51 protein-coding genes (1 of these 51 running past the window's edge) are annotated in these 56,623 nt (G+C 63.1%); 33 read left to right on the top strand and 18 right to left on the bottom strand.

Features of this window, described 5'->3' with window-relative positions:
* Positions 1-104 precede the first annotated feature (104 nt).
* Positions 105-1,058: a LysR family transcriptional regulator gene (locus U5A58_RS18115; RefSeq protein WP_321962477.1), complete on the bottom strand. Its 954-nt coding sequence runs from the start codon at positions 1,056-1,058 to the stop codon at positions 105-107.
* Between the two features lie 163 nt (positions 1,059-1,221).
* Between U5A58_RS18115 and U5A58_RS18110 the strand changes: the two genes are divergently transcribed.
* The 5 genes from U5A58_RS18110 to U5A58_RS18090 all read left to right on the top strand — a co-directional run bounded on the left by U5A58_RS18110 (position 1,222) and on the right by U5A58_RS18090 (position 6,684).
* Positions 1,222-1,587 (top strand): nuclear transport factor 2 family protein, encoded by a 366-nt coding sequence (locus U5A58_RS18110; RefSeq protein WP_321962476.1) that lies wholly within the window; start codon positions 1,222-1,224, stop codon positions 1,585-1,587.
* A gap of 60 nt (positions 1,588-1,647) precedes the next feature.
* Positions 1,648-2,592, top strand: coding sequence for a LysR family transcriptional regulator (locus U5A58_RS18105; RefSeq protein ID WP_321962475.1), 945 nt, complete (start codon positions 1,648-1,650; stop codon positions 2,590-2,592).
* Between the two features lie 74 nt (positions 2,593-2,666).
* A complete protein-coding gene (gene tcuA, locus U5A58_RS18100; RefSeq protein WP_321933739.1) occupies positions 2,667-4,076 on the top strand; it encodes an FAD-dependent tricarballylate dehydrogenase TcuA in 1,410 nt (469 codons plus the stop codon).
* Positions 4,063-5,283, top strand: a complete 1,221-nt coding sequence (gene tcuB / locus U5A58_RS18095; protein ID WP_321962474.1) for a tricarballylate utilization 4Fe-4S protein TcuB — start codon at positions 4,063-4,065, stop codon at positions 5,281-5,283. Before tcuA ends, tcuB begins: the two co-directional genes overlap by 14 nt.
* A 66-nt stretch (positions 5,284-5,349) precedes the next feature.
* Positions 5,350-6,684, top strand: a complete 1,335-nt coding sequence (locus tag U5A58_RS18090; RefSeq protein WP_321962473.1) for an MFS transporter — start codon at positions 5,350-5,352, stop codon at positions 6,682-6,684.
* A gap of 6 nt (positions 6,685-6,690) precedes the next feature.
* On the opposite strand, the gene catA is transcribed toward U5A58_RS18090, so the two are convergent.
* Positions 6,691-7,626: a catechol 1,2-dioxygenase gene (gene catA / locus U5A58_RS18085; RefSeq protein WP_321962472.1), complete on the bottom strand. Its 936-nt coding sequence runs from the start codon at positions 7,624-7,626 to the stop codon at positions 6,691-6,693.
* Between the two features lie 325 nt (positions 7,627-7,951).
* Between catA and antA the strand changes: the two genes are divergently transcribed.
* The 4 genes from antA to U5A58_RS18065 all read left to right on the top strand — a co-directional run bounded on the left by antA (position 7,952) and on the right by U5A58_RS18065 (position 11,993).
* The gene (gene antA, locus U5A58_RS18080; protein WP_321962471.1) at positions 7,952-9,340 is read left to right on the top strand and encodes an anthranilate 1,2-dioxygenase large subunit; all 1,389 of its coding nucleotides are present in this window, start codon (positions 7,952-7,954) and stop codon (positions 9,338-9,340) included.
* A gap of 3 nt (positions 9,341-9,343) precedes the next feature.
* Complete coding sequence (gene antB / locus U5A58_RS18075; protein ID WP_321962470.1) at positions 9,344-9,841, top strand: anthranilate 1,2-dioxygenase small subunit; 498 nt, start codon at positions 9,344-9,346, stop codon at positions 9,839-9,841.
* A gap of 16 nt (positions 9,842-9,857) precedes the next feature.
* A complete protein-coding gene (antC, locus tag U5A58_RS18070) occupies positions 9,858-10,898 on the top strand; it encodes an anthranilate 1,2-dioxygenase electron transfer component AntC (protein ID WP_321962469.1) in 1,041 nt (346 codons plus the stop codon).
* A gap of 96 nt (positions 10,899-10,994) precedes the next feature.
* A complete protein-coding gene (locus U5A58_RS18065; RefSeq protein ID WP_321962468.1) occupies positions 10,995-11,993 on the top strand; it encodes an AraC family transcriptional regulator in 999 nt (332 codons plus the stop codon).
* 32 nt (positions 11,994-12,025) lie between these two features.
* Here U5A58_RS18065 and U5A58_RS18060 read toward each other — a convergent pair whose 3' ends face one another.
* Positions 12,026-12,958, bottom strand: coding sequence for a LysR family transcriptional regulator (locus U5A58_RS18060; protein ID WP_321962467.1), 933 nt, complete (start codon positions 12,956-12,958; stop codon positions 12,026-12,028).
* 136 nt (positions 12,959-13,094) lie between these two features.
* Here U5A58_RS18060 and U5A58_RS18055 point away from each other — a divergent pair, with 136 nt between their 5' ends.
* Positions 13,095-14,510 carry a carboxylesterase/lipase family protein gene (locus U5A58_RS18055; RefSeq protein ID WP_321962466.1) on the top strand — a complete coding sequence of 472 codons (1,416 nt, stop codon included), beginning with the start codon at positions 13,095-13,097 and terminating at the stop codon, positions 14,508-14,510.
* Positions 14,511-14,656: 146 nt separating this feature from the next.
* The gene (locus tag U5A58_RS18050; protein WP_321962465.1) at positions 14,657-15,748 is read left to right on the top strand and encodes a porin; all 1,092 of its coding nucleotides are present in this window, start codon (positions 14,657-14,659) and stop codon (positions 15,746-15,748) included.
* Positions 15,749-15,757: 9 nt separating this feature from the next.
* On the opposite strand, the gene U5A58_RS18045 is transcribed toward U5A58_RS18050, so the two are convergent.
* Positions 15,758-16,636, bottom strand: coding sequence for a LysR family transcriptional regulator (locus U5A58_RS18045; RefSeq protein ID WP_321909585.1), 879 nt, complete (start codon positions 16,634-16,636; stop codon positions 15,758-15,760).
* 237 nt (positions 16,637-16,873) lie between these two features.
* On the opposite strand from U5A58_RS18045, the gene U5A58_RS18040 reads away from it, so the two are divergent.
* The 5 genes from U5A58_RS18040 to U5A58_RS18020 all read left to right on the top strand — a co-directional run bounded on the left by U5A58_RS18040 (position 16,874) and on the right by U5A58_RS18020 (position 21,708).
* Positions 16,874-17,773, top strand: a complete 900-nt coding sequence (locus U5A58_RS18040) for a LysR family transcriptional regulator (RefSeq protein WP_321909583.1) — start codon at positions 16,874-16,876, stop codon at positions 17,771-17,773.
* 100 nt (positions 17,774-17,873) lie between these two features.
* On the top strand, positions 17,874-18,548 hold the full coding sequence (locus tag U5A58_RS18035) for a histidine phosphatase family protein (protein ID WP_321962464.1): 675 nt from the start codon (positions 17,874-17,876) through the stop codon (positions 18,546-18,548).
* Between the two features lie 22 nt (positions 18,549-18,570).
* Complete coding sequence (locus tag U5A58_RS18030) at positions 18,571-19,590, top strand: phosphotransferase (RefSeq protein WP_321962463.1); 1,020 nt, start codon at positions 18,571-18,573, stop codon at positions 19,588-19,590.
* Between the two features lie 46 nt (positions 19,591-19,636).
* Positions 19,637-20,401: an SDR family oxidoreductase gene (locus tag U5A58_RS18025; protein WP_321962462.1), complete on the top strand. Its 765-nt coding sequence runs from the start codon at positions 19,637-19,639 to the stop codon at positions 20,399-20,401.
* 68 nt (positions 20,402-20,469) lie between these two features.
* Positions 20,470-21,708: an acyl-CoA dehydrogenase family protein gene (locus U5A58_RS18020; RefSeq protein ID WP_321962461.1), complete on the top strand. Its 1,239-nt coding sequence runs from the start codon at positions 20,470-20,472 to the stop codon at positions 21,706-21,708.
* Here U5A58_RS18020 and U5A58_RS18015 read toward each other — a convergent pair.
* Positions 21,705-22,406 (bottom strand): TetR/AcrR family transcriptional regulator, encoded by a 702-nt coding sequence (locus U5A58_RS18015; protein WP_321962460.1) that lies wholly within the window; start codon positions 22,404-22,406, stop codon positions 21,705-21,707. The genes U5A58_RS18020 and U5A58_RS18015 overlap by 4 nt on opposite strands.
* Positions 22,407-22,469: 63 nt before the next feature.
* Here U5A58_RS18015 and U5A58_RS18010 point away from each other — a divergent pair, with 63 nt between their 5' ends.
* From U5A58_RS18010 to U5A58_RS18000, 3 genes are all read left to right on the top strand, one after another.
* Entirely contained in the window at positions 22,470-24,599 is a 2,130-nt protein-coding gene (locus U5A58_RS18010) for an alpha/beta hydrolase fold domain-containing protein (RefSeq protein ID WP_321962459.1), read from the top strand.
* Between the two features lie 66 nt (positions 24,600-24,665).
* The gene (locus U5A58_RS18005; protein WP_321962458.1) at positions 24,666-26,333 is read left to right on the top strand and encodes a long-chain-fatty-acid--CoA ligase; all 1,668 of its coding nucleotides are present in this window, start codon (positions 24,666-24,668) and stop codon (positions 26,331-26,333) included.
* A 331-nt stretch (positions 26,334-26,664) separates the two neighbouring features.
* Positions 26,665-27,762, top strand: a complete 1,098-nt coding sequence (locus U5A58_RS18000; RefSeq protein ID WP_321962554.1) for a porin — start codon at positions 26,665-26,667, stop codon at positions 27,760-27,762.
* A gap of 48 nt (positions 27,763-27,810) precedes the next feature.
* On the opposite strand, the gene U5A58_RS17995 is transcribed toward U5A58_RS18000, so the two are convergent.
* The 3 genes from U5A58_RS17995 to U5A58_RS17985 form a co-directional block, all read right to left on the bottom strand.
* Positions 27,811-28,506 (bottom strand): Crp/Fnr family transcriptional regulator, encoded by a 696-nt coding sequence (locus U5A58_RS17995; RefSeq protein ID WP_321962457.1) that lies wholly within the window; start codon positions 28,504-28,506, stop codon positions 27,811-27,813.
* 137 nt (positions 28,507-28,643) lie between these two features.
* On the bottom strand, positions 28,644-29,450 hold the full coding sequence (locus U5A58_RS17990) for an acetoacetate decarboxylase family protein (protein WP_321962456.1): 807 nt from the start codon (positions 29,448-29,450) through the stop codon (positions 28,644-28,646).
* A 66-nt stretch (positions 29,451-29,516) separates the two neighbouring features.
* Complete coding sequence (locus tag U5A58_RS17985) at positions 29,517-29,939, bottom strand: tautomerase family protein (protein ID WP_321962455.1); 423 nt, start codon at positions 29,937-29,939, stop codon at positions 29,517-29,519.
* 273 nt (positions 29,940-30,212) lie between these two features.
* Between U5A58_RS17985 and U5A58_RS17980 the strand changes: the two genes are divergently transcribed.
* The 6 genes from U5A58_RS17980 (at position 30,213) to U5A58_RS17955 (ending at position 36,758) form a co-directional block, all read left to right on the top strand.
* Complete coding sequence (locus tag U5A58_RS17980; protein ID WP_321962454.1) at positions 30,213-31,859, top strand: fatty acid--CoA ligase; 1,647 nt, start codon at positions 30,213-30,215, stop codon at positions 31,857-31,859.
* A 30-nt stretch (positions 31,860-31,889) separates the two neighbouring features.
* Positions 31,890-32,354 carry a MaoC family dehydratase gene (locus U5A58_RS17975; RefSeq protein WP_321962553.1) on the top strand — a complete coding sequence of 155 codons (465 nt, stop codon included), beginning with the start codon at positions 31,890-31,892 and terminating at the stop codon, positions 32,352-32,354.
* A 34-nt stretch (positions 32,355-32,388) separates the two neighbouring features.
* Positions 32,389-34,095 carry an alpha/beta fold hydrolase gene (locus U5A58_RS17970; RefSeq protein WP_321962453.1) on the top strand — a complete coding sequence of 569 codons (1,707 nt, stop codon included), beginning with the start codon at positions 32,389-32,391 and terminating at the stop codon, positions 34,093-34,095.
* Positions 34,096-34,150: 55 nt separating this feature from the next.
* A complete protein-coding gene (locus U5A58_RS17965; protein ID WP_321962452.1) occupies positions 34,151-34,573 on the top strand; it encodes a TIGR01841 family phasin in 423 nt (140 codons plus the stop codon).
* A gap of 74 nt (positions 34,574-34,647) precedes the next feature.
* Complete coding sequence (gene phaZ, locus U5A58_RS17960) at positions 34,648-35,475, top strand: poly(3-hydroxyalkanoate) depolymerase (protein ID WP_321962451.1); 828 nt, start codon at positions 34,648-34,650, stop codon at positions 35,473-35,475.
* A gap of 5 nt (positions 35,476-35,480) precedes the next feature.
* The gene (locus tag U5A58_RS17955) at positions 35,481-36,758 is read left to right on the top strand and encodes a DUF445 domain-containing protein (protein WP_321962552.1); all 1,278 of its coding nucleotides are present in this window, start codon (positions 35,481-35,483) and stop codon (positions 36,756-36,758) included.
* An 11-nt stretch (positions 36,759-36,769) separates the two neighbouring features.
* On the opposite strand, the gene U5A58_RS17950 is transcribed toward U5A58_RS17955, so the two are convergent.
* The 3 genes from U5A58_RS17950 to U5A58_RS17940 form a co-directional block, all read right to left on the bottom strand.
* A complete protein-coding gene (locus tag U5A58_RS17950; protein WP_321962450.1) occupies positions 36,770-39,532 on the bottom strand; it encodes a LuxR C-terminal-related transcriptional regulator in 2,763 nt (920 codons plus the stop codon).
* A gap of 197 nt (positions 39,533-39,729) precedes the next feature.
* Complete coding sequence (locus U5A58_RS17945; protein ID WP_321962449.1) at positions 39,730-41,169, bottom strand: coniferyl aldehyde dehydrogenase; 1,440 nt, start codon at positions 41,167-41,169, stop codon at positions 39,730-39,732.
* A 60-nt stretch (positions 41,170-41,229) separates the two neighbouring features.
* Entirely contained in the window at positions 41,230-42,774 is a 1,545-nt protein-coding gene (locus U5A58_RS17940) for an acetolactate synthase large subunit (protein WP_321962448.1), read from the bottom strand.
* Between the two features lie 146 nt (positions 42,775-42,920).
* On the opposite strand from U5A58_RS17940, the gene U5A58_RS17935 reads away from it, so the two are divergent.
* The 3 genes from U5A58_RS17935 to U5A58_RS17925 all read left to right on the top strand — a co-directional run bounded on the left by U5A58_RS17935 (position 42,921) and on the right by U5A58_RS17925 (position 46,381).
* The gene (locus tag U5A58_RS17935; RefSeq protein WP_321962447.1) at positions 42,921-43,913 is read left to right on the top strand and encodes a LysR family transcriptional regulator; all 993 of its coding nucleotides are present in this window, start codon (positions 42,921-42,923) and stop codon (positions 43,911-43,913) included.
* A gap of 175 nt (positions 43,914-44,088) precedes the next feature.
* Entirely contained in the window at positions 44,089-45,477 is a 1,389-nt protein-coding gene (locus tag U5A58_RS17930; protein WP_321946224.1) for an MFS transporter, read from the top strand.
* Complete coding sequence (locus tag U5A58_RS17925) at positions 45,467-46,381, top strand: LysR family transcriptional regulator (protein ID WP_321962446.1); 915 nt, start codon at positions 45,467-45,469, stop codon at positions 46,379-46,381. The genes U5A58_RS17930 and U5A58_RS17925 overlap by 11 nt, the downstream gene beginning before the upstream one ends.
* A gap of 26 nt (positions 46,382-46,407) precedes the next feature.
* Here U5A58_RS17925 and U5A58_RS17920 read toward each other — a convergent pair whose 3' ends face one another.
* A complete protein-coding gene (locus U5A58_RS17920; RefSeq protein ID WP_321962445.1) occupies positions 46,408-46,671 on the bottom strand; it encodes a hypothetical protein in 264 nt (87 codons plus the stop codon).
* A gap of 167 nt (positions 46,672-46,838) precedes the next feature.
* On the opposite strand from U5A58_RS17920, the gene U5A58_RS17915 reads away from it, so the two are divergent.
* Positions 46,839-47,063 carry a hypothetical protein gene (locus U5A58_RS17915; RefSeq protein WP_321909544.1) on the top strand — a complete coding sequence of 75 codons (225 nt, stop codon included), beginning with the start codon at positions 46,839-46,841 and terminating at the stop codon, positions 47,061-47,063.
* Between the two features lie 86 nt (positions 47,064-47,149).
* Here the strand turns inward: U5A58_RS17915 and U5A58_RS17910 are convergent, their stop codons facing one another.
* The 6 genes from U5A58_RS17910 to U5A58_RS17885 all read right to left on the bottom strand — a co-directional run bounded on the left by U5A58_RS17910 (position 47,150) and on the right by U5A58_RS17885 (position 52,567).
* The gene (locus U5A58_RS17910; RefSeq protein ID WP_321962444.1) at positions 47,150-47,512 is read right to left on the bottom strand and encodes a copper resistance protein CopC; all 363 of its coding nucleotides are present in this window, start codon (positions 47,510-47,512) and stop codon (positions 47,150-47,152) included.
* 28 nt (positions 47,513-47,540) lie between these two features.
* Complete coding sequence (locus U5A58_RS17905; RefSeq protein ID WP_321962443.1) at positions 47,541-48,482, bottom strand: hypothetical protein; 942 nt, start codon at positions 48,480-48,482, stop codon at positions 47,541-47,543.
* A gap of 106 nt (positions 48,483-48,588) precedes the next feature.
* Positions 48,589-48,978, bottom strand: a complete 390-nt coding sequence (locus U5A58_RS17900; protein ID WP_321962442.1) for a DUF2946 domain-containing protein — start codon at positions 48,976-48,978, stop codon at positions 48,589-48,591.
* A 140-nt stretch (positions 48,979-49,118) separates the two neighbouring features.
* A complete protein-coding gene (locus U5A58_RS17895; protein ID WP_415774243.1) occupies positions 49,119-50,603 on the bottom strand; it encodes an aldehyde dehydrogenase family protein in 1,485 nt (494 codons plus the stop codon).
* A gap of 18 nt (positions 50,604-50,621) precedes the next feature.
* Positions 50,622-51,572, bottom strand: coding sequence for an agmatinase (gene speB, locus U5A58_RS17890; RefSeq protein WP_321909540.1), 951 nt, complete (start codon positions 51,570-51,572; stop codon positions 50,622-50,624).
* A gap of 164 nt (positions 51,573-51,736) precedes the next feature.
* On the bottom strand, positions 51,737-52,567 hold the full coding sequence (locus U5A58_RS17885; RefSeq protein WP_321909538.1) for a helix-turn-helix transcriptional regulator: 831 nt from the start codon (positions 52,565-52,567) through the stop codon (positions 51,737-51,739).
* A gap of 171 nt (positions 52,568-52,738) precedes the next feature.
* On the opposite strand from U5A58_RS17885, the gene U5A58_RS17880 reads away from it, so the two are divergent.
* The 4 genes from U5A58_RS17880 to U5A58_RS17865 form a co-directional block, all read left to right on the top strand.
* Entirely contained in the window at positions 52,739-53,083 is a 345-nt protein-coding gene (locus U5A58_RS17880) for a cupin domain-containing protein (protein ID WP_321933683.1), read from the top strand.
* Positions 53,084-53,163: 80 nt separating this feature from the next.
* Positions 53,164-54,597: an FAD-dependent oxidoreductase gene (locus U5A58_RS17875; protein WP_321962441.1), complete on the top strand. Its 1,434-nt coding sequence runs from the start codon at positions 53,164-53,166 to the stop codon at positions 54,595-54,597.
* A 12-nt stretch (positions 54,598-54,609) separates the two neighbouring features.
* On the top strand, positions 54,610-55,539 hold the full coding sequence (locus U5A58_RS17870; protein ID WP_321962440.1) for a LysR family transcriptional regulator: 930 nt from the start codon (positions 54,610-54,612) through the stop codon (positions 55,537-55,539).
* 161 nt (positions 55,540-55,700) lie between these two features.
* On the top strand, positions 55,701-56,623 hold the 5' portion of the coding sequence (locus U5A58_RS17865) for a purine-cytosine permease family protein (protein ID WP_321962439.1). It continues 646 nt past the right edge of the window; the window shows 923 of its 1,569 coding nt (coding positions 1-923); the start codon lies at positions 55,701-55,703; the stop codon falls past the right edge of the window.

The following is a 56,623-nucleotide window of genomic DNA, read 5'->3' as shown; positions in this document are numbered from 1 at the left end:
AGAGTGAGTACGCACTCAATTATAGACTCGGTTCGAGGCGAGTGCAATCACGCGAAAATCGCGCCAGAGCGCATTGCCGCTCGCCGATAAAGCAAATCACGCAATCACCGGCTGCGCTCGCCCGGCGGCTTCCAACCCATCAGCGTCTCGGCACTCCATTGCGCCGCTGTGAGCCTCGCGATGAAGAAGTCGGCCAATGCGCCTACCTTGGCTGGCCGTGTGCGGGCAGTGGGCGTGACGAAATACAGGCCGCCTTCGGGCAAGCGCCAGTCGGTCAAGATCGGTTCGAGTTGTTTGTCCGCGAAATACTGCGTCGCCACGAACTCGGGAAGCTCGGCGACGGCGAGTCCGGCGAGGAGCGTGGGCAGCAACGCTTCCACGGTCGTGGCTCGCAGCGCGCCGCTTGGCGTGAGCATGCATTCCTCGCCATTTTCGTGCGTAAAACGCCAAACGTCCCGCCGGCTCCTGTTGGCATAGGTCAGGCATTGGTGCGCGCCGAGGTCATGCGGATGCTGCGGCCGGCCATTGCGCGACAAATACATGGGCGATGCCACGATAAACCGGCGCACGGGCGCGATGAGACGCGCCGCGAGCGAGGAATCTTCGAGGATGGCGATACGCAGGGCGGCGTCAAACCCCTCGCCAATCAGATCGGCTTGGGCATCCGTGAGATGAAGCTCCACAGATATGTCGGGATAGGCCCGGAAGAACTCGGGCAGAAGTGGCGCCACCCAGCGCGCGCCGAAGGAAAGCGGTGCCGCGAGCTTGACCAGGCCGCGCGGCCGGCTCGACGTCTCACGCGCGAAATCCTCAGCCTCTTCGGCGTCGGCGTAGATTTTCGACGCGCGCTCGGCGAGCGTATGCCCATAGTCCGTGAGCGCGAGCCGCCTGGACGTGCGGTTGAACAGCCTGCCGCCTAGCCGCTCCTCGAGCCGGGTCACGGCGCGGGAGACTGTGGCGACGGATACGCCCATGGCCGCCGCGGCAGCCGCGAACGAACCTTCCTCGGCAACCTTCGCAAACATCGCGAATCCTTCGAAGTCCGGTAGCTTTGACATCGCCAATTTTGCAACGATGGTTTTCGGTCATTTCTATTTCGAAAAATAGCATGCGGCCTTAAATTTGTCTCGTCACAACGCCGGTACGGAGATTGTCGTCGGCGGTGGGAAGGCCCGGATTTAATCAGTAGTGCGATTGACTGAACCGATAAGGAGAAATGCCATGAACGAACGGATCAACGAATTGCTCTATCGCAACCTGCAAGAGGTTTTCGGCGAAGGCGATGCAAAGCGTCGCCGCGCGGCGATCGAGGAACTCTATACAGAGGACTGTGTGCTCTACGCGCCGCCCGGCGTATTCGCCGGCCACGATGCGCTCGACACCTTCGCCGGGGCCCTGCGCGCGACGCACCCGCATTTCGCCTACGTGCCGCTCGGTGAGCCACAGGCGCTGCACAACGCGGGCCGTCTGTCGTGGGGATCGGGCCCGCGGGGCGAGGCGCCCGACTATACGGGCGTGGATGTGATCATCGTTCGCGACGAGAAAATCGCCGCGCTCTATGTCTTCCTCGATTCGATGCCGTCGTAGCGGGAAGCCGATTCCATTCTGCGACAATAGCCCGCAATTTCCGCTCTTGCCGATCATGAAATGGAACTCAGACAACTGCGCTATTTTCTCAGTGTCGTCGAACACGGGAGCATGGGCAAAGCCGCGCTGGAACTCGGTGTCGTGACATCGGCGCTGAGTCAGCAGATTAGCCGCCTGGAGGGCGAGCTTTCCACACGTTTGCTGCAGCGCACGTCCAGCGGCGTCGTTCCAACCGATGCCGGCCTCGCGTTCTGGCGTCAGGCGCAACTCGCGCTGCGGCATATCGACGATGCCGCGCTCGCCGCACGCGAAGCGCGTTTATCCGGGCACGTGAGCGTCGGCATGGCGCCGAGCACGGCGAGCGTGCTTGGCGTTGCCTTCATGCAGGCCATGCGCGAGCGCTATCCCCATGTGCGTCTGCGCATGGTCGAAAGCCTTTCCGGTTATCTCGCCACCATGTTGAGCGCGCGGCAAATCGATCTTGCCGTGCTGTTTCGCGAGGTCCCGGCGCAACGCTGGAGCGTGGCGTCGCTGCTCGAGGAGCGGCTATTCGTTATCGGCGCGAGCGATCTCGATGGCATGCCCAGCGGCGCTTCGGTACGTCTTGCGCAGATCGGCAGGCTGCCGCTGATTCTTCCGAGCGGCACGCACGGGCTGCGTTCGCTGCTGAGCGCCGCGTTCAAACGCGCCAAATACGAACCCAATGTCATTGCCGAAGTGGACGGCCTGGCGCTGCTGATGGATTACGTCCGCGCCGGATTCGGCGCGACCATTCAGCCCGGCGCAGCGCTCGCGCGCCCGGAGAACGCGACGTTGGCGAGCGTGCGCGTGGCCGATAGCTTTGCAACACGCCCCAACATGATCGCGAGTGTTTCCGACGACGAACTGTCGCCTGCGGGGCTGGCGGCGCGTGTCGTGCTCGCCGATGTGGCCCGCCAACTGGTGCACGAAGGGCGCTGGCCCGGCGCGCGCCTGCGCCCTGATGGCGGTCTTCACGAAAACTGAAGACCCATTAACGGCTCGCTGATGGCGAGGCGAGCGCGCGGTCATTAGAGTGTGCCCGAAAGGAGGCACACAGGATGGTCGATGTACTTGTGATCGGAGGAGGCAATGCCGCGCTATGCGCGGCGTTGATGGCGCGTGAGGCCGGCGCGTCGGTCCTGCTGCTCGAATCGGCGCCGCGCGAGTGGCGCGGCGGCAATTCACAGCACACGCGCAATCTGCGCTGCATGCACGACGCGCCGCAGGACGTGCTCGTCGACGCGTATCCCGAAGAGGAATTCTGGCAAGACCTGCTGAAGGTCACGGGCGGGATCACCAACGAGCATCTCGCGCGTTTGACGATCCGGGCCTCATCCACGTGCCGTCCGTGGATGCAAAAACACGGCGTGCGCTTCCAGCCGCCGCTTTCCGGCGCGCTGCATGTGGCGCGCACCAACGCGTTCTTCATGGGCGGCGGCAAGGCGCTCGTCAACGCGTACTACCGCAGTGCGCAAGCGCTTGGCGTGGAGGTTCGCTACGACACGCCGGTGGACTCGCTGGAACTGGAAGACGGCCGCTTCGTTGCAGCGAAGAGCGGCAGCCAGCGCTTCGAGGCGCGCGCCTGCGTGCTGGCGGCGGGCGGCTTCGAATCGAACCGCGAATGGCTGCGCGAAGCGTGGGGGCAAAACGAGCGCGGCGAATGGCCCGCCGACAACTTCCGCATTCGCGGCACGCGCTTCAACATGGGCGTGCTCATCCGGCACATGATCGACGCGGGCGCGGACATGATCGGCGACCCGTCGCAGTCGCATTGCGTCGCCATCGACGCGCGCGCGCCGCTCTACGACGGCGGCATCTGCACGCGCATCGACTGCGTGTCGCTCGGCGTGGTCGTGAATCGCGACGCCGAGCGTTTCTACGACGAAGGCGAGGACTTCTGGCCAAAGCGCTACGCGATCTGGGGGCGGCTCGTCGCGCAGCAGCCGGGTCAGATTGGCTATTCGATCATCGATTCGAAAGCCATCGGCCGTTTCATGCCGCCTGTGTTTCCCGGCGAAAGAGCCGACACGCTGCCCGAACTCGCGCGCAAGCTGAACCTGCCTGAAGCGCGGTTCATGGAAACGCTCACACGTTACAACGAGGCGTGCCGTGTCGGCACCTTCGATCACACCGCGCTCGACGATTGCCATACCGACGGCATTGCGCCGCCCAAGACGCACTGGGCGCGCCCCATCGATACACCGCCGTACTACGGCTATGCACTGCGGCCCGGCATCACATTCACGTACCTCGGCCTGAAAACCAACGACCGCGCCCAGGTCCATTTCGGCGGCGAGGCGAGCGAGAACCTGTTCGTCGCGGGCGAGATGATGGCGGGCAACGTGCTCGGCAAGGGCTATACGGCGGGTGTCGGCATGTCCATCGGCACCGCATTTGGACGTATTGCAGGCACGCAGGCTGCGCGCGCCGCACTTCAGACGACGGAGACTCACCATGCAGCGCACTGACGCCCTCGCGGCCGAACACACGCGCACGGCGTCAGCCGATGCAAAGATGCCAGCTCGCGGGACGCAAGGCGGTGGCGCGCGGGTGATCCCCATCGTGCCGATGAGCGACAGCGAAAGCGAAGTGGCGCGGCAGATGCAGATCTGCAACGCCTGCCGCTATTGCGAAGGTTTTTGTGCCGTGTTTCCGGCCATGACGCGTCGCCTCGAATTCGGCAAGGCGGACGTGAACTACCTCGCGAACCTGTGTCACAACTGCGGCGCGTGCTATCACGCCTGCCAGTACGCGCCGCCGCACGAATTCGCCGTGAACGTGCCGAAGGCGATGGCGCAGGTCCGCCTGGAAACCTACACGGAATACGCGTTTCCGGCTGCATTTGGCGCGTTGTACAAGCGCAATGGCCTCACGCTTTCAGTCGCGCTCGCAGCGGGGCTCGCGCTCTTCTTGCTGCTCGGCACGGCGATGCATGGCGGACTCTCGGGCGACACCGCCGCAGTGAGCTTTTACGCGATCTTCCCGCACAACCTGCTTGCTGCGATGTTCGGCGCGGTGTTCCTGTTCGCCGTGCTGGCGCTCGGCGTGGGCGTGACGCGCTTCTGGCGTGACGTATCGGCAGGAACGGCGAACGCGAGCGCGCCTGCACTCGCCGAAGCCGCGAAAAACGCGCTGACGCTCAAGTACCTCGACGGCGGCCACGGCGACGGCTGCAACGAATCGAACGACGCCTTCACGCTTGCGAGAAGGCGCTTCCACCATCTGACGTTTTACGGCTTCATGTTGTGCTTTGCCGCGACGGCGGTCGCGACGGCTTATCACTACGTGCTCGGGCTGGAAGCGCCGTATCCTTTCTTCAGCGTGCCGGTGCTGCTGGGCACGCTGGGCGGCATCGGTCTGATCATTGGGCCGGCGGGGCTGCTGTGGCTGAACCTCAAACGGCATGCGCAGCAGGGCGATACGCGCCAGCGCCCGATGGACCGCGGTTTCATCGCGCTCCTGCTGCTCACGAGCGCGTCGGGCCTCGCGCTCATGGTTTTGCGGGCGACTTCCGCCATGCCGTCGCTGCTCGCGATTCACCTGGGCATCGTGATGGCGCTGTTCGCGACGCTGCCTTACGGGAAGTTTGCACACGGCATCTTCCGCTCGGCGGCGTTGCTCAAATCGTCGATAGAAAAGCGACAGCGCAATACGCTAAGTCTCGGTTCAGACTAGAAGCGGGCAAAAACGGGGGAGCGTCATGCTCCCCCGCACGACATCAACAACCACAGGAGACGTCCCATGAACCCCACAGAGCCGAGCGCCATTTCGGGCGTGCACGGCGCCTCGCAAGCCTCGCGTGCCTCGCGGGCAGCGGCCGTGCTGCGCGTCACGAGCGGCAACTTCCTCGAACAGTTCGACTTCTTTCTGTTCGGCTTTTACGCCACCTCGATCTCGAAGATCTTCTTCCCTTCGTCGAGCGAATATGCGTCGTTGATGCTGACCTTCGCCGTATTCGGCGCGGGCTTCCTCATGCGTCCGCTCGGCGCGATTTTGCTCGGCGCCTATATCGACAAGGTAGGGCGGCGCATGGGCCTGATCGTCACGCTGTCCATCATGGCAAGCGGCACGATCCTGATTGCCTGCGTACCCGGTTACGCGAGCATCGGGCTGCTTGCGCCCGCGCTCGTGCTGCTCGGCCGGCTGTTGCAGGGCTTTTCGGCGGGCGCGGAACTCGGCGGGGTTTCGGTGTATCTCGCGGAAATGGCGACGCCCGGAAACAAGGGCTTCTACACGAGCTGGCAATCGGCGAGCCAGCAGGTCGCGATCGTCATGGCCGCCGCGCTCGGCTACGCGTTGAATCAGTGGCTTTCCGCGCAGCAGATCGGTGCGTGGGGCTGGCGCATTCCGTTTTTCATCGGCTGCGCGATCGTGCCGTTTCTCTTCATTCTGCGCCGCTCGCTGCAGGAGACCGCTGCGTTCGAAGCTCGCCCGCATCACCCGAGCGCGCGCGAAATCTTCGCGATGCTGCTGGTCAACTGGCGCACCGTGATTGCCGGCATGTTGCTCACGGCGATGACGACCACCACGTTCTATCTCATCACCGTCTATACGCCGACCTTCGGCAAAGCCGTACTCAAGCTCTCCACGGCCGATACGCTCATCGTGACGCTCTTCGTGGGCATTTCGAACTTCGCGTGGCTTCCGATTGGCGGGGCGCTTTCGGATCGCATAGGCCGCAAGCCGATTCTGCTCACCATCTCCACGCTGGCAATACTCACGGCGTATCCGGCGCTTTCGTGGCTTGCCGTTGCGCCGAGTTTTGGCCGCATGCTGATCGTGCTGCTGTGGTTCTCGTTCTTCTTCGGCATGTACAACGGCGCGATGGTCGCCGCGCTCACCGAAGTCATGCCGGCCCAGGTGCGCGTCGCAGGCTTCTCGCTGGCGTTCAGTCTGGCGACGGCACTGTTCGGCGGCTTCACGCCGGCGGTGTCGACGTACCTGATTGAGATCACGCGCGACAAAGCTGCGCCCGGCTACTGGCTCAGCTTTGCCGCGCTGTGCGGGTTCGCGGCGACGCTCTGGTTGTATCGGCGGCGTGCGGGCCGTGTCGAGTCGGCGCCTTCGCTGGTTTGACGACAGTTATGCCACAGCGGCGGCGCGCAACCGGTTGACGATCTGGTTGTCCTTGCCCTGAACGAACGGCGTCAGCGTGAGGTTGAACTCGATGTCCTTGTACACGTCGGCCTTCAGCCCGAGCGCGGCGCCGCCGGTCTTTTCCGTCACCGACGGAATCAACGCTTCACGCGTGGCGTAGGCGAAGTCGTCCCAGATCAGCGGATCGCCCTCGACGTTGAACTGCGTGGTCAGCTTGCGGTGAGCGTCGCTCGTGACGAAGAAGTGCACGTGCGCCGGACGCTCACCGTGACGGTCCAGCGCGTTCAGCAACTGCTGCGTGGCGCCTTGCGGCGGGCAGCCGTAGCCCACGGGCATGAGCGTGCGGAATGCGTATTTGCCGTCGGCGCCGGTCTTCACCGCGCCGCGCAGGTTGAAGTCGCTCTGCGCGCCGGTCGGGTCGAAGTGCGAGTAAAAGCCCTTCGAGTTGGCATGCCAGCATTCGACCACGGCGCCTGCTACCGGCTTGCCGTCGGGGCCGCTGACCGTGCCGCGAATCACGAGCGGGCCCGCTTGCTCATCGGCGTCGAGGTCGATTCGCGAAACGCTGTCGCGCACCGGCGCGCCCGCAACGTACAGCGGGCCTTCGATCGTGCGCGGCGTGCCGCCGCTGATGCCCGCTTGCTCGTCGGCGGCGTCCATGCGGATGTCCAGATACTTTTCCAGTCCGATGCCTGCCGCGAGCAGCGCCGCTTCGCCGTCCTGGCCGAGCTTGTTCAGATAGTTGATGCCGGTCCAGACCTCATCTGGGGTGATGTCGAGATCGTCGATCGCCTTGAACAGATCGCTCAGCAGGCGGTGGGCAATCTGCTTGAAACGCGTATTGCCGCCGTTGCCATCCACGTTCGTGGCGGCCTTCAACAGGTCTTGCACTTCGCTGGTTTCGAATACTTTCACGCTCATGATGACTGTCTCCAACTGGTTTTAGGGGGGCGTTGAGCGCATTAGATATCCGGGCCCGCGCAGGCGCTATCCACCTGGTCGACACTCACTATCCGTTTTTTTCGGCACGGGCGCGAAAGGGCCAAGAAGCGGCCAGGCAGCGGCCTGTGCATGGCCGGCCGCCGGGCGTCGCAAAGCCACGTCCGGCCACGAAGAAAACGCGTGGCAAAAAAAGTGGATAGCGAACGCCGACCAGGCGGATAGCGCCGGCGCCGCCGTGGGTATTCAATCCAGCTCATCAAGGACCTGGTCGCAAGACCGCTAAATGGCAGGAGGAGAACCCATCGTGAGCACAGAGAAAATCGCGTCGCAATGGCAGGATTTCGTTGGCGGATGCCTCGATTTCCGTCCGGCAGAAGGCGTCTATCGCATTGCGCGGGAGATGTTCACGGAGCCGCAACTGTTCGACCTGGAGATGGAATTCATCTTCGAAAAGAACTGGATCTACGCGTGCCACGAGAGCGAGATCCCCAAGCCCCATGACTTCATGACGATGCGCGCCGGTCGCCAGCCGATGATCATTTCGCGCGACGGCAATGGCCAGCTCAACGCGATGATCAACGCGTGCCAGCATCGCGGCGCGACGCTCACGCGCATGGGCAAGGGCAATCAGTCGACTTTCACGTGCCCGTTCCATGCGTGGTGCTACAAAAGCGATGGACGCCTCGTCAAGGTCAAGGCGCCCGGCGAGTACTGCGAAGACTTCGACAAGTCCACGCGCGGCCTCAAGAAGGCGCGTATCGCGAGTTACAAGGGCTTCGTGTTCATCAGCCTCGACGTCGATGGGACCGATACGATCGAAGAATACCTTGGCGACTCGCGCATCTTCCTCGACATGATGGTCGCGCAATCGCCCACGGGCGAACTCGAGGTGCTGCCGGGCAAGTCCGCCTATACCTTCGAAGGCAACTGGAAACTGCAGAACGAGAATGGCCTCGACGGCTATCACGTGAGCACGGTTCACTACAACTACGTCGCCACGGTGCAACGCCGTCAAGAGGCGAACGCGCAGAACGGCGGCGCGGCGAATGGCACGCTCGACTACAGCAAGCTCGGCGCGGGCGACGCGGAAACCGACGACGGCTGGTTCGCGTTCAAGAACGGCCATAGCGTCCTGTTCAGCGACATGCCGAACCCGAGCGTGCGCCCCGGCTATGCGAGCGTCATGCCGCGTCTCGTCGAGACATATGGTCAAGAGAAGGCCGAATGGATGATGCATCGGCTGCGCAACCTGAACGTCTATCCGAGCCTCTTTTTCATGGATCAGATCAGCTCGCAGTTACGTATCGTGCGTCCGGTCGCCTGGAATAAAACGGAGGTCATCAGCCAGTGTATCGGCGTGAAAGGCGAATCGGATCAGGACCGCGAAAGCCGCATTCGCCAGTTCGAAGACTTCTTCAATGTTTCAGGCATGGGCACGCCGGATGATCTCGTGGAATTCCGCGAGCAGCAACGCGGCTTCCAGGCACGCCTCGAGCGCTGGAGCGATATTTCGCGCGGTCATCACAAATGGGTGGCGGGCGAGACCGCGAGTGCACGCCTGCTCGGCATAGAGCCTGTGCTGTGCGGCACGGAGCTGACCCACGAGGGGCTTTACGTCAACCAGCATGGCGCGTGGCAGACGTATCTCTTGAAGGGACTCGCACAGCAGTCGAACACCACGAAGGAGGCTTGAGCCATGGCCATCACGCACACGCAGCAACAAGCGGTCGAGCAGTTTTTGTATCGCAAGGCCGAGCTTTGCGACGCACAGAGCTGGGACGAGTACCTCGACCTGTTCGATGAACACAGCGAATTTCACGTGCCCCAATGGGACTCCGAGCACGTGTACACGACCGACCCGAAGCGCGGCATGTCGCTCATCTACTACTCGAACCGCACGGGTCTCGAAGATCGCGTGTTCCGCCTGCGCACGGGCAAGTCAGCGGCGTCGACGCCGCTGCCGCGCACGCTGCACCAGATCACCAATGTGCGTATTGCAGAGCGCGAAAACGGCGAGCTGGAAGTGAAGGCCAACTGGGCCACGTTTTACGCGCGCCATGGCGTTGCCGAACACTTCTTCGGACGCGTCACGTATCAGTTGCGCCCGGAAGGCGACACCTGGAAGATCGCGCGCAAGCATGTCCTTCTGCTCAACGACACGATCAATGCCGTGCTCGACTTCTACCATCTGTAAGCGGGAGTGCCACGAAATGAGCCACAAGGTCGCCTTTAGTTTTGCCGATGGCAAGACCGTGTTCTTCGATGTCCGCTCGGGCGAACTCCTGCTCGACGCCGCGCTGCGCAATGGTGTGAGCATTCCGCTCGATTGCCGTGAGGGCGTGTGCGGAACCTGCCAGGGGCGCTGCGAATCGGGCACCTATACGCTCGACTACGTCGACGAAGAAACGCTGACCGCCGACGATCTCGCCGCACGCAAGATCCTGTCCTGCCAGACGCGCGTGCAATCGGACGCGTCGTTCTACTTCGACTTCGATTCGAGCCTGTGCAGCGCGGGCGGCACCACGTCGATCACGGGCCGGGTCACGGCCGTTAAGCAGGTGTCCGAAACGACGGCGATCCTGCATCTGGACGCAAGTGCTCACTCAGGTCGGCTCGACTTCCTGCCCGGGCAGTATGCGCGCCTGAAAGTGCCGGGCGCGGACGTGTGGCGCTCGTATTCGTTTGCCAACCGGCCCGACGACAACAACCAGCTTCAGTTCCTGATTCGCCTGTTGCCCGATGGCGCAATGAGCAACTACATGCGCGAGCGCTGCGAGCCGGGGCAGAGCGTCGAATTCGAGGCGCCGCTCGGCACGTTCTATCTGCGGCAGGTCGAACGGCCGCTCGTGATGGTGGCAGGCGGCACGGGGCTCTCGGCCTTTTTGGGCATGCTCGACGATCTCGCGCACAAGGGCGGCTGTGGCCAGAAGGTTCACCTCTACTATGGCGTGACGAACGCGCGTGACCTGTGCGAACTCGATCGTTTGAAGGCGTACGAGGAGCGCATTGCAAACTTCGCGTGCGATATCGTGGTGATGAATCCGTCTGAAGTATGGCAAGGCAAGACTGGGCTCATTCCCGAACACTTCGACCGCGAGATGCTCGAAGCGAACCCGTTCGACATGTATGTGTGCGGGCCGCCGCCGATGGTCGAGGCGATCAAGACATGGCTCGCGAACGCAAGCCTCGACGACCATCGTCTTTACTACGAAAAATTTGGGGACAGCAACAGCGCGCAAACCGCTGTGTAACGCTGCGGGGTTGTACGCACTCGGGGTGTTTCGTTATTTTGTCCGCGCGTGGCGTGGTTTACCATTGAGCATTCCCCCATTGCTCAGTGATACGCCATGCCAACCCCCGCCGCCCACGACAGCCGAGGTATTGACGCACTGCGTCACGACCTCGAAGGCGCGCGCGACTGGATGGCGTCGATTTGCGGACCGCATGGGCTGCAGGTTCGCAGCCCGAAGGCACTGCAATTCCATCATAGCGGCACGGTAATGCGCTCCATGGCGAGCACGTTGGGTTACGTCGAGTACGGCACCGACGTCACCGTCTCCGTGCACAACGAAGCACCACTCAACTGCTATAGCGTGAGTTTGCCGCTCACGGGGCAACAGGAACTTGCCGCGCACGGCCGCCTGTGGTTGTCGGACCAGGACAGCGGCCTCGTGCTGTCGCCGCATGAGACGCAGGACCTGGCAATCACGGGCAATTGCCGCAAGATCATCGTGTCCATTCCGAGCCCGGCCTTGCGTCAGGTGCTGGAAGGGCTATTGCAGCGGCCGCTCGAGGCCGCGTTGACGTTCGAGCCGCAGATGAATGCCGCCGACGGCGATCAGGCATCGTGGTGGCGCATGGTCAAGTTCCTGCTGGCCGAAATGGGGAGCGCCGGCCCGTTGCTCAATCATCAGCAGATGGTGGGCGATCTCGAACAGGCGCTGATCAAGGGGCTGTTGCTCTCGCAGCCGCACAACTACTCGCAGGCGCTTGCCGATGCAATGCGCCCGGCGTGTCCGCATTATTTGTTGCGCGCGAAACAGTTTATCCACGACAACGCTCGTGAAAACATTGCACTCGAAGACATCGAGCGCGCAGCGGGCGTCTCGCGCTACAAGCTGTTCGAAGGCTTCGGGCAGCACTTCGGGCACGCGCCCATGGCCTATCTGAAGAAGTACAGGCTCGAAGCCGTGCGGCGCGAAATTCTTTCCGACTGCTCCGAGCGCAATGTTTCTTCCATCGCGATGAACTGGGGCTTTTCGCATCTCGGCCGCTTTTCCAACGATTACAAGCAGCTCTTTGGCGAAACGCCGTCGCAAACCCTCAAGCGCGCGGCGAGGCGCTAGGTTGTCTGCTGTTCAGTCGCACGCAGTCAAACTCACTCCTCCATTTGGGCGTGGCCTAATCGCCCTTTAAGCTCCCTTAGAAAAGTTGCCGATGCATGCGTGAGCGGTTTATCGCTACGCGTGATGGCGACGAGCGGTCCGATATGCAGCGGCAATTCACACTGCACGAGTTGCAGGCGATACTGGGCGCATAGCTCGTCGGCGATGCATTCCGACGAGAGAACGAGGGCATCGCTCTGGCTGGCCAAACGAAAGGCCAGCGGCGACACCTGCGAAGACAACACATTCGATGGCATGGCCAGCCCCATGTCCCGGATCGCGAACTCGAGCTGTTGCCTGATGATATTCGGCTGCGGCGGGAGTATCCACGGGTAGTCGAGAAGCTCGCGGAGCGCCACTGGCTTCAGAGTCGAAGCGTGTCCTCGCTGGGCGAGAAAGACGGGCATGTCACGCTTCAACATCTCGAGTTTATAGAGTTCGCTGCCGAAGCCACTGGCCATCCGCCCGATCACGATATCCACGAGGTCCTGGTCGAGATTCTCGAGCAACATTTCCATCGAACCTTCGCGCAGCGCTAGTCGCACGCGTGGCCACTTGATCCGAAAGTCGCTCACGCAATCCGATAGCGTCCCCCACCAGGTAAGCGGCGAAAAGATGCCTATCGACAGGTTGCCGATATCTCCATTCAGCAACGCCTCGAGTTCGGCCTCCGCCCGCTGAACGTCGCTCGCGATCAGATGGCCGTGACGCACGAGGGTTTCGCCGTAAAGGGTCGGGCGCATTCCGCTCGGCGTGCGTTCAAAAAGCTGCGCACCGACTATCCCCTCGATCTCGGCCAACGCCTTGGAAAGCGCGGACTGACTGACGTTCTGTGCTTCAGCCGCTTTTTGCAGGCTGCCTAGCCGCGCAATTTCCACCACGACGGTGATGTGACGGAGCTTCAGGCGTTGTTGCAGTGAGTTCATGATCCGGGCCGGGTTGAACTTTTGTCATGGGGGGGCGGCGAAGAATTCCATTTTCTTTCCGCTGTCGATCCGTAAGCTCGTGGTTGTCGGATGCGATAAACCTATGTGCGCGAGTGCGCAAGACAAAGGAGGCTACATGAAGGGCACCGTACTTGCCCAATGCGAGCAGGGCGTACTCGAAGGCGTGACCAACGATAATGTTCACACATTCTTCGATATTCCCTACGCAGCGAATGGCGGGCGCTTTCAGCACGCCACAGAACCGCCGCGCTGGAACGGTCAGCGAAATTCTACCCGACCTGGCCCAGTCTTTCCTCAATTGCCAAGCCGCCTGGATTTCGTCATGGGACCGACGGCCCGAGGCGTTGAGCAGTCCGAAGATGCTTTCAGGCTGAACGTTTTCACGCCCGATCTCACTGGAAAATTGCCGGTCGTGTTCTGGATCCACGGCGGTGGGTTCATGACTGGCGGGGCGCTGCCATGCTACTCGGGCGAATCGCTCGCCAGTCTCGGCCGCGCGGTGGTCGTGACGATGAACTATCGGCTCGGCGTGCTGGGCAACCTCTATATGGAGGGCATATCGGCGGGCAATCTCGCCGTTTCGGATCTCGAACAGGCGCTTCAGTGGGTCAGGAAGAACATCGCCAGTTTCGGCGGCGACCCGGATTCCATTGTCGTAGCGGGCCAGTCGGCGGGCGCCTGGTTCGCGCAGCTTCTGGCCTCGATGCCGTCGACCCATGGGCTGGTGAAGGCGATTGCCATGCTCAGCTATCCAGGCCTTCAGCCGATGGCGCCGTCTAAAGCACAGACGATTGCGGAGCAGTTGTGCGAAACCGCTGGTATAGCTACAACCGGCGAGGACCTGCTCACGATGCCTGTCGAGGACATCCTGCAAGCACAAACCCGGCTGACTGGCGCCGTGGCGACGTTTGCCGAGGTTCCCATCGCTTTCATGTCGGTCGCCAGCGGCAGGGTGCCAGCAGACCCCGGGGCGCACGCGCGGGAGCGCTTCGGCGGCAAACCGGTCTTCATAGGCTGGACACGCGATGAGTCTGGCAGTTTTTTTGCGAGCAATCCTGCGCTCCTCGGAGCGACGCAGGAACAGGCCCTGCAGAAGTTCAAGGACGAATTCGGCGACGATGCGGAAGCTCGGTACGAGAGCGTGGCCGAAGGCCGGTTTGAGCGGAAGCCTTATGCCGCGTTGGTCGAGTTGAGCTCAGAAAAGCTGATCGTGGGGCCAACGCGGCGTTTCGCAAAGCGCATGGCCGAAGCGGGAAGCGGCGTATTCGCCTATCGGTTCGATTTTCCCTCTCCACAGCCGGATGTGGGCGCTTGCCATTGCCTTGAATTGCCGTTCTTCTTTGGCAACTTCGAAAACTGGATTGAGGCACCCATGCTCGAAGGCATCGACGAGCCGCGCAGCCGCGCGTTGTCGGCCCGAATTCAGAGTCACTTTCTGAATTTTGTGGAGTCCGGTAATCCGAATGGCGCGGGCTTGCCGGCGTGGAAAGCGTTCAACGGCGATGATGGCGATTTGATGTATTTCGACTGACGTGCTGGCGCCGATTGCGAGCCGAGGCTAGCACAATCGTCTCGCAATCGTCATGAGTCGTAGATCATTGAGAAGGTATTCGAGCAATTACTAAGTAATCCAAATAAATACGGCGAAACATTGCCGAACCTGGAGACAAGAACGTCATGAAGATGAAGTGGAGTGCCGCGTTGCTGGTCGCGGTGACAGGGCTCGCGCATGCACAGAGCAGCGTCACGCTTTATGGAATTATCGATACGGGCCTCTCGTACTATAACCATGCGACGGCCAGCGGCGGGACGTTCGTCGGCATGGCTTCGCTGACCGGGCGGCTGCCTTCGCGCTGGGGCCTAAAGGGCACTGAGGACCTGGGCGGCGGATTCAAGACCTTCTTCGTGCTGGAGAACGGCTTTCAGCCCACCAACGGCACGTTGAATTACGGCGGCCGGCTCTTCGGCATTCAGTCGAACGTAGGGATCAGCAGCGACTACGGCTCGATCACGCTCGGCAGGCAGATGGGCATGACGATGTACGCGCTGTTCAACGCGGATGTGATCGGCCCGTCGATTCATTCGCTCAGCGTCTTCGATTCCTATTTGCCGAACGCCCGCAGCGATAACGCGATTGGCTATATGGGCAAATTCCACGGCGTCACGATTGGCGGCACTTACAGCTTCGGCCGCGACGCCGCGGGCCCAGCCGGACCCAGTGCAACCAACTGCCCCGGGCAGGTTCCAGGCAATATGCTGGCGTGCCGTCAATATACGGCGCTCCTCGCATACGATTCGGCAAGCTTTGGCGTGGCGGCCTCGTATGACGTATTGCGCGGCGGCGCGGGCGCAACGGCGCCGCTGAACAACAGCCGCTACACGGATACGCACAACATCGTCGATGGTTACGTGATATTGGGCTCGGCGAAGATCGGTTTCGGGTGGATCAGGAACAACCTCGCGGCCGCCACCCATTTGCAGACCGATATCTTCTTTGCGGGGGCCACGTACTATGTCACGCCCGCGTTTTTCTTCGACACGCAGGGCGTGCGCTATCTTCAGCGCGGCTCTCAGGGCGCGAAGGACGCTAACTCGACGCTACTCATCGGGCGCGTGAATTACCTGTTCTCGAAGCGCACCATGGTGTACACGTCGGTGGGCTACATGTTCAACAGTGCACAGGCCGCGAACTCGGTCGCGGCTGGCGGCACGGTCGCGACCGGCATGAACCAGCTTGGCGTGATGGTCGGCTTGCAGCAGAAGTTCTGACCCCTGCCTTCAGAAGCGCGTATTCGCATTGCGCAGCGCGGCGCCAAAAATGCGAATGGCTTCTTTCAAGGACGCGTCGCGTACGCGCGTGTAGACCGCGATTTCGATCGGTGCGAGCGGCGGCAATCCGAAGCGGCTGCCCACGTCCACCGCGCGCGGCGGCCGTCCTCGTCTCGTCAACGGCGCCACAGCGAGTCCTGCCATGACGGCCGCGCCAACCGTGCCGATACCGCCGCCGACGAACACCTCTGTCCATGGGATGCCGGCTTCGTCCAGCGCTTTGAGCGCGTTGGCGCGCACTCCGCAAGGCGCGGATAGCGAAGCCACGCGCAACGGCTCATCCGGGTTGGGCGACCACTGCGGCGCCGCGAACCATGCGCAGTGCTCGACGAAGAGGCGCTCCGCATCGCGCCGCGCCGGGTCGCGCCGCGCGTAGGCAGCGTCGAGTTCGCCGGCGTCGTACGCTTCGAGCATCTCGCTCGAAGCGCCGATGCGCACTTCCACACGCAAGGTCGGGTCGTGGCTCGATACGCGCGCAAGCAGCGGAATCAACTCTTCCGCAGCGGTGTGATCGATGATGCCAAGGCGCAGGCTGCGCTGCTCGCGAACGTCGCTGGCCAACGCGCGGTCATGTGCGCTCAGCAACTCGCGCGCGGCAGAGAGAAACGCCACGCCTTCGGGCAGCAGTTGAATGTGCCGGGGTGTTCGTTCCAGCAAGCGCTTGCCGAGCCGTTCCTCGAGCCGCTTGATTTTCAGGCTGATGGCCGACTGCGTGGTGTCCTGCACCTCGGCCGCCCGCGTGAAGCTGCTGAGATCGGCCACCAGCACGAAGGCCTGCACGGCGTCGAGATCGAGCAGGCGGCCGGTGTGTTGATATCCCGTGCTCATGGCGAAGGGCCCTCATGCATCATTGGGGGAAATCATACGCCGGGGGGGCGCGCGGCGGCTTGCCGACTGAACAGGAGCGACTCGCAGGGGGATGACGAACTTGCCCAGCGGCTGATCCACGTTCAGCTCGGGCAGCCGCGAGGTGCTTGCCACTCGCGGTCACGACGTCATGCGATGCAGGGCTCCCGATCACGCCCTCGATTGACGGCATTGCGACCGGGCGGTTAGGCTCGGGCTATGCGCCCATCCAAAGTCGATTTAAATCTCTTCGTCGTTTTCGAAGCCGTCTATCGAACGCGCAACCTCACGCGCGCAGCGGAACTGCTGTTCATCACGCAGCCCGCCGTGAGCAACGCGCTCGCGCGCATGCGCAAGGCATTCGACGATCCGCTCTTTGTCAGCACGCCGGCCGGCATGATGCCCACGCCGGTTTCCGAGAACATCATCGGCCGCGTGCGTGAGGCGCTTCAGTTGCTCGATTCGAGCACCCATGCCGGTGAGCGTTTCGATCCGGCTTCGTCTCAGCGGACCTTCCGGCTCAGCATGAACGACCTGACCGAGGCGCTGCTGTTGCCCGCGCTCGAAGACGTGCTGCAGCGCCTCGCGCCCGGCATCCGTATCGAAAGCTACTTCACGACCCGCCGCGACGTGCCCGAAGCGCTCGCGAGCGGCGCAGTCCATCTGGCGATCGACGCGCCCCTCATCGACGACCCGTACCTCGAACAGGAGCCGCTCGGCAGCGACCGTTACGCGTGCATGGTGCGCAACGAGCATCCGTTCGCGAAGAAGAAGCTGACGATCGACGACTACCTGCGCTTTGGCCATATTCACGTGTCGAGCCGCCGGCAGGGGCCCGGCCTCGTCGACACGGAACTCAACAAGCTGGGCGTGAGGCGCACGATCCAGACCCGCGTCCAGCACTACCTCGTCGCGCCCCTGATCGCGATGCGCACCGACCTCGTGCTGACCGCGCCGCTCATGTTGCTCAAGCGCTATGACGCGCGCATCCTGGCGCTGCCGTTCGATCTTCCCGATCTCGAGACGCATGGCTACTGGCACCGCAGCGTAACCGCTGACCCCGCGCATCGCTGGCTGCGCGAGCAGATCGGCCGTCTCATGCGCAAGCAGCGGCAGTAGCCCGGGTGTCACGAATCGTTATGCCGCAGTATCACAAGAATAAATTTCCTGAATACTTCGCGCCCCGGTATGGTTGCAGTCATGTTCAAGCGAGGTTGGCATGGCGGAACTCTATCTGGTACGGCATGGGCAGGCGTCTTTCGGCGCTGAAAACTATGACGAGCTTTCATCGGCTGGGGGCACCCAGTCGCGCTGGCTGGGCGAATACTACGCGCAGGCAGGCCTGACGTTCGATCGCGTCGTGATCGGCACGATGCGGCGGCACGCGCAAACGGCCGACGCGTTGCTCACGGCGATGGGCGGCGCGCCGGTGGAGATCGTGCAGGACGCGGATCTGAACGAGTACGATTTTGGCGCCCTCTTTGCCGCGCTCGGCGAGAGCGGTCTCGCGCCCGGCCTGCAGGCCGAAGGCTCGAAGAAGGACTTCTACAAAGGGCTCAAGCAGGTCCTGCAGCTTTGGTCCGAGGATAAGCTGCCCGGGCGCGTTCCCGAGACCTGGGGGCAGTTCCAGGCACGCGTCGAGCGCGCGCGTCTTGCCATTCAACGCGCGGGCGGCAAGCGCGTGCTGGTGGTGAGTTCGGGCGGCCCGATCGCCGTCTTCACGCAGCAGATTCTGCAGGCGAGCGCCGCGGCCGCCATCGCGCTCAACATGCAGATCCGCAACAGCAGCGTGAGCCAGTACGTCTTCAACGACAGCGCCGTGTCGCTGGTCACCTTCAACACCTTGCCGCACCTCGACCAGGCTGAGCGGCGCGAACTCGTCACCTATGGTTGACTCGAATCCGGATGCCCGCTCCATGATGAATGCAAGTCTTCAGTTCGATGTCGACGCGCTCACGCCCTATCTGGCCGCGCACGTGCCCGGCTTTCAGGGGCCCATGACCGTCGAGAAGTTTGCTGGCGGACAGTCGAACCCCACGTTTCTTCTCGAAGCGCAAAGCGGCCGCTATGTGCTGCGGCGTCAGCCGCCGGGTGAACTGCTCAAGTCGGCGCATGCCGTGGACCGCGAATTCCGCGTGCTGAGCGCGCTTGGCGATACGCCGGTTCCCGTTGCGCGGGCCTTGCACCTGTGCGAGGACCGCGACGTGATCGGCAGCCTGTTCTACGTGATGAGCTTCGAAGACGGCGAAATCTACTGGGACCCGTCCCTGCCCGCATTGGCCGCAGGAGAACGCGGCGCCGTCTACGACGCGCTGATCGGCACGATGGCGTCGCTGCACGACGTGGACGTCGAGGCCGTTGGACTCGCCGACTATGGCCGCGCGGGCAACTACTTCTCGCGCCAGGTCGACGTGTGGACCAAACAATATCGCGCGGCGCAGACCGATGAACTCGACGCCATGGAAGCGCTGATCGACTGGCTGCCCGCGCACTGTCCGGCCGAAGCGGGCAAGCCCGCGCTCGTGCACGGCGACTTTCGCATCGACAACCTGATTTTCCACCGCGGTACGCCGAAAGTTCGCGCCGTGCTCGACTGGGAACTCTCCACGCTCGGCAACCCGCTCGCCGACCTCGCGTACTTCTGCATGTGCCTGCGGCTGCCGCCGAAAGGGCATATCGGCGGTCTCGCGGGGCTGGACCGGGCAGCGCTTGGCGTGCCGGACGAGGCCGCGATCGTCGAGCGGTATTGCAGCTTGCGGGGCATTGCATCGATCGAGAACTGGAATTTTTACCTCGCGTTCAGCTTCTTCCGGCTCGCCGCCATCGCGCAGGGCGTGAAAAAGCGTGCGCTGGGCGGCAACGCATCGAACGAGAAGGCGCGCCAGGTCGGTGAAATGGCCGGCTCGCTGGCGAGGATGGGCGTCGACGTCATCTGACGGCTGGCGTTTGACGCGTACGCGCGGATACATTGAGGAGACAGTTGTGACTACTAATTTGTTCGATCTGACCGGCAAGATTGCACTGGTTACGGGCGCGAGCCGTGGCATTGGCGAAGAAATCGCGAAGCTGCTTGCAGAACAGGGCGCTCATGTGATCGTTTCGAGCCGCAAACTCGATGACTGCGAGAGCGTGGCGCGCGAGATCAGGGAGACGGGCGGCAGCGCCGAGGCGTATCCGTGCCACGTGGGGCGTCTCGACGACATTCAAGGCGTGTTCCAGCACATCCGCAAACAGCACGGAAGGCTGGACATCCTCGTGAACAACGCGGCGGCGAATCCGTATTTCGGCCACATTCTCGACACCGATCTTTCGTCCTTCGAAAAGACGGTGGAGGTCAACTTGCGTGGCTACTTCTTCATGTCGGTCGAAGCGGGCAAGCTGATGCGCGAGCACGGCGGCGGCGCGATCGTCAACACGGCTTCCGTCAATGCGCTGCAACCCGGCGACAAGCAAGGCATCTATTCGATCACGAAGGCCGCCGTGGTCAACATGACGCGCGCGTTCGCCAAGGAGTGCGGCCCGCTCGGCATCCGCGTGAACGCCTTGCTGCCCGGCCTCACCAAAACGAAATTCGCAGGCGCCCTGTTCGCGGACGAGGCCCTGTACGAGAGCTGGATGGCGAAGATTCCGCTGCGCCGACATGCGGAGCCTCGCGAAATGGCCGGCACCGTGCTGTATCTCGTCTCCGATGCGGCGAGCTACACCAACGGCGAGTGCATCGTCGTCGACGGCGGCCTGACGATCTGACCATGGAGCGGCGCGCGTCACCGAGGCTCGCGCCGCACGACATACACCTGTATTGAAGGAAGAGCAAAATGGACTTTGCCTATAGCCCGAAGGTCGAAGCGCTGTGCACACAGGTGCGCGCGTTCATGGACACGCATATCGTGCCGCGCATTCACCAATGGCATGAAGAAGTGAGCGCGGGACAATATCCCGTCTCCTTCATGGAGGAACTGAAGGAAAAGGCGCGTGCGGAAGGTCTCTGGAACCTGTTCCTGCCGCATCTGCGCGACGACGAACCGGGCACGCGGCTAACCAATCTCGAGTACGCGCCGCTTGCCGAAATCATGGGGCGTGTTTCCTGGGCCTCCGAAGTATTCAACTGCAACGCGCCGGATACGGGCAACATGGAGCTGCTCCACATGTTTGCCACGCCGGCGCAACGCAAGAAGTGGCTCGAGCCGCTGCTCGACGGCAAGATCCGCTCGGCGTTTGCGATGACGGAACCCGCGGTCGCCTCCTCGGACGCGACCAACATCACCACGTCCATTCGCCTCGATGGCGACGACTATGTGATCGATGGCCGCAAGTGGTTCATCACGAACGCCGCGCACCCGAATTGCCAGATCTTCATCGTCATGGGCAAGACGGACCCGGACGCGCCCGCGCACCGTCAGCAAAGCATGGTTCTCGTGCCGCGCGACACGCCGGGCGTGACGATCATCCGCAATATCACGGTGGTCAATCACACGGCGCCGGAAGGCCACTGCGAGATCGAATTCAAGGGCGTGCGCGTGCCACGCTCGAATCTGCTCGGCGAAGAGGGCAGCGGCTTCGCGCTCGCTCAGGCGCGCTTGGGGCCGGGACGCATTCACCACTGCATGCGTTCGATCGGCGCCGCCGAACTGGCGCTCGAGCTGATGATCGAACGCGCGCAGGCGCGCACGGCGTTCGGCAAGAAGCTTTATCAGCAGGGCACGGTGGGTGAATGGATCGCGAAATCGCGTATCGAAATCGATCAGGCGAGGCTCTTCGTGCTGAAGGCCGCGTGGATGATCGACAACGTGGGCGCGAAGGAAGCGCGCAAGGAAATCTCGATGATCAAGGCGCTCGTGCCGAGCGTGCACACCGCCGTCTGCGAGCGGGCGATCCAGACCTTCGGCGCGATGGGCCTGAGCCCCGACACGCCGCTCGCGGACAGCTGGACGTGGGGGCGTGCACTGAAGTTCGCCGATGGCCCGGACGAGGTGCATCTTCAGAGCATTGCGCGCATGGAGGTCAAGGCGCGGCCCTATGAACCGGGCCACGAAAGCCCGTATCTGACGCGCTAACGAGCTGTCTCGCGATTGCTTTTGGACTCGCCCAACAGCGATTGCGTTTCCTCCGAAGGCCGCGCAACGAGCATGCCTTCGAAGGTATCCATCAAGTTCGACACGGCGTAGCCGGGGGCCCAGAGCCGCCCCGGCTCGCCGCTGTCCCGGCTTGCCTCCCAGGCGGCCAGCGCGGCATTGCCATAGATGCCGACGAGCGACAGCCGGTGGTCGACGATCGCCGGATCGATCTCGGGCAGCAGGTCCCGCAGCAGCGCATTGCAGCGCTGATAGCCCGCATTCCACGTGTTTTCGAGTGCCTCGCGCAGGAACGCGCGATCGTTCAACTGCAGGTTGGCGATCATGCGGATATAGGTCGGCTGGCCCGTTCGATCGGCCAGTTCGAGCATCGGAAAGAGCAACGCCCCCAATACGGCGCGCACGCTCAGCGCGCCTTCCGCTTCCAGCTTGTCCACCCGCGCCTGGCGATCCTCGTCGATCAGGCGCGCGCCATCCACGACCAGTTCGCGCGCCAGCTCGAGCTTGTTCCCGAAGTAGTAGCGCAGCGAGGCGCTATTGCGCTGACCCGCCGCCGAAATGATGTCCTGCACGGACACCCCCTCCAGCCCGCGCAGCGCGAACAGCCGCTGCGCCTCCTCTTTCAGGCGCGTTCGCGTCTCGGCGCCGTCCGATCTAAGGGGTTTTCCTGGTGTCGTCATTACTTTACCGTATCGAGATAACTAACTACACTGGGTTAACTAACCCGGTAGGAGAAACTTAGCATGAAAGTCGTAATTGCAGGAGGCGGCATCGGCGGCCTCACCACGGCGCTGGCCTTGTTGCATCAAGGGATCGAGCCGATTGTACTGGAGCGTGCTCCGCAGTTGACCGAGGTCGGGGCAGGCGTGCAGATCGCCGCCAACGGCACGATCGTGCTGCGTGAACTGGGGCTCGAACGCGCCGTGGCGAGCGTCGCGACGGTGCCGGCAGGCTTCGATTACCTCGAGTTGTCGACGGGACGGCGTCTTTACTATGCCCCGCTCGGCAAGGAAGCCGAGGCGCGCTACGGGGCGTTGCTCTACAACATTCACCGCGCCGACTTGATCGACCTGCTCGCGAAGGCGTTGCCGCCGGGCGTGGTGCGCCTTGGTGCGGAGTGCGAATCGGTTTCGCAGGACGAGGAGAGCGCCTGGGTCACGCTGAAGAACGGCGAGGTGATCCGCGGCGACGTGGTGATCGGCGCGGACGGCATTCATTCGGCCGTGCGCACGGCCTTGCGCGGGCCGGAGGAGAAGCAGTTCGCCAATATCCTGATGTGGCGCTCGCTGATCCCCGCCGACCGGCTCGAAGGGCTGAACCTGCCGGTGGCGGGCAACAACTGGTTTGGCGTGGGCCGCAATATCGTGTCGTACTGGGTTCGCAAGGACCTGTACAGCATTCTCGCCTCCGTGCCGGCAACCGAAGTGAGCCGCGAGTCGTGGACGCAGTCGGGCGATGTCGAGCAACTGCGACGCTCGTTCGAGGGCTGCGAGCCGACGGTGCAGAAGATGCTGGCTCAGGTGGACAGCACGTTCATCACCGGCATGTATCACCGCGATCCGATCGAGAGCTGGACGACGGGCCGCATCGCGCTGCTCGGCGACGCCGCGCACGCGATGGTGCCGTATCTCGCACAAGGCGCCTGCCAGTCGATCGAGGACGCATGGGTGCTCGCCACTTGCCTCAAGAATCACGGCAGCGCCGGTGTGCAGGACGCGCTGCTCGAATACGAACGGCGTCGCCAGCCGCGCACGAAGCGCATTCAGGCGGGCGCGCGCTACGTGGTCGACTGGGCGCACGAGCCCGACGCGGCGCGCGTGCGTCAGCGCAACGGGCGGCTCAAGGGGCTTTCGCGCATCGATCCGCTGGGCGAAATTTCGTGGTCGTTCGCCTGGGGGCACGACATCATCGCGGCGGCCAAATTGCCGCCGGGCGAGGTGGTGGGCCTGAGCGCGGCGCGTGAAGGCAAGCGCATGGAGCGCGCCGAGAGCCAGCGTGCGTTCGATCTCTGGAAGGGCGTCTTTACGCCCGATGATGTGGCGCGCGGGGACCGCGGCCAGCACGCCGCGTACGAGCGCTTCCTGCTGGGGCAATTCCCCACACCGGCGAGCACCCAGGCGAAAGAAGTCGATCTCGACGGCGTGCGCTCGCTGCGTGTGGCAGCCGTTGGCGCCGGGAGTCAGGCCGCCGTGCTGCATTTTCATGGCGGCGGCTATGTGCTTGGTTCTGCTAACAGTTCTGTGGAGTACGCAAGCCGTCTTTCGCATGCGCTGAATGGCCCGTGCTACACGGTCGACTATCGCCTCGCACCCGAGCATCCGTATCCGGCGGCCATCGACGATGCGTTCAGCGCGTATCGCGGCCTGCTCGCCGCAGGCGTCGATCCCGCCACGCTCTTCCTGAGCGGCGAGTCGTCCGGTGGCGGCCTCGCGCTGGCGCTGGCGGCTGCGCTGCGCCGCGCGGGGCTGCCGCTGCCGGCCGGCGTGATCGCCATCTGCCCGATGACGGATCTCACGTTGAGCGGCCCTTCCGTGAAAGCGAATTCGGGCGACGACCCGGCCGCGAATCGCGAGACGCTGACCAATCTCGTCGCGGGCTACTTCCAGGGCCACGAACCGACCGACCCGTTGGTGTCGCCGCTGTTCGCCGATCTCACGGATCTTCCGCCGGTCTATCTCGCGGCCGTGCATGGCGAAGTGCTGGAAAGCGACACGACGCGCTTCGCCGAGCGCGCGAAAGCCGCCGGGGCGAACGTAACGCTAAAGATGGTGGACGACTCCGTTCACGTCTTCACGCTGTTCCCGTTCTTGCCCGAGACCGCCGAAACGCTCGAAGCGATCGGCCAGTGGAGCCGCAAACTGCTGCCGCAGTGAAGAAAAACCTCTGCGCCGGGCACTGCGCCAGGTGCGGAGGCATCCTGTTTCATGTCTGGAGTGCCTATGACGGCAACATCATTGCGTCAACTCGCTACACCGCAGACCTCGCTCTACGCGAATCTCGAAGTCTGCGCGAATCGTCATCCCGAGAAGGACGCCATTCTCTACTACGGCAGTGCCCTGAGCTACGGGAAATTACGCTACGAAGTGGAGACGATGGCGGGATTCCTGCAACAGCATTGTGGAGTCCGTCGTGGCGAGCGCGTCGTGCTCTTTATGCAGAACAGTCCGCAGTTCGTCATCGCGTTCTATGCGGTGCTGCGCGCGGACGCGGTCGTCGTGCCCGTCAATCCGATGAACCGGACCGCCGAGCTGCAACATATCTTCGAAGACAGTGGCGCGCGAGTCGCGTTTGTTGGCGAAGAGTTGTTGGAGCACGTGCGGCCGCTCATGGGGCGCCAGGTGGGCCATGTCGTGACCGCGCGCTATGCCGACTATTTAGACTTGCAGACGGATCTGCCGCTGCCCGATATCCTGACTGCCCCTGAACTGCGGCTCGACGCACAGCCGTCCGAAAGCGATGCCAGCATTACCCGCTGGTACGACGCGCTACTTCATGCATACGTTGCGCGCGCCCACGAAGCGGGACCCGATGACCTGGCGGTGATTCCATATACGTCCGGCACCACGGGGCACCCGAAGGGATGCATCCATACGCACCGCAGTGTGATGCATTCGACCGTTTCTTGCGGCGCATGGCCCGAACTCCCCGGTGAGAGCGTGATGCTGTGTTCCGTGCCGCTTTTTCATGTAACGGGCATGCAGAACTGCATGAACATGCCGGTCTTCATCGGCGCGACGATGGTGATCATGACCCGCTGGGACGCGAGATGCGCAGCGAACCTGATCGAACGCCACTGCGTGAGCACATGGGTCACCGTGCCGACGATGGTGATCGATCTGCTGAATCTCGCAGACATCGCGAGCTTCGACCTCGGCTCGATCACCTATCTGAGTGGAGGCGGAGCCGCGATGCCCCAGGCGGTTGCGCAGGAGATCGAGAAGCGCTGGGGCATTGCCTACGTGGAGGGCTATGGGCTCACCGAAACGATGGCGGCAACGCACATCAACCCACGCACGCGCAGCAAGCCCCAATGCATGGGCGTGCCCGTTTTCAACACCTATGCGCTCGTAGTCGACCCCGATTCGCTGCAGGTGCTTGGAGAAGGCGAGACGGGCGAAATCCTCGTGAGCGGGCCGCAAGTGTTCGACGGCTACTGGAACGCGCCGCAGGCGTCGCGTGACGCGTTCGCTTCTATCGATGGGCGGCGCTATCTGCGCACCGGCGATCTCGGCTATGTCGACCACGAGGGCTACTTCTTCGTTGTCGACCGGCTCAAGCGCATGATCAACGCATCGGGCTACAAGGTGTGGCCCGCCGAGGTCGAGGCCATGCTGTTCGAACATCCTGCCGTGCAGGAGGCCTGCGTGATCGCGACTCACGACGCGCGCAGGGGCGAATCCGTCAAGGCCGTTATCGTTCTACGCAGCGGCGCCTGTACGACGCAAGACGACATTGTCGCGTGGGCTCGCGAACGCATGGCGGCCTACAAGGTTCCGCGCGTGATCGCGTTTGCCGATAGCTTGCCGCGCACGGCGAGCGGCAAGGTTCAGTGGCGCGTGTTGCAGGAAGCGGAAAACCGGCGCAAAGGCTTACCAGAATCGTCGTGATCCAACTGCAAGATTCCTTGCAATTGGCGCGCGCCCGGAAATGTAAAGTTTCTGACGGTTTAGCGACGCTTTCTCGGGCAACTTATCGTCTTGGGCACGATGCCTCGATAAGGCGATAAAAAAGCCACGAGCCGCAACAGAATTTGAGCGGGGGAGACCTCCAGCATCTTCGCGAAAAAAAGCGCGTGTCGATCTGGTCAAATTAATTCGTAGTACAACATAAACATAAGATTGGAGTCATGGAATGAGGAAGGTAAGGAGATTGCCCGTCAACGTCGCTTCGGTAGCGAGTTGCCGGGTTGGAAGGAGACCGCGAGGCCGCACGGCGGGCGTGCTGGCCGGCGCCATTTCTGCGGCTACGTTGTATTCGGCTCCGGCGGTTGCGCAATCGTCGGTGACCCTCTACGGTCTGGTCGATGCCGGCCTGCGCTATACGACGCACGCGAACCCGGCTGGCGATTCGCAGTTTCAGATGTTGAGCGGCGCGAGCGAAAGCCACTTCGGCATCAAGGGCGCGGAAGACATTGGCGGCGGGACGAAGGTCATCTTCACCCTGGAGAATCGCTTCTTTCCGAACAACGGGCAAATGGACCCGGCCTATCCGTTCTTCAATACGGCGTTTGTCGGCCTGCAATCGAGTACGTTCGGCAAGCTGACGATGGGACGCCAGATCAATCCGTTCGCCGACGCCGTGCTGGGGTCGTTCATATCGAACCGCTGGCTACCGTCGTTCTATCAGTTCCGGCCGGAAGTCACGATGGCCCAGGGCGTATGGACGAGCAACATGGTCAAGTACGCGGTGCGCTATCAGTACCTGACCGCCGAGGTCTCGTACGCGTTTGGCGGCCAGGCGGGGCAGTTCGGCGCGGGTAGCCAGATTGGCGCGTCCATTCTGTATCTGCCCGCTGCGCCGCTGACCTTTTCCGCCGCCTATCTCGACTCGCGCGACGCTGTGAATGGGTCCCAGCACTTCAAATCTTGGGCCGTGGGCGGTTCGTACACGTTCGCCTCGACCACCGTGAATACAGGCTGGATGGTCAACCGGCAGGACTCGGGCTTCGTCGGCAATTTCCCTAACGGCCCGTTCTCCGTGCCCGCATTGACCGCGCTGAAATTCAATACGTTCAGCGCACGAGAGATGTTCTTTGGTGGTGTGAGCCAGCAGATCGGCTTTGCCACGCATCTCTCGGCGAACGTGTGGCGCACGATCCAGACCGGCAAGGCTCAGTCCGGTGACGGCAACGCGACGCAGTTCCAGCTGCTTGCCGACTACAACTGGTCCAAGCGCACGGATACGTATGTCGAAGTCGATTACTCGCTGTACCGGGGCGGCATGATCGGCGCGCAGTTCCAGGGCATCAACGCGATGAGCTCGGCTTTCGGCAGCACCCAGCTTGGCGTGACGGCGGGCTTGCGGCATCTGTTCTAGGCGAACCACATGAGCGCCCGCGAATCCAGCGGGCGCTCGTGGACGAAATCATTGGTAATCCTGAAAGGACGAGAGGAGGTCTTTCGACAAGATTTCGATGCGGCCATACCGAAGCGTGATCGCACCTTTTTCCGCCATCGCCTTGAGTTCCAGCGAAAGCGTCTGGCGCGTGATGCCCAGCATCATGGCGAGCGTGTCCTGCGAGAGGCTCACGTCCTGGCGGCACTGCGGCGCGAGTGTCACATCGCCCGCAGCGAGCGAGAGCAGGCGGCGGGCGATGCGCGCACGCGTGGAATGCAGCGTCGCGTCTTCGACCATGCGGTAAAGCCAGTTCATATGGAGCGACTGCAACTCCGCAATCGCGCGCACGAACGCGTGGCTGCGCTGCATCAGTTCCTCGAAGGCAGCGGCATTCACGACAAAGAGGCTCGACCGGTCGAGCGCAATGACGTCACGCGGACGCGGTTGGCGGCTAGTCAACGAGGTCTGCCCAAACCAGTTGCCCGGTTCGATTACGGCAAGGATTGCTTCCTTGCCGTCTTCGCGAACGGTAGAGGCTTTGAGGCGTCCGCTCTTGATGCCGTAAAAGGCGTTCGGTGCGTCGCCGCGATGGAAAAGATATTCGCCCGGGCCGAGCGTGATGAGTTCGCTGCTGCCGATCAGCGCTTCCTGTTCTTCGGCGGGTAACGCGCTGAACCACTGGTTGGTCCGCATTTCGTCGGACATGTCGATCATGAGGGCCATGTGAAGCAGTCAATATGCAGATCAATGTTCGAGCGCGGCGCTGGCCGCTTACATGCACCGCATTTTATCCGTCGAAAGATGGCGTGCCCTCCCTCAAACGGGGGAGTCACGCCGCGGCCCTCATTGTTTTAGTGCGCTTACTTCGTGTTGTCGCTCAGCGTTTTCAGGTCCGTCACGCTATAGGCCATGGAACCGCGGAAACCAGCGCCCACGCGTACGGGCTGGAGATCCGAAATCTCTTCGCCTTCGGCGACCGGGAACGAGAGCTTGCCCTCACCCGTCCACACGCCAGCGATCTGCGCGTTGTCCATGACGGAGAGCACGAGTTCGTTCACGGCCGGTGTTTCATGCTGGCCAGCGGCGAGGCGCGGGAAATAGCGCAGGTTCACAACCGGTCGGCCCGCAATGCCCAGTTTCGAAACGTCTTCAATGGCCTTTTCCAGCTTGACCTCGGCGCGGGCAAGACGCTGTCCGGCGGCGCTCGCCGTGGCGGCGAAGCGCGTGCCTGCGGCAACAGGCGCGGCGGCGGGGCTCAGTGCCGCGAACGAACGCGTTTGATGCACCTGGCCATAGCGCTTCGGGAAGCCTTGAATCAGACCGCGCATCATCGCGGAGTCGTTGTCCACGAAGATGTACGGGCAATACGAAACCGGCTTGCCGTCGTGCAGCGCGTCTACGAGGATAAAAAATTCGCGGTACTGATAGCGCGCCGGGTCGAGCATCTCGTCGTTGCTGCCGGTGAATTGCCAGTCGATGAAGAGCGCCGTGGCATGCCCCGGCGACGCCGGATCGGCGCTCAAACCTTTGGGCAGCACGGCGGCGACCGCTGCGGGATCGGCCCAGAATTCAACGAGGATGAAGTCGCCGGAATAGTGCCACGGCGGCGGGGGCGCGATGCTCGAAAGTCCAAGGGGCGAGAGAGGAACAGCGTAAGGCCTGGTCATGATGAAGACTCCAGATTGATGGGGTTTGCGGCCAGAGAATGGCTTTCAGGTTATCTAACGTTTCTGTCAGCTGGCGGCGGAAGCTGCGCGCGAATTCGCAGCGGGAATGACCGCATTGCGGCCGGCAATCCCGTTACCGGGCGACCAGTTTTCGCTGGCCACTTCAATGATGTTGATGAAGACATCGGCGGGATCGACGCCGAGCGTCGCTTGCAGTTTGCTGACGAGGTGTTCGTAGAAGCGTTTCTTGTCGTCGGCGCTGCGGCCGGCGGTCAGCGTGATCTGAACCAGCAGCAGGTCCGCGCTGCGCTTGAACGGGAACGTCGTGTTCGCGAGGAAGTCGGCGTCTTCGTGCTCGGTGATTGTCATGAAGAACGCTTGCGGGTGAACGCTGAGCGCCTCGTGCAGCGACTCGTGAATACTCTTCAGGACTGCGGTGCGAAATGGCGCGGGCCGGCCGGCGCGCATCGAAACATGGGTCATTGGCATGGAAAGCTCCGTTTGGCGATTGCTGCGCCAAATCTTAGGCGTGCATCCGATCACATCCAACAATCACAGCGAATTGCTGTGATGAGATTTTCAAATCATCGAATCGCGTCTTATCGGGCTGTCTCGGGGTATTCGCTGCGCTCCCCCATCCGGGGGATATTGCGGGCGTCCCGATGCCGGGATCATTGCTTCAACGGAACGTCGCTCCGATCAGAACGAAAAATAAAGCATCGGCGTTCATGCGATCCATGTTCAGGAACCCAGGAGATATCAATGTCGGACGACGTGAAGACGGCTCACGCCAGCAATGCCTACGCTTACCCGCTGTTAATCAAGCAACTGCTGCATACGCCCTTTGCTCAGGCACAGGAGCAGGAGATCGTCTATCGCGGCCAGGTGCGCATGAGCTATGCGACCCTTCGCGAGCGCATTGCGCGCCTCGCCAACGGTCTTGCCCAGCTCGGCGTGGAATACGGCAGCACCGTCGCGGTGATGGATTGGGACAGTCACCGTTATCTCGAGAGTTACTTCGCTATCCCGATGATGGGTGCGGTGCTGCAGACCGTGAACGTGCGTCTGTCTCCGGCGGAAATCGCCTATACGATCAACCACGCTGGCGCTGAGGTCCTGTTCGTACACACCGATTTCATTCCGGTAGTCGAGTCCATCAAGGACCAGCTCGAAACAGTGCGCAAGTTTGTGTGGATCGACGAGCCGGGCAGCGAAGCGCCGGCCCATACGATTGCGTTCTCGAACGAATACGAGGCGATGCTGGCCGCGAACAGCACGCGCTACGACTTCCCGGAGTTCGACGAAAACACGCGCGCCACGACGTTCTATACGACCGGCACGACCGGTTTGCCGAAGGGCGTCTACTTCACGCATCGGCAACTCGTGTTGCACACCATCTCGCTCATGGCGGCGCTCGCAGCGCCGATTGCCGGTCAACGCTTTCATCGCGGCGACGTATACATGCCGCTCACCCCCATGTTTCACGTCCACGCGTGGGGCATGCCTTATATCGCCACGGTGATGGGCGTGAAGCAGGTCTATCCGGGCCGCTACGTGCCGGAACGTCTTGCGAGACTCATCGAGGACGAAGGCGTGACCTTCTCGCATTGCGTGGGCACGATCCTGCACATGCTGCTTACGTGCGCCGAGGCGAAGGCAACCGACTTCAGCAAGTGGAAAGTGATCATTGGCGGCAGCGCATTGCCGCAGGGCCTGGCCGCTTCGGCCGTGGCGCGCGGCATCGACGTGTTCGCCGGTTATGGCATGTCCGAAACCTGTCCGGTGCTGAGCCTCGCGCAACTGCCGCCGGGCGCCGAAAAGCTGGATGCCGACGAGCAGATCCGCCTGCGGTGCAAAACCGGGCTGCCGGTGCCGCTCGTCGATCTGCGCGTCGTGGACGACGAGATGACCGATCTTGCGCATGACGGTAAATCCACGGGCGAGATCGTCGCGCGTGCGCCGTGGCTCACGCAAGGCTATCTGAAGAATCCCGAGGCGAGCGAGCAACTTTGGGCAGGCGGCTATCTGCATACGCAGGACATCGCCAATATCGACCCGACCGGCAACGTGCAGATTACCGATCGCCTGAAGGACGTCATCAAGTCGGGCGGCGAGTGGGTGTCGTCGCTGGAAATCGAAAACCTCATTTCGCAGTACGAGGGCGTTTCGGAAGTCGCTGTTATCGGCATCAAGGATGAGAAGTGGGGAGAACGGCCAGTCGCGCTCGTGGTGCTCAAGGAAGGCGCAGCGGTGACGGAGGAAGACATCAAGCAGCACGTGCTGTCGTTCACGACATCAGGACGGATTTCGAAGTATGCGGTGCCGCAGATCGTGAAGTTCGTCGAGGCGCTGGCGCGAACGAGCGTCGGCAAGGTCAACAAGAAAGCGCTGCGCGAGCAGATCGCCTGAATGGTCGGGAACATGCGAGGAGTGGAAGCGATGAGCCTGGAAAATTACCGCGTCGAGACGCTCGGCGACTTTGTGGGCCAGGAGCTGGGCGTATCGGATTGGGTTCTCGTCGATCAGGAACGTATCGACGCGTTCGCAGCGTGCACCGGCGACCGGCAGTGGATCCATGTGGATGTGGAGCGTGCGAAGCGCGAGAGCCCTTTCGGCGGGACCATCGCCCACGGCTACTTGACGCTGTCGCTGCTGGCGAGCCTGGCGATGGAAATCGGCATCGTCCCCAAGGATGCTGCGGCGGGACTGAACTACGGGCTCGACAAGGTGCGCTTCATGACGCCCGTTAAGGCCGGGGCGCGCGTGCGCAATCGCGTTACGCTCGAGTCGGCGGAGAACAAGGGAGGAGGCCGCGTGCTCGTCAAGACGATGAACACGCTGGAGATCGAGGGCGAAGACAAGCCCGCATTGGTCGCACAAACCCTCGCGATGCTGATTGCGTGATACGCGACGAAAAGAGACTATTGAGGAGTCGAAAATGGCGGTAACCCGTGAAATGCCCCAGCAAAGCGAGAACGCGAAGGCTTTGGCCGCTTCGGTCGAGCAAGCCCTGCCGGGCCCCAATCCGTTCGTCGGGCTGCGCCCCTGCGATATCTTCGCGGCCGTGCAGCAGATCGGTGCTCAGGCAATGCGACAGCCGGCGCTCGTGATGGAGCAGGAAATGGCGCTGGCGCGCGAGATGTTCAGCATCGTTTCGGGCAGCTCCAAGGCTGCGTCGCCACAAGGCGACAAACGCTTTACGGATACGGCGTGGCAGGACAATCCGATGTATCGCATGACGCTGCAAGGCTATCTCGCGTGGCGCGACTCGCTTGCCGGATTCGTGGAGCGCTCGGGTCTCGACGCGAACAGCCGGGAGCGCGCGAAGTTCGTGGTCTCGCTCATTACCGATGCGGCCTCGCCGACCAACACGCTGCTGGGCAACCCGGCTGCGCTCAAGAAGGTGGTCGATTCGGGCGGAATCAGCTTGCTGGACGGCTTCAACAATGCCGTGACGGACATGCTCAAGAATCAGGGCATGCCGGCGCAGGTGAACAAGACAGCATTCGAAGTGGGGAAGAACCTCGGGACTTCGAAAGGTTCGGTGGTGTTTCGCAATGAATTGCTGGAACTGATTCAATACTCGCCCACGACGCAGCAGGTCTATAGCCGGCCGCAGCTGATCGTGCCTCCGCAGATCAACAAGTTCTATATTTTCGATCTGTCCGAAGGTAAGAGCATCGTCAACTATCTGCTCGACAACGAACTGCAGGTGTTCGTGGTCAGCTGGCGCAACCCGACCGCGGCGCAAAGCCATTGGGACCTCGACACGTACGTCACTGCGCTGATCGAGGCCATTACGGCCGTGCGTGAAATCACCGGCAGCGAAGATATCAATCTGCACGGGGCGTGCTCTGGCGCGATGACGATTTCGGCCTTGCTCGGCCATCTGGCGGCCCGCGGCGAGAAGACAGTGAACGCCACCACGTTGATGGTTGCCGTGCTCGACAACACGGCCGATTCCCAGCTTGGCCTCTTTGCGACGCCCGAGGCCGTGGCGGCCGCCAAGCAGCACAGCATTTCGCGCGGCGTGCTGGCCGGCGAAGAAATGGGCCGCGTGTTCGCGTGGATGCGCCCCAACGATCTGGTGTGGAACTACTGGGTCAACAACTACCTGCTCGGTAACGCGCCGCCGGCGTTCGACATCCTTTACTGGAACAACGACACGACGCGCTTACCGGCGAAATTCCACGGTGAACTGCTCGACATCTTCACCGGGAATCTGTTCAGCAAGCCCGGCGCGCTGACGGTGTTGGGCACGCCTATCGACTTGTCCCAGGTGAATTGCGACAAGTACGTGGTGGCGGGTATGACCGACCATATCACGCCGTGGAAGGGCGTTTATAACACCGCCCGGCGCTTTGGCGGTGAGACCCGCTTCGTGCTGAGTTCGAGCGGGCATATTCAAAGCCTGATCAATCCGCCCGGCAATCCGAAAGCGAAGTACTTCCTCAATCCTTCGTTGCCCGCCAATTCCGACGCGTGGCTCGACAACGCACAGGCCGAGAAGGATTCGTGGTGGAACAACTGGCGCGACTGGCTCGTGGCCCGCTCAGGCGAGAAGCGCGCTGCACCGCCAGCGAACGGCAGCAAAAAGCACCCAGCAACGGCAAGCGCGCCCGGCAAGTATGTTTTGCAAGACTAACGATTTTCAACCCGCTACTTAAGCGTTTTTTTCGATTCAATCAGGAGATTCAATCATGGCAACGACCAACACCAACGGCATTTTCGCTGAATATACGAAGCTCATCTCGCAGTTCAAGCTGCCGGGCGTGGATGTGAGCGCGTTCCTCGAATCGCGTCGCAAGGACGTCGAGGCGCTCACCGAGGCCAACATGACCGCGCTCGCCGGCGTGCAGCAACTCGGTCAAAAGCAGGTGGAGATTCTCCGCTCGAAGATGACCGAACTGCAGTCGCTGGTGACGCGTCTGTCGACGCCTGGAAGCGAAAGCGTCGCAAGCGCGGGCGAGGGCATGAAGGACGCGCTGCAAAAGGCTTTCATCGACATGCAGGAACTCGCGGATGCGGCGTATCGCGCCCAGACCGACAGCATCGCGGTCGTCACGAAGCGCTTTGCGGAGCATGTGGAGGAGATCAAGGCGCTGATGCAGCCGAAGAAGTGATATAGCGAGCCGCCACGATCCACAACGAAAACGAATTGCCGAGCCAGGGGAAAAACCGGATGACCGATATACGAATGAGCCCAGAGGTAGTCGACGCCATGCAAATTCAGATGATCGATCTGGATGGTCAGTTGTTACGCGTCGGTGTGCGTCGCGGCCGCGACGCATGCCCGCCGCTGCTGTTGTTCAATGGCATTGGCGCCAATCTCGAACTGGTCGAACCTTTCGTTGAGGCGCTCGAAGACATCACGGTGATCGTTTTCGACGTGCCGGGTGTTGGCGGCTCGCCCGCGCCCCTCATGCCGTACCGCTTCTCGACGCTCGCCGTATTGTCCGACAAGCTGCTCACGCGGCTCGGCTATGCGGGTCCTGTCGATGTACTGGGCGTGTCGTGGGGCGGGGCGCTCGCGCAGCAGTTTGCGCATCTCTACCCAAGGCGGTGCCGCCGGCTGATACTCGCCGCGACGTCGCCGGGGGTGATCATGGTGCCTGCGCGGCTTTCGGTATTGTCGAAGCTGGTCGGGCCGCGGCGATATACGGACCCGGCTTATCTGAAGCAAGTCGGCGCCGAGATATACGGCGGCGCCTACCGGCGCGATGCCTCACTGCTCGAAGAGCACAGCCGCCATATCCAGGCGCCGCGCGGCCGTGGTTATCTGTATCAGCTGCTGGCCGCGTCGGGCTGGACTAGCCTGCCGTGGCTCGGCGCGCTGCGCCAAAAAACGCTGGTGATCCATGGCAACGACGACCCGATCGTGCCGCTCACCAATGCAAAGATTCTCGCCGCGCGCATTCGCGACGCGACGCTCCATGTGATCGACGACGGTCACCTGTTTCTGATTACGCGTGCAAAGGAAATCGCTCCGCTGGTGAAAGCGTTTCTCGAGCAGGAGGCGAGTTGAGTTCGGTGACCGACGATAACGAGCGCGTTGAGGGTGTGAACGTGCGCGCGCCCTCGGACATCAAAGTGGCTCGGCTCAGGCGCATGCGCGCGACGGCCACCTGTCTGCTCGCGGCGATGATTGCCTTGCTCATAGCGAGCGTTGCATGGCAGGCGAGCCATCCGTGGCTTGCGTGGGTGCGCGCGTTTGCCGAAGCGGGCACCGTGGGTGCAGTCGCGGACTGGTATGCGGTGGTCGCGTTGTTCCGCCATCCGCTTGGCATCGCCATGCCGCATACCGCCATCATTCCCCGAAACCAGGCGCGCATTGCGGAAAGCCTTGGGAGCTTCGTCGAGCAGAATTTCCTGACCACGGAACTCGTGGTGGGGCGCTTGAGTGAATACAACGCGGCACGTGCGCTGGCCATGTGGCTTGCCGAAAAGGAGAACAGTTCGACAATCGCCGATGTCGTGGTCGAGTCGCTTCCGCGCTTGCTGGAGCGTATCGACGAGTCGGACGTCGAAGATCTGTTCGATCGACTGCTCTTGCCGCAATTGCGCGCACTCGATGTGTCGCGCGTAGCAGGGCAGATCCTGGGTGTCCTGACTGAAGGCAATCGCCATCAGCCGCTGCTCGATCGAGGGCTGGACGCTGTCGAACGGTGGCTTACGGCCAACGTCGGCATGATCAAGGCGAAATTCAGCGAGGCATCGCGGTTCACGCCTGCGCCGCTCGACACCTATATCGTCAACAAGTTCGTCGAGGGCGTGGTCGCGCTGGTCCATGAAGTGGCGGCAAATCCCGATCACGAACTGCGCCGTCAATTCGATGCGGCCGTCGCGGCGTTGTCGCGCGACCTGCAAACGGCGGCTCAATACCGCAGGTTCGGCAGACTCTTGCTACGCGACTGCATTCGCCACTTCAAAGCGGGCGACTATTATCGTCTTCTGCTCGACCGCGTTCGCGCGCGCGTTGCCGCCGACGCCGCGAGCGAGCAGTCGGTCGCGCGCGACATGATCGCCGGCGCGTTGACTTCCTTTGGCAAGACCATGGTCAGCGCTAGCGCAATGCAGAACAAACTCAATGCGTGGTGGCTGGAGATTGCGCGGATGCTGGTGTTGCGCTATCGGCATCAGCTTTCGGGATTGATCACCGACGTCGTGAAGGGATGGGACGCGCAAGAGGTCAGCGGCAAGTTCGAAGCGGAAATTGGCCGCGATCTGCAGTTCATCCGGATCAACGGCACGTTCGTAGGCGGGCTCGTGGGCGTGCTGATACACGCGTGCGTATTCGTCGCAATGTGATGACGCAACGTCTAGCTATGCTTGACGAGCCCGAGCGCCTGCGCGCGCGAAACAGCCTGAGCCCGCTTGTCCACCGCGAGCTTCGCGAAGATATTCTTCAGGTGCGATTTGACCGTTTCGGGCGTGATGCCCAGCGTGCGGGCAATTTCCTTGTTGGATTGCCCCTGTGCGATCAACTCGACGATATTGCGTTCCCGCGAACTGAGCGGCTCGCGTTCGCCCTCGCGGCGCGGCTTGCTCTGCGGCTCATACATCGCGCGCCAGCCTTCGATTAAACGGTCGAGCCACGCCGTCACCTCCGGCGTGCGCGCTGCGCTGCGCATGCGGTCGTGCGCCATGCGCAGGAGCGGTCCGACTGCGGCCCCCTGATCGAGGATGGATCGATAAATGCCGGTAGGCGCAGCAATATCTGCGACTTCGCGAAATGTCTCGAGCGCGCGGTTGGGCTCTCCCGCGCTGAGCCAGGCCACGGCGAGCAGGGTTCGAAGGCGCAGCGCCAGATAGTTGCCCTGCATGCGTTCGCAACGCGCGAGTGCCATGCGCAGGGACTCGATGGCTTCGGGCACAAGGTGTCGTTGCAGGGCGAGGCAGGCCGCTGCGAGGTCGCGGTAGTTCTCGATTTCAGGTGAAACAGGCGTAGCGGTCGGCTCGCGCGGAGCGGCGAGTTCGCGAAGGTCCGCCACGCATGCAGCCGCTTCAGGAACACGATTTTCGGCGAGATAGAGCCGCGTGCGCTCGACCAGCGCTGCCGCAAGCAGCCGGTTCCAGCCGCGCGCCTGGCCGAGTATTTGCGCCTGATCGATCAGCACATGCGCGCCCGCATAATCTTCGCGCGCGACGGCAATGCGAACCAGAATGCGGTAGGCAATCAGAACGCTATCGAGCAGAACGGCACGGTCGATTACGGGCATGAGTTCGAGCAGCAGGGCTTCGGCTTCGTCGAGGCGGCCTTGCTCATAACGAATCTGCGCGATCATGGGCGCGCACAACGCAGCCGATACGGAATGAGGTCCCGCGTAGCGCTCGGCGAGTTGCATCGCTTCGTTGAAGCGGCGCTCCGCAATCGAAACGTGGAGTTGCTGCAGTTCCACGTGACCGAGCAGGCACAGGCGATAGACCGACGAAAAGACGCTGCGCTGGTCTTCCTCCAATGAGTCGGGAATCCATGGCGTGGCGTAAAGCGCGTCGAGATTGCCGGTTTTCCAGTAGCTAAAGCGCGCGACATTGGAAACCGCATTGGTCGTCCACGCATCCGTTGACGGGCGGCCCAGGTATTGGCGTGCGAGTTCCAGCGCGCGGTGCGGATCGTCCTGCAAGGCCGCGAGCGCAGAACGAATGGCGAGGCAGTCCCATTGAATCGTGTCGGCCGACTCGGTTTGGCCTTCGCCGCGCTCGATCGAATCGAGCATCGCGTTGACCTCGCCGAAGCGCATGGCGAGCGCCATGCCCCACGCGGTCGCAACGGTGACCGCCGTTTGCGCGCGCATGAGATCGGCGGGAAACTGGCGTTGCCAGCCGACCAGCGTGAGCAGGTCTCCGCTTTTTAAAAGCGCCTTCGCGCAGCGCTCCATCATGGCAATGGCTTCGTCGGTGGCGCCAGCGGCTATCGCGTGCTTTATCGCATCGGTCCAATGCTGTTGGGCGGCGTGCCAATGCCAGGCGCGACGGTGCAACTCGGTGACTTCGCCAGGGTGCGTGGCTTCCAGACGCCGCTGCAGGTAGTCGGCCATCAGCCGGTGATAACGGAACCAGCGTCCTTCGAGGTCTATCGGCTCGAGCAGCAACTGGCGTGCGACGATGTCGTCGAGCATGGCCTGGCTGGATGCGACGCCCGTCACCGCTTCGCACAACGGCGCGCTCAGCCGCTCGAGAATCGCGGTTCGCAGCATGAAGGCCTGCGTTTGCGGCGGCAGATGCTGAAGCAGGTCTTCGAGGTAGTCGGACACGGGCTTCGACACGCCGCCCGGTTTTGTGCCCGGCTGTATGCCCGCTTGCATGTTCGATTGCCAGCCCTGCGGGCGATCCTGCCGCGCCAACGCCGACGCGGAAATGCGCAAGGCGGCCGCCCATCCTTCGGTCGTGGCATAGAGCGACTTCAGATCGCCGAAGCCGAGCTTGCCCGGGCACTCGTGCTCGACGAAACGGCGGGTCTCGTCGAAATTGAATCGCAGCGCCGCCGCATCGATCTCGCAGAGACTGTTGCCGGCGCGCAGCTTCGCGAGCGGCAGCGGCGGATCGGTACGTGTGCAGATCACGACGTGCACATTCGAAGGCACGTTGGCGATGAACAGCGCCATCGCTTCGTGAATGGCCGCTGAGCGGATCAGATGATAGTCGTCGATGAAGACGTGCAGTTCGTCGTCGACTTCGGCCAGCTCGTTGATGAGCGTTGCGACAAGCGAATTCGCCGGGACGAACGACGACTCGGCGGTCAGCCCGATGGCGGATGTGCCAACGGTGCGGCACGCGCGCTGCAAGGCATGTGCAAGGTGATGAAAGTAACGGGCTGGCTCGTCGTCGTCCGCGTCGAGCGAGAGCCACGCCACCTGCGCGCCGTTCGCACGCAGCGCGTCGAGCCAGGTGAGCGCGAGGGAAGTCTTGCCGAAGCCCGCAGGCGCCTTGATGACGGTGATGCGCCGTATCTCCACCTGTGCGCTCAAGGCCTTCAGCCGTGGGCGATCGATCAAACCCGCGGGCAAGCGGGGCGCAATGACCTTGGTGGTCAGCAGGAGAGGTGGCCTCGCCACGGTCGTCGCTTCTGTCACTTCAGTCACGGCTGAACGGCTCAGAGGAGGGCCCATGAGGGATTGGCGAGGGTTGGCGCGCTGCCAACCGGAACGTTCAATCCATCATACGACAACTGCGGCAAGGCATGATGGGTCATGCGGGTCAGTGCGCAAGGCGTTGATGATGCGATGCATCATCGCGCGAGCTGGCCGCGTTTCGCGTGCGGCCAGCCACTGCCGATGCGTCAGGCGTCGATCATGCCCTTGACGGCGGCTTCCGTCGCCGCCAGATAAGGCGCGCGCATCAGGAGATTCGACTCGCCGCCGGCGCTTTGAACGACAACCGGCTTCGCATGGCTGAACGTGCGGTAACCATATTCGCCGTGGTAATGGCCCATGCCGGATGCCCCGACGCCCCCGAAAGGCAGCGAGTCGAAGAACACGTGCGTCATCGCATCGTTCACGACCAGCGCCCCCGAAGTGGTTCGGCTCGCCACCTCGTGTTGCTCCAAGGCGTCATTGCCGAAGTGATAAAGCGCGAGCGGCCTCGGACGCGCATTGATATACGCAAGCGCTTCATCGAGCGTTTCGTAGGTCACCACGGGCAGAACGGGGCCGAAGATTTCCTCCTGCATCACGCGCATCATGTCGTTTGCATTCCGAACGATAGTCGGCGCGATCTTGCGCACCGCCGGATCGGAGAGGTCTTCGCTCGCGGGCCCGAGATTCACGACGTTCGCGCCTTTCTGTCGCGCATCCTCGACAAGCGCCAGTTGCCGCTCGAAGCCACGCACGTTGATCATGGCGGTGTAATCGGGGTTCTCGCGCATGGTCGGATACATTTGCGCAACCGCCGCTTTTGCGTGCTGCACGAAGGCATCGGCGCGGTTCGCCGGAACCAGCACATAGTCCGGCGAAAGGCAGATCTGACCAGCGTTGAAGGTTTTGACCGTGAGAACGCGCTGCGCCGCGAGGGCGAGATCGGCGTCGTTGCCCACGAGGACCGGCGACTTGCCGCCCAGTTCGAGCGTCACGGGCACCAGATTGTCCGACGCCGCCCGCATGACATGGTGCGCGACCTGCGTGCTGCCCGTGAACACGAGATGGTCGAACGGCTGCGCGCTGAACGCCGCGCCGGTTTCGGCTCCGCCAAGCACGGTAGTGAGTTCGTCGCTGTCGAAATTGCGGGCGATCAGTTCAGCTAGCAGCTCGGACGTTTGCGGCGTCATCTCCGAAGGCTTGAGAATGGCCCGGTTGCCCGCCGCGAACGCGCCGCCAAGCGGTCCGAACGCCAGCACGACGGGAAAATTCCACGGGCTGATGATCCCCACGACGCCGAGCGGCTGATACTCGACGCGGGCCTTCACGCCCGGAAACGGCTCGGCCGTCGCCGGCTGCGCCATCCACGCCTCGAGATGTTCGCGATTGAAGCGCAGGCCTTCGATCGAGGCGAGGATATCGGCGAGCAGCGTTTGCTGTTTGCCGCGGCAGCTATAGTCCGCGTTGATGGCCTCGACCAGCGCGTCCTGGTTCGAACGCAGCAGGGCGATTGCGCGATCGATACGGTCGCGGCGAACAGCCAGCGGTGGCGGCCCCTCCTTGAGTTGCGCCTCTTTCATGGCATCGAGTTGCGCGCGGATCTGCGCGGCCGTCGCTTCGGCGGGCAGTCTGAATTGCTTTGACATCCTAAACCTCATCAGAAAAATGGAATCGCTCGTTGAACGCGTGGGACGCAAACGGTGCGCTTAGATCACGGCTTCGATCAGCATCGGGCCGCGGCGCTTCATTGCTGCGGCGAACGCGGCGTCGAAGTCGGTGCGCGACTCGGCGCGTACGGCTTCCACGCCCATACCGCGTGCCAGAGCCACCCAGTCGAGCGACGGGTCCTGCAGATCGAACATGGAAGCGGCGTGCACGCCGTCCGTGCGCGCGCCCACACGCTTGAGCTCGTTCGCGAGGATCTTGTAGCCGCGGTTCGCGTAGATCACCGTCACGACATCGAGCTTTTCCCGCGCTTGCGTCCAGAGCGACTGAAGCGTGTACATGGCGCTGCCGTCGCCCTGAAGGTTGACGACTTTGCGGTCCGGGCATGCCACGCTCGCGCCGATCGAAACGGGCATCAGGCAACCGATCGCGCCGCCGGTGAGCGCCAGCAGGTCGTGCGGCGCGGCGGTTTCGAGCAGGCCCGAGTACGCCATCGCGAGCGACGACTCTTCGGTAATGATGGCGTTGTCGGGCAGATGCTTCGCGACGCTGCGCATGATCGACTCGCCATCGAGCGCGCCCTCGGGCGAGAACTCGACCGTGGTGCGAGCGTTGATTCGGGCGATCGCATGCTGTGCGCCCAGCGCCTCGACAAGCGCTTCGAGCGCGGCCGGGCCGTCTTCATGCGGATGCGAAAGCACGGCGATGCGGCAACCCTCCGGCGTGAGCCAGCTCGGCTTGTCCGGGTAGGCGAAAAAGCTTACCGGCGGCTGCGCGCCGACCAGCACGATCAGCTCAGTCCCGGCGAGGAATTCGACCACCTGCTCGGCGAAATAGGGCAGGCGCTCGACCACCTCGCGCCCCGCACCGCGCGCCACGCGCGGCGCGAACGTGTCGCACAGCAGGCGGGCACCCGTTTTCGCGGCGATCTTTCCGGCGGCGCGCAGGCCGCGCTCCTGCAATGCCTGACCTCGGAGCAGGAAGGCGGTGCGCACGCCGCTTTGGGCGAGGGCCGCAATCCGGTCGACGGTGTCGCCGTTCACGAGCGCGGGCGCCTGCACGGGCAGTGGCGCGGCCACGCCGTCGGCTTGCGACCAGGCCGTGTCGGCGGGCAGGATCAGCGTGGCGATCTGGCCGCCGTCGGCCATGGAGGCCTGCACGGCGCGCGCTGCGTCGGCACCCACCGTCAGCGCACTGCTCGACGAGTGAATCCAGCTCGAAACCGGGCGAGCAAAGCCCTTGATATCGGACGTGAGCGGCGCTTCGTAACGCGCATGCGTCGACGCATGATCGCCGACGATGTTGACGATCGGGCTCGACGCGCGGCGCGCGTTGTGAAGATTGGCCAGTCCGTTGGCGAGGCCCGGGCCGAGATGCAGCAGCGTGGCGGCGGGCTTGCCGGCCATGCGGCCGTAGCCGTCGGCGGCGCCGGTGACAACGCCTTCGAAAAGGCCGAGTATCGGCCGCATGCCTTCAACGGAATCGAGCGCCGCCACGAAATGCATCTCCGACGTGCCGGGGTTTCCGAAACACACGTCCACACCACTTGCGACCAGCGAACGCAACAGACTTTCAGCGCCATTCATTTTGGATCACCTCAGTAACAAACCTGTAAGAAGCTTCGCCCCTTCGGTTGCCGTGGGGCCCAGACGTCGTGCATCGACGTACGGCCTGATCCTAACTATCCGGCTACCATGCAAAAATACAGTCTGATCTGAAAATTTATTACGTCATGCGCAAGAATCTCGACTACGGATTGCTGCACGCGATGACCGCCTTCGTGCGCGTGGTGGATGCCGGAAGTTTCACGGCGGCGTCAGAGCACATGGGGCTCACGACCGCACAGGTCTCGCGGCTCGTATCGGAGCTTGAAAATCGTTTGCAAACGAAATTGCTGCAGCGAACGACGCGGCGCATGTCGGTCACGAGCGCGGGCGAGCGCTACGCGAACCAGTGCCGCACGATCCTCGACCTGGTGACGGAAGCCGAAGGGGAGGCGAGCGGCGCGCGCATGGCGCCGAGCGGGAGGCTGCGGGTGCTGTGCATGGCGAGCTTCGGCGACCGCTACGTGGTGCCGCTCGTGACGAAATATTGCGCACAGTACCCGGCGGTGAGCGTGGAATACAGCGCTTCGCAGTACGTACCGAATCTGCTGGCCGAAGGCGTGGACGTGAGCGTGTATCTGACGAGCAACCTGCCAGATTCGAGTCTGGTGGCGCAGCGGCTTGGCGAGGTCCACGGCGTGCTATGCGCGACGCCAGGCTACCTCAAGCGGCATGGCGCGCCGGGAACCGTAGCGGATCTCGCGGGGCATGCCTGCCTGCGTCTCGTGAATCCGTCGACCACGTTGCATTGGGAGCTGACCGACGGCAAGACGACCCATTCGATGCAGCCCGAGGGCCCGCTGGTGGCGGACAAGCCCGAAGCCGTCGTGCAGGCGGCGTGCAGCGGCCTCGGCATTGCGCTGCTGCCCGGCTTCGCTGCGGTGGACCGCATACGCAGCGGAGAACTCGTACACGTTCTGCCTCAATGGCGCTCGCCCGACGTCGGTGTGTATGTGCTGATGCCCTCGAGGAAGTTTCTCGAAGCCAAGACGCGCGCATGGGTCGAGTTGCTGAAAGCGGAATTGCCGGGCGCGCTCGAGCGCGACATGATTCAAACCGGTGCGAAAGGCGCGCCCAGACAGCGGCGTGCACGTGCTGCGATCTCGCCACGTTCGCCTTGATTCGGGCAGCCGTTAGTCTGGCTGAAATTCCCCGTTCCAGAAAAACGAATTCCCCTCTCCCTGTATTGCGAGCAGTCTGGCAGCCAACTCAGGCTGCGCAAGCCGACGCGTCCTATGGCGATGCCAGACGCATCGATCGGCGTTGCGCCGGGCCAGACCCAACACAGGAGACAGCATGGCAATCGTCAATTCCGGCGCCCGCCTCGACCGGCTACCCATCAGCCGGTTTCACTGGAAAATTCTTGGCTTGATCAGTGCGGGCGCATTTCTCGATGCGTTCGACATCTATCTCGCCAATGGCGCGCTGGCGGCCATGGTCAAGACAGGCTTCGCCGACCTGCGCGTCGGCTCGTTCTTTTTGTCGGCGACCTTCCTTGGCATGATGATCGGCGCGGGCCTTTCGGGCTATCTGGGCGACCGCTTCGGACGCCGCTTTTCGTACCAGGCCAACCTCGCCATTTTCGGCGGCGCGTCGTTCATTGCCGCGTTCGCGCCCAATATCTACTGGCTGATCCTGCTGCGCTTCATCATGGGCGTCGGCCTCGGCGCCGAACTGGTGGTCGCGGCCGGCACGCTGTGCGAGTTCGTGCCGCCGGCTAGCCGCGGCCGCTGGACTTCGTTGCTGGCGCTCATCACCAATTCGGGGCTGCTCGCGGCCACCGCCGTGGGCTACTGGGTCATTCCTCATCTTGGCTGGCGTTATATGTTCGCGATCGCGGGCGTGGGCGCCATCGTCGTTTGGGCGCTGCGTCATCGCATGCCGGAGTCGCCGCGCTGGCTGGAGACCGTGGGCCGGCTGGAGGAAGCCGAGCGAACGGTGGCCGCCATCGAGCAGGAGGTCGAGCGCCACACGGGCGGCGTCCTGCCGGCTGTCACCCGGGTGACGAGCCACGAGGCGTTGGCCGCGCCGTTCTCTGCGCTTTTCGCGCCCGGCATGAAAGGCCGGACTTTCGTGGCGGCGCTCACCGCCATTGCGGTGAACGTGTCCCTTTACGGTTTCGTTGCATGGCTGCCGGCGTTCTTCGTCAATGAAGGGCTGAGCATCACGCGCTCGCTCGGGTTCGTGTTCCTCATGTCGTTCGGCGCACCGATGGGGGCCGTCGTTGGCTTCGCGATCGCTGACCGTCTCGGCCGCCGCAGGGCGCTGATCGCCAGCGCGCTGGTCTCGATCGTGCTCGGATACTTCTACGTGCAGATGCGCGACCCCGTTGCCATCTCCGTGATGGGCTTCGCGTTGGTGACCGCGCTCTATACGGTCTGCACGCTCGGTCTGTTCGTCTATATCCCGGAGCTGTTTCCGACCACGCACCGTCTGCGCGGCACCGGCGTGGCAGGCACGTGCGGGCGGGCTGCGTCGATGTGCACGCCTTATCTCGCCGTCCTGCTCTATTCGAACTTCGGGGTGTCGGGTGTGGTAGCGATGGTTGCCTGCGTGCTCGTTGCACTGTGTGTCGCGTTGCTCTTCCTTCGCGTCGAGGCGAGCGGCCAGACGCTCGAAGCCGTGTCCGCACCGGGCTTGCAGGAAGAAGCGATCAAACAACCCGACAGCCACCATGCATTTTGATTTCGTCGATCTGCGCTTGCTCACGGCGCTTGGCGAGACCGCCAATCTTGCACGCGCCGCGAGCCTGTGTCACATGTCGGCCCCCGCGGCGAGCAGCCGCCTGAAAAATCTCGAGGACTTTCTGGGCGTGCGGCTGTTGTACAGAACGAGCCAGGGCATGATTCCGACACCGGCGGGCGAGTGCTTTATCGGTCATGCGCTGTTGATGCGTGAACAGGTGGAGCGGCTCGCCGGAGACATCGAGCAGTTCGGCAGCGGGATGACCGGTCACATCCGGGTCTGGACCAACACGACTGCCATTACCGGCGCGCTGCCCGACACGCTAGGCCGTTTTCTTTGCGAGCACGCCCATGTGAACATCGAACTGCGCGAAGCGCCCAGCGACGATATCGTGCGAGGCGTGACCGGCAACCTGGCCGATATCGGCATCGTTGCCGGCAATATCGATGCGGGGCAGCTCGAGATGCTGCCCTACCAGAACGAAAGGCTGGTGCTGGTGACCCAGCCGCATCATCCGCTTGCCCAGCGTGAAGCGGTGAACTTTGCCGAAACGCTGGACAACGATTTTGTCGACCTGCCGGCCTCGAGCGCCATTCACGCCTTCGTTCACCGCGCCGCGGCCGCGCTTGGCAGGGCGCTCAGAATACGCATCGAGGTGGGTTCGTTCGACGCGGCATGCAGGATGATCGCCGCAGGCGCGGGCATAGGGATCGTGCCGGCCTCGGTGGCGTGGAAGCATGCACGCGTGAAGGATATCGTCATGGTCACGCTCAAGGACGAGTGGGCGGAGCGGCGCCTGAACATCTGCGTGCGCAGTGTCGCGGACCTCCCGCTGTTCACTCGCGAACTCGTTGCCATGCTAGCTTCCGATATTGTGGACTCGACACGGCGCGTGCAGCCGTGATCCATCAAGCGGGGCTTGGCTTCCCGCTAGTCGGGCGTTCGACTCGAACAGTATCGCGCGAACTGCTCCTCGGACACGGCGAATCCCTTCTGTTTCGCCAGTTCCCACGGCCGTTCGCAACGTTGCGTCGCCTCACACCACGAATATCCGGCCGAGCCGATGCACCCATGCGCATCGCGATCGGCGCCGGGCCTATTCGATGCCGTATTGGATGAAGGATTAGCGCAGGCGGCAAGCGCACTTGCCATGGCAACCGCGGCCAGAAACGCGGGAGAGATGATTTGACGCATAGAGCGTGCCTCCATAAGAGGTACCACCGTATCACGCCTGCCTAAGCGCTCAGAGGCAAGACCCGTTCCGCATTGACTCAAAGCCGAATCGCCCCCCGTTTATTTCGCCACCACTTCTGCGCCGTTGCCTCTAAAATTCCATGACACTGCCGTAGCGGAGCACCACCATGGAACGAAAGAAAGCTGAATACATCCTGCTCGAAGCCGACGAGATCGCCGGCCTGGTTCTCAACGGCTTCGACATGACGATGGAAACCGACGCCGGGCGCGCGCTCTACGAACGCACGTTTAACGCCTATATCCACAACGAAATCGGCGACTTGCCCGTTGGCGAGCTGTACGACGCGTTGAACGGTTCGCCCGAAGCCTTTACTGCAACGCTGCCACAGTAAGCTGGCGAGCCAACCCGCCATCACGAACGGGCCATGCTGCAATCTCGCACGAAATCGCAGCGTGGCCGCATTTCATCGTTACACGTTCACTTCACGTCGAACGCGTAATGACCGGTCGTGCGATGCCCGTCGGCGGCAACCGCGACCCACACCACCGAATACTTCCCAGGCGTCAACGCATTCAGCGCGACCGACATGCGCTTGTTGTTGTTCGCGTCGACCTTGGCCTTCTCGCGAATCACGGACTTGCCCTGCGCGTTTGTCACGTCGATGGAACTGAACGCGGGCTCGAGCCCATCGTCGAAGTCGATCACGACGGCGTCGAGCGTGGCCGGCGCGGTTGACCCCGCAGGCGGTTCCTGATGCTTCGGATAAGCGTGTGCCCACGCGAAATGTGCAGCGAGCAGCGCGACCGTGGCGACGACCGTGCGCAATGTAGCGAGTTTCATGGCGAGATTCCTGTGTGAATGGGTGGGCTTACTGGAAAAGCGGCTTGCCGATCGTGCGCGGCGCGACATCGTCGAAGAAGATGTGTACCTGCGCGAGAATGCCGACGTGCGAGCCGCTCGCCCGGTTGATCGGTATCTGCGCTTCGATGCCGAGCTGACCGTAGCGGTTCATCCAGATGAAGCCGGGGTTGACGGTGCCGGTCGTTTGTCCCTGGCTGCGCGAGAGGGGCACTTCGACGAGGGGGATGAGGTTCGAAAACGGCTGCGGCAAACCGAGATCGTGCACGTGCTGTTGCAGGTAGGGCAGGCTGTACTGGAACGTGAAGCCGTAGTCGAACGAATTTGGCTGGCCGCCGCCTGTCGTGAACGACGGGCCCGCTTCGCCGGTGATGGCGATGGGCCGCAGCCACGCGAGCGAGTCGGGCAGATCGCCCATGCCCTTGCCGGCGAAGATCGTGGGCGAGATCGTCGAGAAGTTGTCGGCAATCGCGCGGCTGCCGGTGCCGCCGAACTCGGCGTTCACGCCCACCGACGTCATGAATTCATGCGCGTCGTTCACATAGAGCAGGTACTTGAGCCCCACGCCGAAGTTGTCGAAGCCGCGCGCGTTCGGGTTGTTCTGCATGACGTAGCCGCCGTCCACCGAGAAGGCGAGCCGCGGCGTGATGAGCTTGTCGTACTCGAAGCTGAAGGTGTTGATGCTTTGGTCGCCGGCGTCGCCCGGCACGCGCTGGTGCCCGAATTCGAGGTTGGCTTCGTCGCCTACGCCGGGGTCGTCGACGGAAAGCGTGGAGGGAAAGACGCGGTCGCCCGCGATAGCGTGCGCATGGGCCGCGCACGGTCCGAGCAGCAACGCGCAGCCGATCACGCGGGCGATTACGCGATTGATCTCGCGGTTGGTCCGATTGAACGCGCGAATGTGTGCAAGCTCGCCCAGCGCCAGGCGGCTGGACGGCGATTGGTCAGACATGAGGTGTCCTGTCGAGGAGCGACGCACGCACGCGAGTTAAAGGGGCGCGCGTGCTGGCCCGGTGACACGCTGGGCGTGTCGTCCGGGATTGGCATGATCGATCCGGTCAGGACAGGGGTGGGGCGCGGGCGTGGATGTGGCTCGCAGGCGCGGCGAGGCGAACGCTTTCGAACTGCGCCTCGATGCGGGCCTGCACGAGTTTGCCAACGACAAACAGGGCGACAGGTACGCCCGAGACGACGGGCAGGTGTGCGAAGAAGCTGCAATAGCCGCAGTCCTGCATGTCGCCCGGCGTGGCGTGCATGCCGGCTGCGCCGCTTGCGCCGTGAATGTGGCGCTCCATCGACGGCATGCCGCAGGGGGCGCGTTCCACCGTGCCTGGCGCCATCTGCATGGCCTGGGCGGCAAGCAGGTGCGAAACCACGGGCGCGAGCGTCGCCATGAGGAGCGCAAGCGTCCCCAGTAGACTGCCCAGCCTGAGATGGAATCGGCGCACGGCGAATGGAAGTGGCAGGAATAGTGCGTGGATTATGCCACGCGAGCCGCCACTCCCGGCGCGCTGCCTGTCAAAGCGTCGCGGCCTCGCACGTTGCGTGCGAGGCCGCGAGGAAGCCGGAGTCAAGCCGGATGCCGCGATTAAGCGCTCAGCCCGACCGTGTGACGCAATTCCTGGTAGCTGCGCAAACCCGCAACGCCCAGCTCGCGGCCAATACCGCTCAGGCCGAAGCCGCCCCAGCACACTTGCGGGAAGATCAGTTGCGGGGTGTTGACCCAGACGAGCCCGGCGCGAAGCTGCGCCTTGTAACGTCGCGCGGCCTTTTCGTCATTCGTCACGACGGTGGCGACCAGTCCGTAGCGCGTATCGTTGGCGAGGGCAATTGCTTCGTCATCCGAACGGAATGATTTCACGCAGGCCACGGGGCCGAAGATCTCGTCGGTCCACAGCACGTTGTCCGCCGCGGGTTCAGCGATGACGACCGGCGCCATGAAGAAACCATCGGCGCAAGCGGCATCGAGCTGACCTGCGAACGCGATCTGCGCGCCGGTTTCGACGCCTTGCGCCACGAGCGCTGCCACGCGCGCGTGTTGCGCGGCGCTGATGAGCGGCCCCATCGCCACGTCGGCGCCCTGCGGCGGCGCGACGACAACCGCTCGCACCGCTGTCTCGAACGCGGCCATGAACTTGCGATACACATTGTCGTGCACGAGTATGCGCGCCGTTGCCGAGCACATTTGCCCAGCGTTCGCGAACGCGCCACCCACCGCGAGCGAGACGGCTTGCACCACGTCCGCGTCTTCGCGCACGATCAGCGCGGACTTGCCGCCCAGTTCGAGCGTGAGGCGCTTCATGTCCTGCGCGGCGGCCTGCATGACCTTGCGGCCCGACGCCGTGCTGCCGGTAAACGAGATCTTGTCGACGAGCGGATGCGTCGTCAGCCATGCGCCGACTTCGCCGCCGCCGTTGACCACGTTCACGACCCCATCGGGCACGCCCGCTTCGTTCACGATCTCGGCGAGCATATGCTCGGTGGGCGAGGTGAGTTCCGAAGGCTTGATGACGACCGTACAGCCCGCGGCCAGCGCCGGTGCGAGTTTCCATGCGGTCGTGACCATCGGGAAATTCCACGGCACGATCAGCGCCGCAACGCCAACCGGTTCGTGCATGCGTTCAGCGAGGAGCGCGTCGTCCGGCAGCGCGACCGGTTCGGCCGCGAACATCGACGCGTCTTCGCACAGGCCCGCGTAGTAGTTGAACGTCGCGATGGCGTCGCTCACGTCGAGGTCCGCTTCGAACGGCGGCTTGCCGCTCACCTGCATCTGCATGGCGGCGAGGCGCGCGCGGTCGGCTTCCAGCAGTTCGGCGATCTTGCGCAGCAGCTTGCCGCGCGCGGCGGGCGTCGTGTGGCGCCAGGCGATCAGCGCATCGTGCGCGGCGTGCACGGCGCGATCGACCATTTCGGCCGTGGCGTGCTCCTGCCAGCCGATGGTTTCGCCCGTGGCCGCGTTGCAGATGCGCGAGCACACTTCGCGGTCCGTCGCGCAGAAGGTTGTGCCCGCAATCATCGCGGCGGGCAGCACAAAGGCCTCGCCGTCGATCTGACGTTCGGTATTCGTAGCCATGATGTTTCTCCTCGCGCTCTAGCGGTAAGCCACGCCGGGCATGATGCAAAGCATTTCGTAGGCGAGATTCGCGCCCACGAGCGCGGTCGTGCCGGCCTGGTCGTACGGCGGCGAGACTTCGACGAGATCGGCGCCCACCACGTTGAGCCCCTTCATGCCGCGCACGATCTCGAGGCCCTGCTGCACGGTGAGGCCGCCCACTTCGGGCGTGCCGGTGCCGGGCGCGAAAGCGGGATCGAGTCCGTCGATATCGAAGCTCAGGTACACGGGCGTGTCGCCCACGCGCGCGCGCACTTCTTCCATGAGCGGCGCAAGCGAGCGGTTCCAGCAGGCCTCGGCCTGCACGACGGTAAAGCCCTGCTTGCGGCACCAGTCGAAATCTTCTGCGTGATAGCCCGTGCCGCGCAGGCCGATTTGCGTGACCTTGTCGCATTGCAGGAGGCCATCTTCAACGGCGCGGCGAAACGGCGTGCCGTGCGCGATCTTCTCGCCGAACATGGTGTCGTTCACGTCGGCGTGAGCGTCGATATGAACGACGGCAACCTTGCCGTACTTCTTGTGCAGCGCGCGCAGGATCGGCCATGCGATCGTGTGGTCGCCGCCGAGCGTGATCGGGCGACAGCCGGTCTCGACGATGCGGTCGTAGGCGGCTTCAATCAGACGAATCGAATCCTTCAGGTCGTACGGGTTCGTTGCGACGTCACCGATATCGGCCACCTGCAGCGAATCGAACGGCGCCGCGCGTGTGGCCATGTTGTACGGCCGCAGCAGCACGGATTCCGAACGGATCTGGCGCGGCCCGAAGCGCGCGCCGGAACGGTTCGAGGTGCCGATATCGAGCGGCACGCCCACGAAGCAGACGTCGAGGCCCTCCGTGGTTTCGGCCTGCGGCAGGCGCATCATCGTGGCGATGCCGCCGAATCGCGGCATCTCGTTGCCGCCGAGCGGCTGGTTGAACTGGCGCTCCATCTGGTGTGTCTCCGATCGTTAGAGTCAAATCGATCGGGCGATGGTAGGGGAGATCCCGCGCCGCCAAATATTGAAGTTGAGATGTTTACATCGATGGAGTTCGATGTATGCAAGCCCTTAATCAGGCAAGCGCTGCGGGTAAATCCTGAGACTGGAAGCGGCGGCTACACCGCGGCATGGCCCCACGCGATCAACTCGCGCTTGGTGCGCACGCCCAGTTTTGCGAAGGCGCGCTTCACGTACGACTCGGCGGTGGCCACCTGCACGCCCAGGATTTGCGCGGCCTCGGGCACGGTCTTGCCCGTGATGAGGTGCGCACAGGTTTCGTATTCGCGTTTGGAGAGGCGCACATGGTCTGCCGCAATACGCGCGTCGAACTGCGCGAGCGGATGCATGAATGGCGCCGCATGGGCAATGAGCCGGGCAGCGCTCGTGGAGGCGTGCAGTTCGAGCAGTGGAAACAGAAACTCGCTCACGCTGCGAAAGCGGTTCATTTCCACGAGCGTAAACGGCGGTTCGCGCAGGCCGCGTTCGAGCGCGATGGAGTCCTGAGCGTGGCGCGTGCCGCGTGCGAGCACGCATTCGTGGGCAATGCGCGCTTCGTCGAAGAGCCGCTGGCGGAACTCGCCCGGCGGGATCGCGCCGATGTCGCGCACGACCAGCATGGTGCCGAGCTTGCCGCGAATGCCCGCGAAAAGCGGATCGCTTTCGTAGAAGCGGTCGTAATAGAGCGTCATCACGTCGGAAATCGCGCCGGAATCCATTCCGACCCCGCCACTGCCGATCCATTCGCAGCGATAGCCCGTTGGCATCGTGCTGTCCGCGCGCGAACGCTCGATATGCACGACGTTGACGGGCACGACTTCGTTCACGAGCAGCGTGAGGCGCGGCACGAAATCGGGCGTGCCGACGGCCTCGATCACATTGCCGAGGGTCTTGAACGAGAGCGGAAAGTTCGGTTGATCGCGGTTGAGCGGGGGTACGTTGAGCAGCATGGCGCGCCCCTTCGTGAAGGCTGAATCATTATAGCTGAAGGGGTTAGGCCGCCAAAAATGCCGGAACCCGGCAGCAAAACACCGCTTGCCCCCCCTGAGGGGGGGCATACCGCCGCCGCGCCAGTCGGTAACTTTGGCAGCACTCAATCAAAACAACCGGAAGTGACGCAAATGAGCAAACTGATTCAGGACATCGTGCCGCTGGGCGCTGGCATCGGCGAATTCACCAAGCTGGAATACGGCATGGACGAAAGCGACTGGCGCGCAACCGTCGGCAAGAACAATAACTACGTGATCGGCTGGTGGGAAGGCAAGGTCGGCGCCGTGGATTTCCCGGCCACGACCGCCGACGAAGCGGTATGGCTCGTGGAAGGCAAGATCGCCCTGACCGACGCGAACGGAGGCCGCAAGGAATTCACGGCGGGCCAAGGCTACCTCCTGCCCGCAGGCTTTGCAGGCCGCTGGGAAACGATCGAGGACGCGAAGAAGTTCTACGTCGTGCTCGAACAAGCCTAAGGAACCAGGCGAGCCGCCTCCCGCGCGAGGCGGCGCAGTTTACCCGATCCTTTATCCCGATCCGCGCAGTGAAGACCATCATGAGTACCCCTGCAGAAGTTGAAGTCGCATCGCCCCCGCCCTTCACGCTCAGCGTGCAAGAGGCGCTTTCGCGCACGCGGTTCTTTCCATATTGGCTCGACAACCCCGCCGAACCGCCGACGGAACCTAAGCTCGCCGCCAACGTGGAGGCCGATCTGCTGATCGTCGGCGGCGGCTTCACGGGGCTCTGGGCCGCGGTGCAGGCCAAGGAGCAGATGCCGCATCTGAACGTCGTGCTGATCGAGGCGGGCAAGGTCGCGCACGGTGCGTCGGGCCGTGCGGGCGGCATCATTTCGACTTCGGTGATGCATGGCTTGCCCAATGCCGTACGGGTATTCCCCAACGACATTGCGCAGCTCGAAGAATTCGGCCATCACAATCTCGACGGTTTCGAGGAAACGCTCAAGCGCTACGGCATCGACGCCGACATCGAATGGAACGGCGAAATGACCGTTGCAGTCGATCCCGAGCATATCGAGCATTTGCAGGGCGATTACGACCTTCACAAACGCTACGGGCACGATGTGGTGCTGCTCGACGGCGAAGCGACGCGCGAGCAGCTGGACTCGCCGTTGTTCGCGGGCGCGCTGTGGTCGCGCAATCGCAGCGGCATCGTGCACCCGGCCAAGCTGGCATGGGGTCTGAAGCGCGCGGTGCTTTCGCTCGGCGTAAAGCTTTACGAGCACACGCCGCTCATCGACGTCATCGACGAAGGCCAGACCGTGTACGTGAAGACGCCCGAGGGCAGCGTGCGCGCGCCGCGCGTGGTGTTCGGCAGCGGTACGGCGAAGGTCGGCATTCCTGATATCAACCGGCGCGTGCTGCAGGTGCGCGACCACGTGCTCGCCACCGAGCCGCTCACCGACGAGCAACTCGCGCGCATCGGCTGGAAGAATCGCCAGGGCATTTACGACACGCGCACGCAGCTCAATTACTTCCGCCTCACGAAGAACAACAACATCATCTTCGGCGGCCTCGTGAGCTACCACTTCGACGGCGATCCGAATCCCCCGCAGGACGAGAAGGCCGAAACCTACTACCGGCTCGCGCAGGCGTTCTACCGCACCTTCCCGCAGCTTGCCGACGTGCGCTTCTCGCATGCCTGGGGCGGCCCGATCGACTACTGCTCGCGCGGCTCCGTGTTCGCGAAGCGCTATCTGAACGACAAGGCCGTTTTCGTGGCGGGTTACACGGGCTTTGGCGTGGCGGCGAGCCGCTTCGGCGCCTTCATGGGCCTGAATATCCTGTTCGATCGCAACAGCCCCGAACGTGCGCTCGATATCGCCAACCAGAGCCCCACTTATATTCCGCCAGAGCCGGTGCGCTGGCTGGCCGCCAAGGTCACGTTCCATGCGTTCGACGGCGCCGACGCCGAAGGCGGCTGGAAGCGCGCGTGGATCAAGGGCATCAAGGCGATGGGCTTCCCAATGTGAGGGTTTAGCGCCATGTTCTCCAATACCTCCGATCTCGACCTGCGCCTGATCCGCGTGTTTCTCGCCGTGGTGGACGCGCGCGGCATCACGGCGGCCGAAGCCACGCTAGGCGTGCGGCAATCCACCATCAGCACGCAGCTCTCCGCGCTCGAAGCGCGTGTGGGCTTCAAGCTCTGCGAGCGCGGGCGCGGCGGCTTTCGCCTCACTTCAAAGGGCGAACGCTTCGTGCCTTCGGCGCGCGCGCTCGTTGCGGCCACAACCGATTTCGTGGCGCGCGTGCGCGATATCGACCGCAAGCTCGTCGGCACGCTCGGCATTGGCCTGATCGGCCAGGCTTCGCATGTCGAGAATACGCGGCTGGCGGAGGCGATCGGCGCGTTTCGCAAACGCGATCAGGCTGTGCGCTTCACGATGAAGGTCGCGGCGCCCCAGGAGCTCGAGGAAAGTCTCGTCAACAACCAGCTCGACATTGCGATTGGCTACTTCTGGCATCGCGTGGCGGGGCTCGACTACACCGAGCTGTTCAGCGAGCGCCAGGTGCTGTGCTGCGGGCGCGGGCATGCGCTGTTCCACAGCGCACCGCATGTGAACGTGGACGACCTGCGCGCGCACGACTGGGTCTGGCGCAGCTATCCGATACCGGAAGAGCTTGCAGGTATTGGCGACCGGCAGGTGACGGCGATTGCCGACAGCATCGACGCGGCCACGGTCCTGATCCTCTCGGGCAGCCATATCGGCTATCTGCCCGCGCATCACGCCGAGCCGTTCGAGCAGCGTGGCCTCATCCGGGCGCTTGGGCGCGCCACGTTCGGCTTCGACGTGCCGATGCATCTGGCCGTCAAGCGCAGCGCCGCGGAAAAGCCCATCGTGCGCGCGTTCTGCGACGATCTGCTGAACGTCTATGGTCAGCATGCCGCCGTGCCCGAATCGTTGGTTGAATGAGAGAAGCGGTGCGCGCCATACATTGGCCGCGCATGATGTAAACGTATGGAATGCAGAATAATTAGCCTGCTCCGATCGATTAAAGTGGGCGAGAGACGTTGATAGTGCGTTGACCGGTTGCTTGCATGCACAACCGGATCGGCGTGGCAAGGAGTGAGACAATGAGCGACAACAGCATTACCCAGATCGAAACATTCGGTTTCGAGCGTATTCCCGATGCATCGCGCTACGCGCGGCCCATCGATCTTTTCAGGCTGCTGTTCGGCGGCTGCAATACCTTCTCCACCTCGGTGCTGGGCAGTTTCCCGGTGCTGGTCGGACTCTCGTTCAAGGCAGGCGTGTGGTCCATCTTGCTTGGCGTGCTCGCCGGCACCTGTATTCTCGCGCCCATGAGCCTGTTTGGCCCGCGTAATGGCACGAGCGATCCGGTTTCGTCGGGGGCGCACTTCGGCATACACGGGCGGATCGTGGGCTCGTTCCTCGCGCTGCTTACGTCGATCGCGTTCTTCGCGCTCGCCGTATGGAGTTCGGGCGATGCACTGGTCGGCGGCGCGCATAACATGGTCGGTGTGCCGGTCAACACCTGGACGCTGGGCTCGGCCTACATGGTGTTCGCCGTGCTCGTGGTGGTGGTGTGCATCTACGGCTTTCGCTTCATGCTGTGGGTGAACAAGATCGCCGTGTGGGCCGCGAGCCTCATGTTCGTGGTGGGCGCCTTCGCGTTCGCGGGCGCGTTCGATCCGGGCTACGCCGGCACGCTGCACGAGGGCGGCGCGGGCTTCTGGGTGGCGTTCGTGAGCGCGGTGCTCGTTGCACTGAGCAATCCGGTGTCGTTCGCCTCGACGCTCGGCGACTGGGCGCGCTACATTCCGCAGCACACGCCGCGCCGCCGCATCATGGGCGCTGTATTCGCCGCGCAGATCGCCACCTTCGTGCCGTTCTTCTTCGGCCTCGTCACGGCCACGCTCATCGCGACGAAGGCGCCGAGCTATATTGCCTCGAACGACTACGTGGGCGGGCTGCTGGCTGTGTCGCCGCGCTGGTTCCTGTTGCCTACCTGTCTTATTGCGATCATCGGCGGCAT

Source organism: Paraburkholderia sp. J7 (genome assembly GCF_905220155.1).
Lineage (GTDB): Bacteria > Pseudomonadota > Gammaproteobacteria > Burkholderiales > Burkholderiaceae > Paraburkholderia.
The sequence above is the reverse complement of the archived record's forward strand: the minus strand, read 5'-3'. Positions and strand labels throughout refer to the sequence as shown.

Bases quoted from the DNA above. Each gene is read 5' to 3' on its own strand.
- U5A58_RS18115 (WP_321962477.1), bottom strand. From the start codon at position 1,058: ATGTCAAAGCTACCGGACTTCGAAGGATTCGCGATGTTTGCGAAGGTT.
- U5A58_RS18110 (WP_321962476.1), top strand. From the start codon at position 1,222: ATGAACGAACGGATCAACGAATTGCTCTATCGCAACCTGCAAGAGGTT.
- U5A58_RS18105 (WP_321962475.1), top strand. From the start codon at position 1,648: ATGGAACTCAGACAACTGCGCTATTTTCTCAGTGTCGTCGAACACGGG.
- tcuA (WP_321933739.1), top strand. From the start codon at position 2,667: ATGGTCGATGTACTTGTGATCGGAGGAGGCAATGCCGCGCTATGCGCG.
- tcuB (WP_321962474.1), top strand. From the start codon at position 4,063: ATGCAGCGCACTGACGCCCTCGCGGCCGAACACACGCGCACGGCGTCA.
- U5A58_RS18090 (WP_321962473.1), top strand. From the start codon at position 5,350: ATGAACCCCACAGAGCCGAGCGCCATTTCGGGCGTGCACGGCGCCTCG.
- catA (WP_321962472.1), bottom strand. From the start codon at position 7,626: ATGAGCGTGAAAGTATTCGAAACCAGCGAAGTGCAAGACCTGTTGAAG.
- antB (WP_321962470.1), top strand. From the start codon at position 9,344: ATGGCCATCACGCACACGCAGCAACAAGCGGTCGAGCAGTTTTTGTAT.
- antC (WP_321962469.1), top strand. From the start codon at position 9,858: ATGAGCCACAAGGTCGCCTTTAGTTTTGCCGATGGCAAGACCGTGTTC.
- U5A58_RS18065 (WP_321962468.1), top strand. From the start codon at position 10,995: ATGCCAACCCCCGCCGCCCACGACAGCCGAGGTATTGACGCACTGCGT.
- U5A58_RS18060 (WP_321962467.1), bottom strand. From the start codon at position 12,958: ATGAACTCACTGCAACAACGCCTGAAGCTCCGTCACATCACCGTCGTG.
- U5A58_RS18055 (WP_321962466.1), top strand. From the start codon at position 13,095: ATGAAGGGCACCGTACTTGCCCAATGCGAGCAGGGCGTACTCGAAGGC.
- U5A58_RS18050 (WP_321962465.1), top strand. From the start codon at position 14,657: ATGAAGATGAAGTGGAGTGCCGCGTTGCTGGTCGCGGTGACAGGGCTC.
- U5A58_RS18045 (WP_321909585.1), bottom strand. From the start codon at position 16,636: ATGAGCACGGGATATCAACACACCGGCCGCCTGCTCGATCTCGACGCC.
- U5A58_RS18040 (WP_321909583.1), top strand. From the start codon at position 16,874: ATGCGCCCATCCAAAGTCGATTTAAATCTCTTCGTCGTTTTCGAAGCC.
- U5A58_RS18035 (WP_321962464.1), top strand. From the start codon at position 17,874: ATGGCGGAACTCTATCTGGTACGGCATGGGCAGGCGTCTTTCGGCGCT.
- U5A58_RS18030 (WP_321962463.1), top strand. From the start codon at position 18,571: ATGATGAATGCAAGTCTTCAGTTCGATGTCGACGCGCTCACGCCCTAT.
- U5A58_RS18020 (WP_321962461.1), top strand. From the start codon at position 20,470: ATGGACTTTGCCTATAGCCCGAAGGTCGAAGCGCTGTGCACACAGGTG.
- U5A58_RS18015 (WP_321962460.1), bottom strand. From the start codon at position 22,406: ATGACGACACCAGGAAAACCCCTTAGATCGGACGGCGCCGAGACGCGA.
- U5A58_RS18010 (WP_321962459.1), top strand. From the start codon at position 22,470: ATGAAAGTCGTAATTGCAGGAGGCGGCATCGGCGGCCTCACCACGGCG.
- U5A58_RS18005 (WP_321962458.1), top strand. From the start codon at position 24,666: ATGACGGCAACATCATTGCGTCAACTCGCTACACCGCAGACCTCGCTC.
- U5A58_RS17995 (WP_321962457.1), bottom strand. From the start codon at position 28,506: ATGGCCCTCATGATCGACATGTCCGACGAAATGCGGACCAACCAGTGG.
- U5A58_RS17990 (WP_321962456.1), bottom strand. From the start codon at position 29,450: ATGACCAGGCCTTACGCTGTTCCTCTCTCGCCCCTTGGACTTTCGAGC.
- U5A58_RS17985 (WP_321962455.1), bottom strand. From the start codon at position 29,939: ATGCCAATGACCCATGTTTCGATGCGCGCCGGCCGGCCCGCGCCATTT.
- U5A58_RS17980 (WP_321962454.1), top strand. From the start codon at position 30,213: ATGTCGGACGACGTGAAGACGGCTCACGCCAGCAATGCCTACGCTTAC.
- U5A58_RS17975 (WP_321962553.1), top strand. From the start codon at position 31,890: ATGAGCCTGGAAAATTACCGCGTCGAGACGCTCGGCGACTTTGTGGGC.
- U5A58_RS17970 (WP_321962453.1), top strand. From the start codon at position 32,389: ATGGCGGTAACCCGTGAAATGCCCCAGCAAAGCGAGAACGCGAAGGCT.
- U5A58_RS17965 (WP_321962452.1), top strand. From the start codon at position 34,151: ATGGCAACGACCAACACCAACGGCATTTTCGCTGAATATACGAAGCTC.
- phaZ (WP_321962451.1), top strand. From the start codon at position 34,648: ATGAGCCCAGAGGTAGTCGACGCCATGCAAATTCAGATGATCGATCTG.
- U5A58_RS17945 (WP_321962449.1), bottom strand. From the start codon at position 41,169: ATGTCAAAGCAATTCAGACTGCCCGCCGAAGCGACGGCCGCGCAGATC.
- U5A58_RS17940 (WP_321962448.1), bottom strand. From the start codon at position 42,774: ATGAATGGCGCTGAAAGTCTGTTGCGTTCGCTGGTCGCAAGTGGTGTG.
- U5A58_RS17935 (WP_321962447.1), top strand. From the start codon at position 42,921: ATGCGCAAGAATCTCGACTACGGATTGCTGCACGCGATGACCGCCTTC.
- U5A58_RS17930 (WP_321946224.1), top strand. From the start codon at position 44,089: ATGGCAATCGTCAATTCCGGCGCCCGCCTCGACCGGCTACCCATCAGC.
- U5A58_RS17925 (WP_321962446.1), top strand. From the start codon at position 45,467: ATGCATTTTGATTTCGTCGATCTGCGCTTGCTCACGGCGCTTGGCGAG.
- U5A58_RS17920 (WP_321962445.1), bottom strand. From the start codon at position 46,671: ATGCGTCAAATCATCTCTCCCGCGTTTCTGGCCGCGGTTGCCATGGCA.
- U5A58_RS17915 (WP_321909544.1), top strand. From the start codon at position 46,839: ATGGAACGAAAGAAAGCTGAATACATCCTGCTCGAAGCCGACGAGATC.
- U5A58_RS17910 (WP_321962444.1), bottom strand. From the start codon at position 47,512: ATGAAACTCGCTACATTGCGCACGGTCGTCGCCACGGTCGCGCTGCTC.
- U5A58_RS17905 (WP_321962443.1), bottom strand. From the start codon at position 48,482: ATGTCTGACCAATCGCCGTCCAGCCGCCTGGCGCTGGGCGAGCTTGCA.
- U5A58_RS17895 (WP_415774243.1), bottom strand. From the start codon at position 50,603: ATGGCTACGAATACCGAACGTCAGATCGACGGCGAGGCCTTTGTGCTG.
- speB (WP_321909540.1), bottom strand. From the start codon at position 51,572: ATGGAGCGCCAGTTCAACCAGCCGCTCGGCGGCAACGAGATGCCGCGA.
- U5A58_RS17885 (WP_321909538.1), bottom strand. From the start codon at position 52,567: ATGCTGCTCAACGTACCCCCGCTCAACCGCGATCAACCGAACTTTCCG.
- U5A58_RS17880 (WP_321933683.1), top strand. From the start codon at position 52,739: ATGAGCAAACTGATTCAGGACATCGTGCCGCTGGGCGCTGGCATCGGC.
- U5A58_RS17875 (WP_321962441.1), top strand. From the start codon at position 53,164: ATGAGTACCCCTGCAGAAGTTGAAGTCGCATCGCCCCCGCCCTTCACG.
- U5A58_RS17870 (WP_321962440.1), top strand. From the start codon at position 54,610: ATGTTCTCCAATACCTCCGATCTCGACCTGCGCCTGATCCGCGTGTTT.